This window comes from Kitasatospora sp. NPDC017646 (assembly GCF_044329365.1).
GTDB lineage: Bacteria > Actinomycetota > Actinomycetes > Streptomycetales > Streptomycetaceae > Kitasatospora.
This window is the reverse complement of record NZ_JBIRJC010000017.1, coordinates 1-54,297: the sequence shown is the minus strand read 5'-3', so window position 1 is coordinate 54,297 and position 54,297 is coordinate 1. Positions and strand designations below refer to the sequence as shown.

Annotated in this window: 56 protein-coding genes and 2 pseudogenes (1 of these 58 only partly in view); 21 read left to right on the top strand and 37 right to left on the bottom strand. The window is 73.7% G+C overall.

The window, feature by feature from the left end:
* Positions 1–716, bottom strand: the 5' portion of a protein-coding gene (locus ACH4J0_RS25190) for a gamma-glutamyl-gamma-aminobutyrate hydrolase family protein (RefSeq protein WP_396242815.1). 73 nt of this gene lie to the left of the window's left edge; only the first 716 of its 789 coding nucleotides appear in the window; its start codon is at positions 714–716; its stop codon lies beyond the left edge, outside the window.
* A 268-nt stretch (positions 717–984) separates the two neighbouring features.
* On the opposite strand from ACH4J0_RS25190, the gene ACH4J0_RS25185 reads away from it, so the two are divergent.
* Complete coding sequence (locus ACH4J0_RS25185) at positions 985–1,893, top strand: LysR family transcriptional regulator (RefSeq protein ID WP_396242814.1); 909 nt, start codon at positions 985–987, stop codon at positions 1,891–1,893.
* A gap of 72 nt (positions 1,894–1,965) precedes the next feature.
* On the opposite strand, the gene ACH4J0_RS25180 is transcribed toward ACH4J0_RS25185, so the two are convergent.
* The 4 genes and pseudogenes from ACH4J0_RS25180 to ACH4J0_RS25165 form a co-directional block, all read right to left on the bottom strand.
* Positions 1,966–3,120, bottom strand: coding sequence for a hypothetical protein (locus tag ACH4J0_RS25180; protein WP_396242812.1), 1,155 nt, complete (start codon positions 3,118–3,120; stop codon positions 1,966–1,968).
* Between the two features lie 156 nt (positions 3,121–3,276).
* Positions 3,277–3,719: pseudogene (locus ACH4J0_RS25175) on the bottom strand (methyltransferase domain-containing protein); the annotation flags it as partial.
* Positions 3,720–3,820: 101 nt separating this feature from the next.
* Positions 3,821–4,075, bottom strand: a complete 255-nt coding sequence (locus ACH4J0_RS25170) for a hypothetical protein (RefSeq protein ID WP_396242811.1) — start codon at positions 4,073–4,075, stop codon at positions 3,821–3,823.
* A complete protein-coding gene (locus ACH4J0_RS25165) occupies positions 4,072–4,266 on the bottom strand; it encodes a hypothetical protein (protein WP_396242810.1) in 195 nt (64 codons plus the stop codon). The genes ACH4J0_RS25170 and ACH4J0_RS25165 overlap by 4 nt, the downstream gene beginning before the upstream one ends.
* A gap of 168 nt (positions 4,267–4,434) precedes the next feature.
* Between ACH4J0_RS25165 and ACH4J0_RS25160 the strand changes: the two genes are divergently transcribed.
* On the top strand, positions 4,435–5,208 hold the full coding sequence (locus ACH4J0_RS25160) for a class I SAM-dependent methyltransferase (RefSeq protein WP_396242809.1): 774 nt from the start codon (positions 4,435–4,437) through the stop codon (positions 5,206–5,208).
* A 230-nt stretch (positions 5,209–5,438) separates the two neighbouring features.
* Here ACH4J0_RS25160 and ACH4J0_RS25155 read toward each other — a convergent pair whose 3' ends face one another.
* From ACH4J0_RS25155 to ACH4J0_RS25135, 5 genes and pseudogenes are all read right to left on the bottom strand, one after another.
* On the bottom strand, positions 5,439–6,659 hold the full coding sequence (locus tag ACH4J0_RS25155) for a glycosyltransferase (RefSeq protein WP_396242808.1): 1,221 nt from the start codon (positions 6,657–6,659) through the stop codon (positions 5,439–5,441).
* Entirely contained in the window at positions 6,656–7,453 is a 798-nt protein-coding gene (locus ACH4J0_RS25150) for a MerR family transcriptional regulator (protein ID WP_396242807.1), read from the bottom strand. Before ACH4J0_RS25150 ends, ACH4J0_RS25155 begins: the two co-directional genes overlap by 4 nt.
* Before the next feature lie 88 nt (positions 7,454–7,541).
* Positions 7,542–7,688: pseudogene (locus ACH4J0_RS25145) on the bottom strand (DUF6745 domain-containing protein); the annotation flags it as partial.
* A 79-nt stretch (positions 7,689–7,767) separates the two neighbouring features.
* Complete coding sequence (locus ACH4J0_RS25140) at positions 7,768–10,461, bottom strand: glycosyl hydrolase (RefSeq protein WP_396242806.1); 2,694 nt, start codon at positions 10,459–10,461, stop codon at positions 7,768–7,770.
* A gap of 183 nt (positions 10,462–10,644) precedes the next feature.
* Positions 10,645–11,367: a rhomboid-like protein gene (locus tag ACH4J0_RS25135; RefSeq protein ID WP_396242805.1), complete on the bottom strand. Its 723-nt coding sequence runs from the start codon at positions 11,365–11,367 to the stop codon at positions 10,645–10,647.
* Positions 11,368–11,623: 256 nt separating this feature from the next.
* On the opposite strand from ACH4J0_RS25135, the gene ACH4J0_RS25130 reads away from it, so the two are divergent.
* The 3 genes from ACH4J0_RS25130 to ACH4J0_RS25120 all read left to right on the top strand — a co-directional run bounded on the left by ACH4J0_RS25130 (position 11,624) and on the right by ACH4J0_RS25120 (position 15,008).
* Positions 11,624–12,379 carry a rhomboid-like protein gene (locus ACH4J0_RS25130; RefSeq protein WP_396242804.1) on the top strand — a complete coding sequence of 252 codons (756 nt, stop codon included), beginning with the start codon at positions 11,624–11,626 and terminating at the stop codon, positions 12,377–12,379.
* A gap of 331 nt (positions 12,380–12,710) precedes the next feature.
* Positions 12,711–14,123: an argininosuccinate synthase gene (gene argG / locus ACH4J0_RS25125; RefSeq protein WP_396242803.1), complete on the top strand. Its 1,413-nt coding sequence runs from the start codon at positions 12,711–12,713 to the stop codon at positions 14,121–14,123.
* Between the two features lie 216 nt (positions 14,124–14,339).
* Positions 14,340–15,008, top strand: a complete 669-nt coding sequence (locus ACH4J0_RS25120; protein WP_396242802.1) for a GAP family protein — start codon at positions 14,340–14,342, stop codon at positions 15,006–15,008.
* Positions 15,009–15,019: 11 nt separating this feature from the next.
* On the opposite strand, the gene ACH4J0_RS25115 is transcribed toward ACH4J0_RS25120, so the two are convergent.
* The 3 genes from ACH4J0_RS25115 to ACH4J0_RS25105 form a co-directional block, all read right to left on the bottom strand.
* Entirely contained in the window at positions 15,020–15,718 is a 699-nt protein-coding gene (locus ACH4J0_RS25115) for a hypothetical protein (RefSeq protein WP_396242801.1), read from the bottom strand.
* Positions 15,715–16,284, bottom strand: a complete 570-nt coding sequence (locus ACH4J0_RS25110) for an RNA polymerase sigma factor (protein ID WP_396242800.1) — start codon at positions 16,282–16,284, stop codon at positions 15,715–15,717. Before ACH4J0_RS25110 ends, ACH4J0_RS25115 begins: the two co-directional genes overlap by 4 nt.
* A gap of 284 nt (positions 16,285–16,568) precedes the next feature.
* Positions 16,569–17,042, bottom strand: coding sequence for a MarR family winged helix-turn-helix transcriptional regulator (locus tag ACH4J0_RS25105; protein WP_396242799.1), 474 nt, complete (start codon positions 17,040–17,042; stop codon positions 16,569–16,571).
* Between the two features lie 182 nt (positions 17,043–17,224).
* Here ACH4J0_RS25105 and ACH4J0_RS25100 point away from each other — a divergent pair, with 182 nt between their 5' ends.
* Positions 17,225–17,635, top strand: a complete 411-nt coding sequence (locus tag ACH4J0_RS25100; RefSeq protein WP_396242797.1) for an organic hydroperoxide resistance protein — start codon at positions 17,225–17,227, stop codon at positions 17,633–17,635.
* A 91-nt stretch (positions 17,636–17,726) separates the two neighbouring features.
* On the opposite strand, the gene ACH4J0_RS25095 is transcribed toward ACH4J0_RS25100, so the two are convergent.
* On the bottom strand, positions 17,727–18,128 hold the full coding sequence (locus ACH4J0_RS25095; RefSeq protein ID WP_396242796.1) for a hypothetical protein: 402 nt from the start codon (positions 18,126–18,128) through the stop codon (positions 17,727–17,729).
* A 308-nt stretch (positions 18,129–18,436) separates the two neighbouring features.
* Here ACH4J0_RS25095 and ACH4J0_RS25090 point away from each other — a divergent pair, with 308 nt between their 5' ends.
* The gene (locus tag ACH4J0_RS25090; protein ID WP_396242795.1) at positions 18,437–18,808 is read left to right on the top strand and encodes a hypothetical protein; all 372 of its coding nucleotides are present in this window, start codon (positions 18,437–18,439) and stop codon (positions 18,806–18,808) included.
* Between the two features lie 43 nt (positions 18,809–18,851).
* Here the strand turns inward: ACH4J0_RS25090 and ACH4J0_RS25085 are convergent, their stop codons facing one another.
* On the bottom strand, positions 18,852–19,502 hold the full coding sequence (locus ACH4J0_RS25085; protein WP_396242794.1) for a beta-glucanase: 651 nt from the start codon (positions 19,500–19,502) through the stop codon (positions 18,852–18,854).
* A 171-nt stretch (positions 19,503–19,673) separates the two neighbouring features.
* Positions 19,674–20,303: a CBS domain-containing protein gene (locus tag ACH4J0_RS25080; protein WP_396242793.1), complete on the bottom strand. Its 630-nt coding sequence runs from the start codon at positions 20,301–20,303 to the stop codon at positions 19,674–19,676.
* 294 nt (positions 20,304–20,597) lie between these two features.
* On the opposite strand from ACH4J0_RS25080, the gene ACH4J0_RS25075 reads away from it, so the two are divergent.
* Positions 20,598–21,209 carry a hypothetical protein gene (locus ACH4J0_RS25075; protein WP_396242792.1) on the top strand — a complete coding sequence of 204 codons (612 nt, stop codon included), beginning with the start codon at positions 20,598–20,600 and terminating at the stop codon, positions 21,207–21,209.
* On the opposite strand, the gene ACH4J0_RS25070 is transcribed toward ACH4J0_RS25075, so the two are convergent.
* The gene (locus ACH4J0_RS25070) at positions 21,167–22,390 is read right to left on the bottom strand and encodes an FAD-dependent monooxygenase (protein WP_396242791.1); all 1,224 of its coding nucleotides are present in this window, start codon (positions 22,388–22,390) and stop codon (positions 21,167–21,169) included. The two genes, ACH4J0_RS25075 and ACH4J0_RS25070, sit on opposite strands and share 43 nt — an antisense overlap.
* Before the next feature lie 111 nt (positions 22,391–22,501).
* On the opposite strand from ACH4J0_RS25070, the gene ACH4J0_RS25065 reads away from it, so the two are divergent.
* Together ACH4J0_RS25065 and ACH4J0_RS25060 are read left to right on the top strand one after the other, a co-directional pair.
* Positions 22,502–23,221, top strand: a complete 720-nt coding sequence (locus ACH4J0_RS25065; protein WP_396242789.1) for a TetR/AcrR family transcriptional regulator — start codon at positions 22,502–22,504, stop codon at positions 23,219–23,221.
* Between the two features lie 53 nt (positions 23,222–23,274).
* Positions 23,275–24,075: a HEAT repeat domain-containing protein gene (locus ACH4J0_RS25060; RefSeq protein WP_396242788.1), complete on the top strand. Its 801-nt coding sequence runs from the start codon at positions 23,275–23,277 to the stop codon at positions 24,073–24,075.
* Between the two features lie 45 nt (positions 24,076–24,120).
* Here ACH4J0_RS25060 and ACH4J0_RS25055 read toward each other — a convergent pair whose 3' ends face one another.
* On the bottom strand, positions 24,121–24,486 hold the full coding sequence (locus tag ACH4J0_RS25055) for a hypothetical protein (RefSeq protein ID WP_396242787.1): 366 nt from the start codon (positions 24,484–24,486) through the stop codon (positions 24,121–24,123).
* Positions 24,487–24,753: 267 nt separating this feature from the next.
* Here ACH4J0_RS25055 and ACH4J0_RS25050 point away from each other — a divergent pair, with 267 nt between their 5' ends.
* The gene (locus ACH4J0_RS25050; protein ID WP_396242786.1) at positions 24,754–25,023 is read left to right on the top strand and encodes a GlsB/YeaQ/YmgE family stress response membrane protein; all 270 of its coding nucleotides are present in this window, start codon (positions 24,754–24,756) and stop codon (positions 25,021–25,023) included.
* Between the two features lie 18 nt (positions 25,024–25,041).
* On the opposite strand, the gene ACH4J0_RS25045 is transcribed toward ACH4J0_RS25050, so the two are convergent.
* Positions 25,042–26,943 (bottom strand): amino acid transporter, encoded by a 1,902-nt coding sequence (locus ACH4J0_RS25045; RefSeq protein ID WP_396242785.1) that lies wholly within the window; start codon positions 26,941–26,943, stop codon positions 25,042–25,044.
* Positions 26,944–27,324: 381 nt separating this feature from the next.
* Between ACH4J0_RS25045 and ACH4J0_RS25040 the strand changes: the two genes are divergently transcribed.
* From ACH4J0_RS25040 to ACH4J0_RS25030, 3 genes are all read left to right on the top strand, one after another.
* On the top strand, positions 27,325–28,905 hold the full coding sequence (locus tag ACH4J0_RS25040; protein WP_396242784.1) for a N,N-dimethylformamidase beta subunit family domain-containing protein: 1,581 nt from the start codon (positions 27,325–27,327) through the stop codon (positions 28,903–28,905).
* Positions 28,906–29,048: 143 nt separating this feature from the next.
* Positions 29,049–29,783 (top strand): polyprenol monophosphomannose synthase, encoded by a 735-nt coding sequence (locus tag ACH4J0_RS25035; protein ID WP_396242783.1) that lies wholly within the window; start codon positions 29,049–29,051, stop codon positions 29,781–29,783.
* A gap of 60 nt (positions 29,784–29,843) precedes the next feature.
* Positions 29,844–31,094 carry an aromatic acid exporter family protein gene (locus tag ACH4J0_RS25030; protein ID WP_396242782.1) on the top strand — a complete coding sequence of 417 codons (1,251 nt, stop codon included), beginning with the start codon at positions 29,844–29,846 and terminating at the stop codon, positions 31,092–31,094.
* A gap of 30 nt (positions 31,095–31,124) precedes the next feature.
* On the opposite strand, the gene ACH4J0_RS25025 is transcribed toward ACH4J0_RS25030, so the two are convergent.
* The 6 genes from ACH4J0_RS25025 to ACH4J0_RS25000 all read right to left on the bottom strand — a co-directional run bounded on the left by ACH4J0_RS25025 (position 31,125) and on the right by ACH4J0_RS25000 (position 36,611).
* Positions 31,125–31,574, bottom strand: a complete 450-nt coding sequence (locus tag ACH4J0_RS25025; protein WP_396242781.1) for an SRPBCC domain-containing protein — start codon at positions 31,572–31,574, stop codon at positions 31,125–31,127.
* A 4-nt stretch (positions 31,575–31,578) separates the two neighbouring features.
* The gene (locus ACH4J0_RS25020; RefSeq protein WP_396242780.1) at positions 31,579–32,052 is read right to left on the bottom strand and encodes a VOC family protein; all 474 of its coding nucleotides are present in this window, start codon (positions 32,050–32,052) and stop codon (positions 31,579–31,581) included.
* A gap of 101 nt (positions 32,053–32,153) precedes the next feature.
* On the bottom strand, positions 32,154–34,139 hold the full coding sequence (locus ACH4J0_RS25015) for a phosphocholine-specific phospholipase C (protein WP_396242779.1): 1,986 nt from the start codon (positions 34,137–34,139) through the stop codon (positions 32,154–32,156).
* A gap of 14 nt (positions 34,140–34,153) precedes the next feature.
* The gene (locus ACH4J0_RS25010; protein ID WP_396242778.1) at positions 34,154–35,590 is read right to left on the bottom strand and encodes an endonuclease/exonuclease/phosphatase family protein; all 1,437 of its coding nucleotides are present in this window, start codon (positions 35,588–35,590) and stop codon (positions 34,154–34,156) included.
* A 313-nt stretch (positions 35,591–35,903) separates the two neighbouring features.
* Positions 35,904–36,170 carry a metal-sensitive transcriptional regulator gene (locus ACH4J0_RS25005; protein WP_188303232.1) on the bottom strand — a complete coding sequence of 89 codons (267 nt, stop codon included), beginning with the start codon at positions 36,168–36,170 and terminating at the stop codon, positions 35,904–35,906.
* A 96-nt stretch (positions 36,171–36,266) separates the two neighbouring features.
* Positions 36,267–36,611: a PRC-barrel domain-containing protein gene (locus tag ACH4J0_RS25000; RefSeq protein ID WP_396242777.1), complete on the bottom strand. Its 345-nt coding sequence runs from the start codon at positions 36,609–36,611 to the stop codon at positions 36,267–36,269.
* Between the two features lie 432 nt (positions 36,612–37,043).
* Here ACH4J0_RS25000 and ACH4J0_RS24995 point away from each other — a divergent pair, with 432 nt between their 5' ends.
* Together ACH4J0_RS24995 and ACH4J0_RS24990 are read left to right on the top strand one after the other, a co-directional pair.
* On the top strand, positions 37,044–37,184 hold the full coding sequence (locus tag ACH4J0_RS24995) for an SAM-dependent methyltransferase (protein ID WP_396242919.1): 141 nt from the start codon (positions 37,044–37,046) through the stop codon (positions 37,182–37,184).
* Positions 37,185–37,360: 176 nt separating this feature from the next.
* Positions 37,361–38,110: a DUF4097 family beta strand repeat-containing protein gene (locus ACH4J0_RS24990; protein WP_396242918.1), complete on the top strand. Its 750-nt coding sequence runs from the start codon at positions 37,361–37,363 to the stop codon at positions 38,108–38,110.
* A 129-nt stretch (positions 38,111–38,239) separates the two neighbouring features.
* Here ACH4J0_RS24990 and ACH4J0_RS24985 read toward each other — a convergent pair whose 3' ends face one another.
* The 4 genes from ACH4J0_RS24985 to ACH4J0_RS24970 form a co-directional block, all read right to left on the bottom strand.
* Complete coding sequence (locus ACH4J0_RS24985; protein ID WP_396242776.1) at positions 38,240–38,887, bottom strand: hypothetical protein; 648 nt, start codon at positions 38,885–38,887, stop codon at positions 38,240–38,242.
* Between the two features lie 175 nt (positions 38,888–39,062).
* Positions 39,063–39,737, bottom strand: a complete 675-nt coding sequence (locus tag ACH4J0_RS24980; protein ID WP_396242774.1) for a response regulator — start codon at positions 39,735–39,737, stop codon at positions 39,063–39,065.
* Positions 39,734–41,158, bottom strand: coding sequence for a sensor histidine kinase (locus ACH4J0_RS24975; protein ID WP_396242773.1), 1,425 nt, complete (start codon positions 41,156–41,158; stop codon positions 39,734–39,736). Before ACH4J0_RS24975 ends, ACH4J0_RS24980 begins: the two co-directional genes overlap by 4 nt.
* A 280-nt stretch (positions 41,159–41,438) precedes the next feature.
* Entirely contained in the window at positions 41,439–43,652 is a 2,214-nt protein-coding gene (locus ACH4J0_RS24970) for an MMPL family transporter (RefSeq protein WP_396242772.1), read from the bottom strand.
* A gap of 387 nt (positions 43,653–44,039) precedes the next feature.
* On the opposite strand from ACH4J0_RS24970, the gene ACH4J0_RS24965 reads away from it, so the two are divergent.
* From ACH4J0_RS24965 to ACH4J0_RS24955, 3 genes are read left to right on the top strand one after another with little or no spacing between them, the layout of a single operon-like run.
* Positions 44,040–45,164: a DegT/DnrJ/EryC1/StrS family aminotransferase gene (locus ACH4J0_RS24965; protein ID WP_396242771.1), complete on the top strand. Its 1,125-nt coding sequence runs from the start codon at positions 44,040–44,042 to the stop codon at positions 45,162–45,164.
* Positions 45,165–45,185: 21 nt separating this feature from the next.
* Positions 45,186–46,133 carry an NAD-dependent epimerase/dehydratase family protein gene (locus ACH4J0_RS24960; RefSeq protein WP_396242770.1) on the top strand — a complete coding sequence of 316 codons (948 nt, stop codon included), beginning with the start codon at positions 45,186–45,188 and terminating at the stop codon, positions 46,131–46,133.
* Between the two features lie 14 nt (positions 46,134–46,147).
* Positions 46,148–47,227 (top strand): hypothetical protein, encoded by a 1,080-nt coding sequence (locus ACH4J0_RS24955; RefSeq protein WP_396242769.1) that lies wholly within the window; start codon positions 46,148–46,150, stop codon positions 47,225–47,227.
* 60 nt (positions 47,228–47,287) lie between these two features.
* Here ACH4J0_RS24955 and ACH4J0_RS24950 read toward each other — a convergent pair whose 3' ends face one another.
* The 5 genes from ACH4J0_RS24950 to ACH4J0_RS24930 form a co-directional block, all read right to left on the bottom strand.
* Complete coding sequence (locus ACH4J0_RS24950; protein WP_396242768.1) at positions 47,288–47,482, bottom strand: hypothetical protein; 195 nt, start codon at positions 47,480–47,482, stop codon at positions 47,288–47,290.
* Positions 47,483–47,485: 3 nt separating this feature from the next.
* Entirely contained in the window at positions 47,486–48,289 is an 804-nt protein-coding gene (locus tag ACH4J0_RS24945; RefSeq protein WP_396242767.1) for a polysaccharide deacetylase family protein, read from the bottom strand.
* Complete coding sequence (locus ACH4J0_RS24940; RefSeq protein WP_396242766.1) at positions 48,286–49,074, bottom strand: SDR family NAD(P)-dependent oxidoreductase; 789 nt, start codon at positions 49,072–49,074, stop codon at positions 48,286–48,288. The genes ACH4J0_RS24945 and ACH4J0_RS24940 overlap by 4 nt, the downstream gene beginning before the upstream one ends.
* 69 nt (positions 49,075–49,143) lie before the next feature.
* The gene (locus tag ACH4J0_RS24935; RefSeq protein WP_396242765.1) at positions 49,144–50,070 is read right to left on the bottom strand and encodes a hypothetical protein; all 927 of its coding nucleotides are present in this window, start codon (positions 50,068–50,070) and stop codon (positions 49,144–49,146) included.
* Between the two features lie 207 nt (positions 50,071–50,277).
* On the bottom strand, positions 50,278–51,081 hold the full coding sequence (locus tag ACH4J0_RS24930; RefSeq protein WP_396242764.1) for an SAM-dependent methyltransferase: 804 nt from the start codon (positions 51,079–51,081) through the stop codon (positions 50,278–50,280).
* A gap of 222 nt (positions 51,082–51,303) precedes the next feature.
* On the opposite strand from ACH4J0_RS24930, the gene ACH4J0_RS24925 reads away from it, so the two are divergent.
* Positions 51,304–51,936, top strand: a complete 633-nt coding sequence (locus ACH4J0_RS24925) for an RNA polymerase sigma factor (RefSeq protein ID WP_396242763.1) — start codon at positions 51,304–51,306, stop codon at positions 51,934–51,936.
* Between the two features lie 59 nt (positions 51,937–51,995).
* Positions 51,996–52,688: a hypothetical protein gene (locus ACH4J0_RS24920; protein ID WP_396242762.1), complete on the top strand. Its 693-nt coding sequence runs from the start codon at positions 51,996–51,998 to the stop codon at positions 52,686–52,688.
* A 30-nt stretch (positions 52,689–52,718) separates the two neighbouring features.
* On the opposite strand, the gene ACH4J0_RS24915 is transcribed toward ACH4J0_RS24920, so the two are convergent.
* From ACH4J0_RS24915 to ACH4J0_RS24905, 3 genes are all read right to left on the bottom strand, one after another.
* Positions 52,719–52,907, bottom strand: coding sequence for a hypothetical protein (locus ACH4J0_RS24915; protein ID WP_396242761.1), 189 nt, complete (start codon positions 52,905–52,907; stop codon positions 52,719–52,721).
* Between the two features lie 8 nt (positions 52,908–52,915).
* Positions 52,916–53,572 carry a hypothetical protein gene (locus ACH4J0_RS24910; protein WP_396242760.1) on the bottom strand — a complete coding sequence of 219 codons (657 nt, stop codon included), beginning with the start codon at positions 53,570–53,572 and terminating at the stop codon, positions 52,916–52,918.
* Positions 53,573–53,685: 113 nt separating this feature from the next.
* Positions 53,686–54,108 (bottom strand): 4'-phosphopantetheinyl transferase superfamily protein, encoded by a 423-nt coding sequence (locus tag ACH4J0_RS24905; RefSeq protein WP_396242759.1) that lies wholly within the window; start codon positions 54,106–54,108, stop codon positions 53,686–53,688.
* Positions 54,109–54,297: the final 189 nt, after the last annotated feature.

Sequence of the window (54,297 nt, the reverse complement as noted above, 5' to 3'; positions counted from 1 at the left end):
CCCGGTTCGGCACTCGCGGTGGACCCCGCCGCAGCCACCAGTGCGCGCAGCACCGCCGAGTCGAAACCCATCTCGGGATGCCACTGCACGCCCACGGCGAAGCGGTGCCGGGTGCTCTCGATCGCCTCGATGGTGCCGTCCGCCGTACGGGCGGCCACGACCAGACCGGCCCCGAGGGACTCCACCGCCTGGTGATGGTGCGTGGCGACCTGGCTGGTGCCCGGAAGGAGTGCGCCCATCCGCGTCCCGGCCACCGTGGTGACGGCGTGCGGCGCGAAGTGCCCCCCGTGCGGGTTGTGGCCGTGGTGGCCCACCTCGTCCGGCAGGTGCTGGACGAGGGTGCCGCCCGCGTGCACGTTCATCAGCTGCATCCCCCGGCAGACCCCGAGGACCGGTATGTCGCGTGCGAGGGCGGCCGCCAGCACGGCCCGTTCCCAGCGGTCGCGTTCGCGTACCGGCGGCCCCGTGCAGGGGTGCGGCTGCGCTCCGTACAGCGCGGGGTCCAAGTCCTCGCCACTGGTCAGGACGACCCCGTCCAGGCGCCCGACGACGCCGGCCGCCGCGTCCGGCGCGTCCGGTGGCAGCAGGACGGCAGAGCCGCCCGCCGCCCGCAGGCAGCTGGTGTACGCCGCGGGCAGCAGCGCGGCGGGCAACTCCCACTCACCCCACCGGGCGTCGGTGAGGTACGTGGTGAGTCCGATGAGTGGCTTGCGCATACCACTTCCTTCCAGGGCTGGGGACCGATGGTCGACCGCCGTCTCCTCCACGGCCCACCGCCCGGCACACACGTGCCGGCGGCTGGACTGCGGAGGAGGGGGTGCACGGCGCTGCGGCGCACGGATGCGCCCGCGGTGGCGAAGCGCTCGGCCACGGCGCGGAGGGGCGGAGGCTTGCGCAACCGGGCCGCAAGCAAGAATCCTGCTGCCGTTCACCCTTAAGGACAAGAAAAGACGTCTTCGCGACAGATAAGTGAGCGTTAACTCGATGCAGAGACTGGACCCCCGCCTGCTCGCCACCCTCGAAGCCGTGGTTCGCCACGGTTCCTTCAACGCCGCCGCGCGCGAGCTGGGTTACAGCGCGCCCGCCGTCTCGCAGCAGATCGCCGAACTCGAACGCCGCGCGGGTCTCAGGGTGCTGGAGCGCCGGCCCGTACGGCCGACTCCGGCCGGCGAGGTGCTGCTCGACGCGGAGCAGGGGGTCAGGAGCGCACTGGCGGCGGCGTCAGTCGAACTCGACGCCATGCGCGCCGGCACCGCCGGACGGATCCGGCTCGGCGCATTCGCCTCCGCCGCCACCAGCATCGTGCCGAAGGCGCTGGCTCAGTTGCACGCGACGTACCCCGACGTGCAGGTCAGCCTCTCCCAGCTGGAACCCGAGGCCGGCTACAACCGGCTCAAGCGCGGAGACATGGACCTGGCCCTCAGCTACGACTACGACTTCATACCCCTGCCGCCGCCCCGGACGCTGCGCCGGACACTGGTCGCGCGGGATCCGGTCGTGGCGGTGGTCCCGGTCGGCCACCACCTCGCCGACCGGGACGTCATCGACCTGGCCGGCCTCGCGTCCGAGACCTGGATCGCGGCTCCGGAAGCGGCGCTGCGCCTGGAACTGCTCGCCCAGATCGCCAAGACGCCGGGCTTCCAGGCACGCCTGGAATACGAGGGGGACGATTTCAACACCGTGCTCGGCTTCGTGGCCGCGGGCCTGTGCGTCGCCGTCATGCCACAGCTGGCGCTCCCCCGCGGCACCACCCAGGTCGTGGCGCGCCCGCTGGCCGACCCGGAGCTGACGCGATTCATCTACGCCGTCCGCATCGACACCCGGCACGCCCCGCGCGCCCTGCTGGCCCTGGAGCAGATGCTCGCCGCGCAGGCGCTGGCCGCCCTCTCCTGAGGCCCGCTCGACGAACCGGCCGCCACCGGACGCTCCACCCGCCGGGCCGGGACTCCTGCGGCGGCCCTCCCGCTACTCCGGACGCCCGCTCTGGTTCGCCGTGAGCCGCTCGCGCCACTCGGCCACGGCCGTCGGGGACGTCGCGGCCAGACCGGCGATCTGCTCGTCGTCCCGTCCGTCGTTCCAACTGAGGACCCTGGTGAGGACGGTGTTGCGCACGCGCCGGACTTCCTTGACCATCTCCTCCAGCCGCTTCAGCTCCTCGCCGGTGGCGGCGAGCGTCTCGTCGACGGCCGCCCTTTCCTCGGCCCGCTGTTGCCACAGATGGGCCGGCAGCCCGGTGAGAACAACGCCGTCGTGGTCCGCGGCACCGCGGAACGTGTCGGCGAGGTGATCCAGTACACAGTCCGTGGCGTCGGCGAGACTCGCGCCCACGACCTTGGCGGCCTCCCACGCGGCACGTCCGGCGTCGCTGGTCCGGAACCAGATCCCGGCCTCGACCGGCGTGCGGCCGCCGCACGCGGTGGCGCGGTAGGCGTACAGGGCCGCGCGATGGCCGTAGAACGTATAGCCCTCCTCGATGTGAACGTGCGCCGGAGCGCACATCCGTCCCGGAACGCCGCCGTAACCGGAAACTGGCTCGTAGGCGGCGTAGGCGTCCAGCTCCGCGTCAGTGGCCGTCGACCAGGACGGATCGCACAGCTCCGGATTCCGGGCGAGGAACTCCGCCCCTTCGACCCGCGAGCCGGGGACCCGACTGGCCCGGGGGCCGGCCCAGACCACCGCGCCCGTCGCGTCGGACGTGTGGTCGCAGGCCCGTTCGAGATCGGACCAGGCCGTGGCGGCCTCGGCGGACCGCTCCAGGTCGCCGGCCGGGCCCACCCGGTGCAGGGAATCGATCACCCGCTGAACCGTGGGCAGTAGTAGCTCGGCCAGTGCGTGAAGCTCGGCGGCCGTGAAGAACCGCCAGGTACACGGGCCCTGACCGTCGGCGGCACGGTGGGTGAACGGGTGCACGAGAACAGCGGGCGTGGGCAGGGCCCCGTCTCCGACCTCGGTCCGCCGATGTCCCGGGAGCCTCGGGGAGGAATCCTCACCCGGTGTCCGCCAGTCGGTGTCCCCGAACCACACGGCGCCGGTGCCGATGTCCACGGCCAGCCACTGCTGGTAGCGGTTCCCCGGGCCGAACCGTTCCTGCCGGTGCTCGGCCCGCAGGTCGTGCCACACGTATTCCGCTGGCGGCGGGCTGAGTTGGACGGCGACAAAACCTTCTCGGGGACACCGGCCTGGGTCGCGGCCCCGGACGACGGGTCGAGGCGGAAGGCCGTCAGCGAGTCGGATCTCTTCGGTTCGCACAGAGGGCGGCTCACCGTACCGTTCCCGCTACGGCTTACGGGCCTCGATCAGGAACCGCGCCGAATGGGCCACGACCGGGCCCTCGGCCCGGATCAGGGCGTCCAGCTCGCGCAGCCGGTCCCGGTACGCGTCGACGGTGAAGCCCGGGACCATCCAGACGACCTTGCGCAGGAAGTACACCACCGCGCCGATGTCGTGAACTCCATCCGCAGCCGCTCCGAGCGCAGGTCCACCACCTCCAGCCCGGCCGCCCGCGCCTCTGCGCTCTCCGCCTCGGGGCGGCGTCCCTCGCGCGCCTCGGGCTGCGGCCCGAGGAAGTACTCGACCAGCTCGAACACGGAAGCCGGGCCCACGTGTTGGGCGAAGTACGCCCCGCCCGGCCGCAGGACCCGGGCGATCTCCGTCCACCAGGCCCGCACCGGGTGCCGACTGCTGACCAGGTCGAAGGCCTCGTCCGCGAACGGCAGCGGCTCGACCGGGTAGCAGAGGTCGTGGCCGGCGGCCAGGCGCAGCTCGCCCGGGCGCCAGGAGTGCACGTCCCAGTCCCACCAGGACCCCTCCGGCAGCTCGATCACCGCGGCCACCGCGCGGTGCCGTCCGGGACCTCCGCGATGCGCGGGTGGCGGACGGCCTCCAGGCCGGTGTCGTCGAGGAGCTCGGCGATCAGGGCGGGCGGGCCGAAGACCTCGGTGGCGCTGAGGTCCCAGTTGGTGAGGACGAACCAGGAGCGGTCGGAGGGCCACCAGTGCGCGGGGAACTGACCGCCGTCCGGCCGGGCATCGTAGTGGGCCACCGCCTCGTCCAGTCTGCCGCGGTGGGCCGTCACCGGCCGCAGACTCCGGCCAGCGCCTCGGCCCAGCGCACCGGCCGCCCGTCCACCCGCAAGGTGTTCAGCACCCAGCACCGGTCGGCGAATCCCTGCCCGGGCCCGTCCGGCTCGTAACCGAGGACGGCCTCACCGGCCTCCAGCAGCGGGCGCAGCCCCTCCAACAGCTCCTCGTCCGGTATTCGTTCCACGGCCCGCCCCTTTCCTCCGGTCCGGAACCGCGGCCGCGAAAGCCGGTACTCCGTGTCGGTACGTCCGGGCGAGGATAGCCGCATGCCGGGCGGGCGGACGTCGCATCCGGCACCGCACCGGCACGCGCACCGTTCCCCCCAGCCCCCACCCGTGGAGACTCCGACGACATGTCCCGATCCGCCCTCGGTCGCTTCTACGACGACTTCGCCGACGACTACCACCTGCTCTACGCCGACTGGGACGCCTCCCTGGCCCGTCAGGGCGCCGCGCTGGACGCATTGATCCGCGCCCGCCTGGGGCCCGGCCCCGCCGAGGTGCTGGACTGCGCCTGCGGCATCGGCACCCAGGCGATCGGCCTGGCCGCGCTCGGCCACCCGGTCACCGGCACCGACCTCAGCCCGGTCGCCGCCGCCCGGGCCACCGCCGAGGCCGCCGGGCGCAGGCTCCGGCTGCCCGCGGCTGCGGCCGACATGCGCCGGCTCCCTTTCCCGGACGGGCGCTTCGACGTCGTGGTGTGCGCCGACAACGCGCTGCCCCACCTGCTCACGGCCGAGGACGTCCGGGCCGCGTTGGGCGAGATGCGCCGGGTCCTGCGTCCGGGCGGGCTGCTGCTGGTCTCCACCCGACCCTACGACCGGCTGCGCCGCGACCGCCCGGCCTCCACCCCGCCGCAGACCGCCGAGCGGGACGGCCGGCGGTCGGTCGTCTTCCAGCTCTGGCAGTGGCGCGAGGACGGCGAGCGGTACGACCTGGAGCTGTTCCGGCTGCTACCGGACGACACCGGGCAGTGGCAGGTCGCGGTCCTCCGCTCCCGCTACTGGGCGCTCAGCCAGGCGCAGTTGAGCGGCTTCGCCGCCGAGGTGGGTCTCGCCGACATCGGCTGGGCGGAGCCCGCCGACACCGGTTTCTTCCAGCCCCTCCTGATCGCCCGGGCCCCCTGACCTGCCGTTCCTCCGCCGCACTGCCCCGCCCCGCTGGCTCCGCAGCTGCGGAACACCGTGCTGCTCGACTGGCAGGAGCACACCGTGGCCCGAGGGCCCCTGCTCCGCGGCCGGTGCGGGCGAGGGCGTGGGTGATGCGGGGGCTCATCCGGCCAGGGGGCCGAACTCGCCCCGGCACCAGGTAGGACCCCGCTTCACACACCGCAACGACCGCGAACCACCGTTCGGCGTCAGCGCAGCGGCAGCTCCGCCACCGCCTCCGCCACCCGTGCCGCACCGTCCTCCCCCGCCATCTCGCGGGCCGCCGCCTCCGCGCGGTCCCGGTACGACCGGTCCTCGACGGCCTGCCGGACGGCCTCGCCCAGCCGGGCTGCGGTCAGCTCGGTGAACGGTACCGGGCCGGTGGCCGCACCGAGCCGCGTGATCCGACCCGCCCAGAACGGCTGGTCGGCCGTCACCGGCACCGGCACGCTCGGCACACCCGCGGACAGGGCCGCAGCCGTCGTCCCGGCACCCGCGTGGTGAACGACGGCCGCCATGCGTGGGAACAGATGGGAGTGCGGCAGCTCGCCGACGGTCAGCACGTCGTCCCCACCGGCTCCGAGGTCGGCCCAGCCGGACTGCAGCACACCCCGCGCACCCGCGCGCCGCAGTGCCTCGACCGCGAGCTCACCGAGCCGCTCGCCCTGGCCGCCCCCCATGCTGCCGAACCCGATGAACACCGGCGGCGGCCCGGCCTGCAGGAAGTCCTCGACCTCCGCCGGGAGCCGGTAGTCGACGGCGACGTGCGGCCACCAGTTGCCGACCACCGTCAGCCCCTCCCGCCAGTCGGCCGGGCGCGGCACCAGCACGGGACTGAACCCGTGCAGGACCGGCCAGTTCGCGCGTTCCACCGCCCGTCGGCGCGCCGTTTGGGAGCGGGCGGGCAGCCCCAGCCGCATCCGCAGTCGCCGCGCCGCCCCGGCGTGCAGCCGGTCCACCACCCGCTGGCCGAGCGCACCCGCCGCCCGGTTGCCCCAGCGGCCGAGCGAGCGGCCCGGGCCGACCACCGGCGGGAACTCCCCGGTCGGTAGCGTGGGTTGGAGGTAGGTTCCGAAGCTCGGCAGCTCCATCGCCTCGGCCAGGTGCCAGCCGAGCGGTGCCGTCGTCGTGGCGAGCAGCAGCAGGTCGGCACCCGGGGCAGCCGCGTCGGCAAGCCCGTCACCGAGCCGCTCCACGAAGGCCGCGGCCCGCGCAAGGAGTGAGGAGCGTCCCTCCTCCCCCTCCGACGCCCCGCCCCGAGGGTCGACCGGCAGCGAACGGAACTCGAGGCCACTGCCGCTCACCAGTTCACGGAAGGTCTCCGGCGCGGCGACGGCGACGTCGTGCCCCTCGTCCCGGAGCCGGACACCGAGCCCGGTGTACGGGGCGACATCGCCGTACGAGCCTGCCGCCATGACAAGGATCCTCATCGAGCCGCCTCCGGGCCGCCCGCCCCGGCACGCCGCTCGGCGTTGGCACCGATGGCGCTGCGCAGGTAGCCGGCCAGGCCGGGGCGCTGCTCGGCCGGTGGCACCACGAGGGCGAAGGCCCGGGCGTCCGCCTCGTAGTCGTCGGCGATCCGGCAGTGCGTCTCGGGCGGGCAGGGCGTGAACCAGCGGGCGATGTGCCGGCGGTGCTCCTCGGCGAGGTCCAGCACCTCCTGGTGGTCGGCGGCCAGGCCCTGGTCGAAGGCGTCGAGCAACCGCCCGCGCCAGTCGGCGGCCTCGGCCATCAGGCGCCGCCAGTCCTCCTTCGTGTGGGCGGCGGCGCGCGCCAGGGCCTCCCGGTGGCCTTCCTGCTCACCCCACTTGAGGTGGGCGTCGGCGGCGTAGCTGAGGTCGAAGACGACGTCGCCGAAGACCTCGAACCGTTCCTCCGGGGTGAGTTCGATCCCGGTGCGCTGGACCTCGATCGCCCGTTCCGCGACGTCCACCAGCTTCTGCAGCCGCGTGATCTGCTCGGTGAGTGCGTCGCGCCGGGCAAGCAGGTGGTCCAGCGCGTCGGCGAGCGGGTCGGCCAGGATCGTGGCGATCTCGTCGAGCGGGAAGCCGAGTTCCCGGTAGAAGAGGATCTGCTGGAGCCTGGTGAGGTCCGCCGCGTTGTAGAGCCGGTAGCCGGCCGGACTGCGATCGCTGGGCGACAGCAGCCCGGACCGGTCGTAGTGGTGCAGGGTCCGCACCGTGACTCCGGCGAATCCGGCGACCTGTCCGACCGACCAGCTCATGGTGTCCTCCTGATGATCCGTGCATCCGTGCATCGAGCCGTCGCCCGGTGCGCCGTGCCCCACCGTGCGGCCTGACGTGGGGTGAGGGTCAACACGCGCAGCCCGCCGTCCGGCGCCGGGTGCCCGGCGCCGGACGCCGGAGCGGTCGGGTCTCGCGCCGCGGGTGGTGGGCGGTCTCGGGTATGCCGAAGGTCCAGGCGACCCCGGCCCGGGCGGTGCGGGTGCTCGGGGGACGGCGTTGCGCACGCGTGGGGAAACGCCGGTGCCCGGTCCGCTCCCGAGGAGCGGACCGGGCACCGGAACGGAGCGGCCGGTCAGCCCTGGCTGTCGTTGTCCTCGGACAGCTCGCAAGGGTTGATCGACCAGATGCCGCGGCCGAAGGTGGCGGCGTAGAGGCGCCCGTCCGGGCCGGTCTTCAGCTGCTGCACGGCGGTGGTGGGCAGGTTCCGGCCGAGCACCGAGAAGTCGCGCTCGCCCGGCGCGCGGTAGAAGGCGGCGAGGTCGGTGCCGAGGGCGAGGCCGCCGTTGGGCAGGAGCTTGACCGAGGTCGCCGGGACGTCGGGCAGGTTGGCCGAGACGTCGGTCCAGGTGGCGCCGCCGTCGCGGGTCTCGAAGAGGTGGCCGTTGCCGGCGCCGGGGCCCTCGGTCCAGGTCCGGGAGAAACCGTTGATCGCGACGAAGACGTGCCGGGCGTCCTTCCCGTCGACGGCGAAGGAGGAGATGTAGCGGTTGGGCACGGTGCCGTCGACGGGAAGGTTGAGCTGGTGCCAGCCGGTGCCGTCCGTGTTGCCGACCGCGATGCCGCGGCTGAAGCCCTGGTTGTTGCACGGGCCGCACCAGCCCGCGTACACCGTGCCGTTGACGGTGGCCACGGCGGTGGCGACGTGTCCGGCGCCGAGGTCGTACGCGGACGTCCACTCGCTGCCGCTGCGGATGGCGTAGCCCTTGTGCTGGACCCAGACGTGCTGGCCGCCGGCGACCCAGGTGTTGGTGTCCTTGGGGTCGCTGGTCATCGGCGCGATGAACCGGGCGGCACTGGCGTCTTTGTCGGGCGGGGCGACCTCGTAGGAGGTGGCCGTGCCCGGGTCCTTCGTCCAGCTGCCGTCGTTCACCGCACAGTTCTGGGTGACCCACATGTCGAGGTAGACGTACTCCTCGGCGATGTTGCAGCCGTTGTCCGGGTCGACCATGGTGTCGCCACCGTCGCCGCCGAAATTGGAGCCCATCACCTTGTCGTGGGCGCGCAGGATCGACTCGCCGTTGTCCTGCAAGCCGCCGCTGACGATGACGCCGCGGCCGGACTTGTCCGCCGGGTCCTTGCCGACGCCGACCGAGTAGTACTGGAGGGTGTCCATGGTGCCGTCGTTGAGCGACGTCCAGTCCTTGCCGTGGCCCCAGGCGTCCAACTGCCCGTTGCCCGGGCGCCGGTAGATCCCGCCGTCGTTGCCGACGTAGACGTTCACCTTGCCCTGGTAGCTGCCGAAGGCGACGGCGTGCTGGTCGGAGTGCACGGTCGGCGAGCAGTCACCCGTCTGCTTGCTCGGGTCGATGCTCCAACACGGGAAGCCGTTGTTCCAGTACGGCCCGACGGTCGCCCACTTGGCACCGCCGTCGGTGGTCTCGAACACCTCCTCCAGACCGGCGTAGACGTGGTCCGGGTTGGCCGGGTCGACCTGGAGGGACTGGTTGTACCAGGACTGGATGCCGGGCTGGTAACCCGGATCCTGAAGGGCGGAGCCGGATCCCTTCGGCTTGTCCTTGTCCGCGATCAGCGTCCAGGGGCCGGACGGCGAACCGGACTTGGAGACGTAGATGCCCTTCAGGCCGGTGTCCGGGTTGTGCGCCGCGACGTCCGGCGACTGGTCGATCGCGTAGTAGCGCGAGCCGTCCGCCGAGCGCGCGAAGGTCACGTTGCCGACGTTCGCGGCGTCGGTGGGCAGGTCGCCGAGCGAGGACACCCGCTGCCAACTGCCGTCCGCGGCCTTGCTGTAGAAGCCGTTGTAGGTGTCGCCGCCGCGCCAGCCGACCGCCAGGATCACCTTCGACGGGTCCCTGGGGTCGATCGCGATGTCGTTGGCGATGTTCTTGTACGGCGCACTCGGGTCCTTGGCCTTCGAACCGCCCGGCAGGTAGTCCGGATTCGGCGCGAACTCCAGCGTCCACGGCCCGCTCAGATCGGACGTCGAGTGGCTCCAGACACCCCGGCTGGTGGCCGCCCACACCTTGCCGCCACCGAAGCGCAGCGCGTGGATGATGGTCGACTCCAGCTCGGCGCCGCCCACCCGGTCGCCCGGCTGGAACTTCCCGTGCTGCGGGTCGGACAGCACGTACACACCGGTGCCGACGTAGGAGGTGGCACCGGTGTTGGACTCGCCGGTGGCGTACCAGAGCCGCCCGCCCTCGTCCAGGTTCAGCGTGCCCGTCGACAGCGTCGGCAGCTTGTCCGCGATCGGCTGCCACTGGCCGCCGCCGGTGCGGGAGCGGAACACACCGCCGTTGGCGCCGCCCGCGTAGACGTAGCCCTTGTTGTCGGCCGCGATGCCGGTGATCCGACCGGTCACCAGCCCGGCGCCGCCGCTGGAGTTGGAGTTGACGTCCCGGTAGCGCGGGTCGTCCGAGTTGTACGGCTTGTCGGTGACGTGCTTCCAGCTGCCGTCGGTGTGCGGCATCGACTGGAGCTGCGACCACGCCGCGCCGTACGCACCCGGCGCGACGACACCGGGCGCGGTGCGCGCCTCGGTGTACTGCGCGACGCCCTCGGCGGAGTTCTCCGCCTCGTCGCCGCCGTCCCCGGCCTCCGAGTCGGCCTTGGGGCTGAAGGTCGACCGGGTGGTGGTGGCCCCGGTCTTCTCCGCGTGCTGCTTTCCGATGTCCGCCTGGTGCTGCACCTGCCAGGGTTGCGGTGCGGACTGCGCCGACGGCGCGGCGAGCGCCTGGCTGGTGGTCAGTCCGAGGGCGGTGAGCGTGACGGCGCTCAGCAGCAGCCGTCGGTGTTGCCTGATGGGCACGAGTGCGGTCCTCCCCTGTGGCCGGCCGCGCGGTCGCGCGACCCCGGCGAAACAGGGGGCCAAGCCTGCTCGGTCCGCCCGGTTCGGGGAAGGTCCGTACGGTAAGAAACGGTTAAGACCCGTACCGTTTCGAACAGTTGGCATTCACCGAATGCCCGGTGCCCGCCACGGTCCGGCGACCGGTCACCGCCGGCGCAGCCGCAGGTGCAGCCGCCGCCGGAGCGCGCGCGCCGAGGCGGCCGGATCGAACTCCCCCGGCCGGTCCCTGGTCAACGGGTAGCAGGCGAGCCCGATCAGCGCCGCGCTGAGGTGACCGATGGCGGTGTGGTCCCGGCTCTGGAAGACACCGAGGACGTACACGGTCAGCACCCCCGCCAGGTACAGGTACCGCCAGGGCCGCACGATCAGGTAGGTGAGCACCCCGACCACCCCGGCGAGCGCGTAACTGACGCCGTAGTCGAGGGTGTAGACGGCTCTCGGCGCGGCCAGGCCCCGGTGGATCGCCCAGCCGAGGAGGCCCTCGCTGAGGTAGGTCGCGCCGATGTGCGCCAGGACCGCCACCGAGAGCCAGCGCAGCGTGCCCAGCCAGCGTTCGGCCGGCACGTGGAACACGTTGTACAGCGCGAAGTAGCCCAGCCAGCCGCCGCCCGCGATCCAGAGCGCGCTGGTCGCCAGCACCCGGACCGGCGAGACCTGTAGGTGGTGCAGGTTGGTCGAGCGGCGCCGCAGGATGCGGTCGGCGGTCGCCGCGTCGACGTGCCGGATCACCTCTGTGGTGACCAGCAGGATCGCCAGCCAGACGTAGGTGCCGGGGGCCCGCCGGACGTAGCGCCACACCGCCCGGGCGGCCCGCGTCCACCAGGCCCCCCGGCGCGCCTGCGGCACGCCGGTGGTGCTGCCGGTCATCGGCGCCTCCTCGACGGTCCCCCTCACCCTCGCCCGGTCCCGGCTCCGCCCGCCGCCGCGACGACCCGTACGGGTGATCCGGCCCCGCCCCGGTTCCCGCCTCCACCCCTGCGCCGCCCGCCGCCCGGGCCCCGCCGGGGGTGTCCGGCCGATTACCGCGGCCACGGCGGTCCTCCCGGACTGGCATAGGCTGGATCCCCGGCCGCCCACGGAGCCGCCGGGCACCGGATACCGCACAGCAAGGGCGCCAGGCACGATGAGGGACCGCCTCGGAACGACGAAACCGACCGACACCGACCCGGCCGCCGCCCGGCGTCCGACGCCCGGAGCTTCCGCCGGAACGCCCTCCAGAACGGCCGCGCTCGGAGCGGCCTCCGCCGCGACGGCCCTGCGCCTGCGGCTCACCACCGTCTACGTCGTCCTGCTGACCGTCACCGCCTCCTGGCTCGCCACCCAGGGCCACGCGGAGCGGGCCCGGTTCGTCCGGCACAACAGCAGCAACGTGCACCACATGGAAGTGGGCAAGTGGTGGACGCTGTTCTCCAGCGGCCTGGTGGTCGACGGGGTCCCGGCCTGGGCGGGCATCGCCGCCGTCGCCGTGGTCCTGGGCCTGGCCGAGTGGCGCTGGGGCGCGGCCCGCGCCGGCGCGGTGTTCGCCTTCGGGCACGTGGGCGCGACCCTGCTCACCGAGGGCGCCATGTGGGTGATGCTGGTCGCCCGGATCCCGGGGGCGCTCTCCCGGGCGCGGGACGTGGGGATCAGCTACGGACTGGTCGCCACCGCCGGCTGCCTGCTCGCCCTGGGGCCACCCGTGCTGCGCCGGTTCGGCCTGCCGGCCCTCGCCCTGACGCTGGCCGCGGCGTGGGCGACGGATCAGCAACTGGCCGACGCCGGACACCTGGTGGCCCTCGGGCTGGGCTTCCTGGCCTCCCGCTCGGCATGGCTGCTCGCCCGCGCCTCCCGCGCACCCCACCGGGAACCGCGCCGACGGGAACCGGGCCCCACACCCTGACACCCCGCCGCAGCGCAGACGGGCCGGACTTCCCACTCCCGGGAGTCCGGCCCGTCCCGTCCACCGCCCCCACCGCACCGCATCCCGAAGCCGGCCGTCACCCCCACCCGCTTCGCAACCCCAACCCACCTGCCGCTCAGCGGACTTACCCCGACCGACGAGCGCCCGCAGCACCCTGCGCGAGCGGCGGCCCCGACCGACGCGTCCGTATGCTCTTGCGGTACTCTGCAAATCTATGCCAGAGTGCGGGCATCGGATCAAACAGGCCGAATCCCCTCACACGTCGCCAAATCAGGAGCCCGCGCCGCGCGGGTGGGTCAAGGGTGCATGCATGTCGAAGGTCTTGAGCAAGCTGCCGGTCGGTGAACGGATCGGCATCGCATTCTCCGGTGGGTTGGACACCTCCGTCGCGGTCGCGTGGATGCGCGAACACGGCGCCGTCCCCTACGCCTACACGGCCGACATCGGCCAGTACGACGAGCCGAACCTCGCCGACGTCCCGGCCCGTGGCCGCGCCTACGGCGCCGAGCAGGCGCGCCTGATCGACTGCCGGGCCCCGCTGGTCGAGGAGGGCCTGGCCGCCCTCGCCTGCGGCGCGTTCCACATCCGCTCCGCCGGGCAGACCTACTTCAACACCACCCCGCTCGGCCGTGCTGTGACCGGCACCCTGCTGGTGCGGGCCATGCAGGAGGACGGCGTCTCCATCTGGGGCGACGGTTCCACCTACAAGGGCAACGACATCGAGCGGTTCTACCGCTACGGCCTGCTCGCCAACCCCAGCCTCCGGATCTACAAGCCCTGGCTGGACCAGGCCTTCGTCGACCAGCTCGGCGGCCGCAAGGAGATGTCGGAGTGGCTCGCCGAGCGCGACCTGCCGTACCGGGACTCCGCCGAGAAGGCCTACTCCACCGACGCGAACATCTGGGGCGCCACCCACGAGGCCAAGCGGCTGGAGTTCCTGGACGCCTCGCTGGAGATCGTCGCCCCGATCATGGGCGTCGCCTTCTGGGACCCGGCCGTCGAGATCCGGACCGAGGACGTCACCGTCGAGTTCGAGTTCGGCCGGCCGGTCAGGATCAACGGCCGTGAGTTCGACACCGCTGTCGATCTGGTGCACGAGGCCAACCACATCGGTGGGCGGCACGGCCTGGGCATGTCGGACCAGATCGAGAACCGGATCATCGAGGCCAAGAGCCGCGGCATCTACGAGGCCCCCGGCATGGCGCTGCTGCACATCGCCTACGAGCGCCTGCTGAACGCGATCCACAACGAGGACACCCTCGCCACCTACCACACCCAGGGGCGGCGCCTCGGCCGCCTGATGTACGAGGGCCGCTGGTTCGACCCGCAGGCGCTGATGCTGCGCGACAGCCTGCAGAAGTGGGTCGGCCAGGCCGTCACCGGCAGCGTCACGCTGCGCCTGCGGCGCGGCCAGGACTACTCGGTGATCGACACCCAGGGCCCGCACTTCAGCTACCACCCCGAGAAGCTGTCGATGGAGCGCAGCGTCGACGCCGCCTTCGTCCCGGACGACCGGATCGGCCAGCTGACCATGCGCAACCTGGACATCGCCGACTCGCGCAACAAGCTGGAGCTGTACGCGGGCCACGGCCAGCTGGCGCAGTGGAGCGGCCTGATCGGCGAGCTCGCCCCGGGCGGTGCGGCGCCGATCGCCGCAGGCACCGGCGACGAGGCGGAGTCCACCGCGCTCGACCACGCGGCGATGGAGTCCGGCACCGACTGACCGGCCCGCTGCCCGTCGCAGCCGGTCCCGGGGCCGTCGCACCACACCGGTGCGGCGGCCCCGGGCCGTTCCGGCCCACTCGCCGGCCCACCGGCCCGCCGATCGGCCCGCCCACCGGAGCAGCCCTCAGCCGAACGGCCGAACCGGCCGTGCGCCCGGCCCCCGGAGGTAGCTGAATGGCGGACGGCGCCCACCGACGGGAAGGCAGGTCCGGGGATGGGTGAGGCGATCGGTCCGATGCTGGCCTCGGCGGTGGCGGTCGCGCTCAGTCCGCTGCCGCTGATCGCCGTGCTCCTGGTGCTCGCCTCGCCGCGTGGCCGGACCAACGGGCTCGCGTTCACGGCGGGCTGGGTGCTCGGTCTGGCAGCGGTCGTGGCGCTGGTGGTGGTCGCGGGCAGCGCGCTGAACCCGGTGGGCGGCGCACCGACGTGGTCGTCCTGGCTGAAGCTCGCCCTCGGCGCCGCGCTGCTCCTGCTGGCAGCCGGACAGTGGCGCAGCCGTCCACGCCCCGGGCACGTCACCGCGCCCCCGGCCTGGCTGCTGGAGATCGACCGCCTCACCCCCGCCAGGTCCGTCGGGCTCGCCGTGGCCCTGGTCGGGACCCGTCCCAACACCCTCCTCCCGGCCGTGGGCGGCGCCGCCTCGATCGCCGCCGCCCCGCCCGGCACCGGGGCGATGGCCCTGGCCGCCGCCGTGATGGTGCTGATCGGCTCCCTGGGTGCGCTCGTGCCGCTCGCCGTCCAGCTCCGGGGTGCCGACCGCTCGGCCCGCGCCCTCGGCGAGTTGCGCGCCTGGACGGCCGCGCACAATGCGGCGATCATGATCGCCGTCCCGCTCGTGCTCGGCGCCGACTACCTCGGCAGTGCCCTCTCCGGACTCGCCTGACCCGCGCCCCGTCACCGGATCCGCGCCGCCCCCCGCCCCCGCACCGCCCGTACGCCCAGCAGCCCGGCGTGGGCGGGCCCCGGCCGTGGGGCCACCGCGTCCCGCAGGGTCAGCAGGATCTCCCCGTCGTACCGTTCCGCCAGCAGCCGGGCCAGCTCGGCGGCGCAGCCCGGACGGGCCTCCGGGGCCAGCTCCGGCAGCCGGCCCGGGCCGCTGAGGTCCTCGGCCTCGGCGGCCCAACGGGCCGCGTCGCGCCGCTCGCCCTCGGCGGCGTAGTGCACGGCCAGGCAGTGGACGGCCAGCTGGTCCCCGTACTGCGCGGCGATCCGCCACCAGAAGACCCCGTCCGCCGTGCGGCCCATGCCGTAGAGCAGGCAGCCGAGGGTCCGGAAGGCGGCCTTCTCGGCGAGTTCGAGGTCCAGCGCCAGTTCTCCCGGCTCCGCCGCTCCGGCCACCCCCGCACACAGGTGCCGCAGGTCGCGCCGCAGTTCGGAGCGCCCGGCGGTCCGAGGATGGTCCCCGGCCGCGAGGGCGTGCGGCGGCCGGGCGACGGCGGGCGGCCGGGCGGGGCGCTCACGCCCGGTCGGGACGGGCCGCCGGGCGGCGGCCAGTCGCTCGGCCAGCCGGCGGGTGAAGGCCGCCGGGTCATGGTCACGGAAGTCCTGGTCCAGCTCGGCGGCGTGCGCGCGCAGCAGCGCGGTGACCTTCATGTCGCCTGCCCGTCGTCCGGGTGCTCCAGCAGGTACTCCAGGTGGCGCCGCCCGAGGCTGTAGTAGGTGCGGGCGGTGGTGTGGGCGATGCCGAGCGACCGGCCGATGTCCGGGTAGGACAGGCCCGACTGGCGCAGCCGGACCACGTCCGCCTGGACCGGTGCGGCCCGCGCCAGCTCGTCCATCGCCCAGTCCAGGGCGTCCAGTTCGGCGAGTTCCTCCAGCTCGTCCTGGCTGGTGTCGGGGCGGCGCTGGGCGATCACCCGCAGCCGTTTGCGCTCGGCTCGGCGGCGTTCGCGCAGGACGTCGACCACCGCGTCCTTGACGATCTTGAAGGCGAAGGCCTGCGGGTCCTCGCTGGCCAGGGCCCGGCGCCAGTTCTTGTAGAGCGTGGTGCCTGCGTTCTGCACGGCGTCCTGGGCGTCCTCGCGGTGGCGCAGGCGCTGCTGGGCGTAGCGGAGGTAGCCGGTGTTCTCGCGGGTGAAGAACGCCTCGAAGTCGTTCGGCAGGTCGTCGAGCGGGTCGGCCCGCAGGCTTCGCTCCTCGCCCGGCCCGGGAGTGTTCACACGCGCCCCCTTTCCTGGGTCAGCTGGCCGGCCCACCGGGTGGCACGCCGACGGCCCTTTGCGGGCTCGTGGTGTAACCGTCCGGGAGGCACGGGTTGTTGACCGGTTCGGGCGGACAATTGGCGAACGTTTCCGTTCACTTTCAAACAGCGGCGCTGACCTGCCCGTTCGCACTCACGGACCATCACCCGACAGGGTCAACGTGACCCAGATCACACCCTGTCGGCGATCGGCTTGACAAGCCCTCCGGCGCCCCTGCCGCGGCCGGCGACAGCCACGGACGGCTACGGCGCCGGCTCCACGTCCGCCGAGTCCAGCGCGACGGTCACCCGCTCCAGCAGCGCGTGCAGCGCCGCCAGGTCCTCCACCGGCAGCCCGGTCGCGGCGAGCAGCCGGCGCGGCACCTGCCCGGCCCGCTCGCGCAGCGCCGACCCTTCGGCGGTGAGGCTGACGGTCACCGACCGCTCGTCCTCCCGGCTGCGCGCGCGGCGCACCAGTCCGGCCGCCTCCAGCCGCTTGAGAAGCGGGGAGAGGGTGCCGGAGTCGAGCCGCAGGCGTTCGCCGATCCGTTTGACGGGCAGTTCGCCGTCCTCCCAGAGCACCAGCATGACCAGGTACTGCGGATAGGTGAGCCCGAGATCCCGGAGCAGGACCCGGTAGACGCCGCCGAAGGCGCGCGAGGCGGCGTTGAGCGAGAAGCAGATCTGCTGGTCGAGGCGGAGCAGTTCCTCGTCCGCCATGCCGGGGAGCGTGGTCATGACCCCATGGTACCGATCACATTCGCGCCATTTAGTTGTGCGCAATTGAATGGCGTGCTCTACTTATGGAGAAGTCGGCGGCCCGACCTCGACCGAGGGACCGGCCGCCGCCGAAGCACGACGACTTCGCCCGCCCCGCGCACCTCCACGCACCACGGACGCGCATCACGAAGGGATCCACCATGGACGCGCTCTACACCGCCGCCGCCACCGCCAACGGCCGTGAGGGCCGCGCCGTCAGCTCGGACGGCCAGCTCGACCTCGCCCTCGCGATGCCGCCCGCGCTCGGTGGCAGCGGCCAGGGAACCAACCCCGAGCAGCTGTTCGCCGCGGGTTACGCCGCCTGCTTCGCCAGCGCCCTCGGCCTGGTCGGCCGGCAGGCCCGGGTGGACACCGGCGAGATCTCGGTGACCGCCGAGGTGTCGATCGGCAAGGACGACGCCGGCTTCGGCCTGTCCGTCGTGCTGCGCGTGGAGCTGCCCGACGCGCTCGCGGGCGAGAGCGGCCTGCAGCTGGTCAAGCAGGCCCACGAGGTCTGCCCGTACTCCCGAGCCACCCGGGGCAACATCCCGGTCGAGCTGGTCGTCGAGTAAGTCGGCAGGCGGAACAGCCGAACAGACCGGACAGTGAGTCCCGCCGCACCCCGTGCGCCGGGACTCACCCGCTCCCCCGGAACCCCACGCCTCAGCCGCCGCCCGGCCCGCCCGCGCCGCCAGGGCCACCCGGCCCACTCGGCTCACCTGGCCCACCCTGCCCAACAGTCCCGCCCGGCCTCCCGGGCCCGTCCGGGGAACGCAGCGTCTCCAGCCGGTGCCGGTACTCCGCGGCATCGATCTCGCCCCGCGCGAACCGCTCCGCGACCAGCTGCTCCGGAGTCGCCCCCTGCACCCAGCCGCCCGGCCCGACGCCCGCAGCGCCGGGGCCGTGCGCGATCGGCTGCCGGGACCGGGAGACGTACCGGAACAGCGCGACGGCCAGGAGCACCAGCACCGCCAGGATGACCAGCGCGAAGATCGCCATCAGGGCGAGGCCCCAGCCGCCCGGCCCTCCACCGGGCCCGAAGCCGTGCCCGTGCCAATGCCTCATCAGGACCTCCTCCTCCGACCCACCGGGCCCGCCGAGGTGTTCGGCACCGTGACCACCCGGGGCGCCCCGACCACTCGCCCGGGGCGCCCCGACCACTCGCCCGGGGCGCCCCGACCACTCGCCCGGGGCGCCCTGACCGCCCGGGGCGCCATGACGGCCGACTGCCGTGCGGCCGAGCGGCCGCGCCGCCCGGGGTGATCAGCGCCTTATCACCATCGTGCGCCCGCGACCCGTCAAAGCGCCGTGAGGAAAGCCTGAGAAAACGTTCCTGCGATCCCGCGCCATCCGCCGGGGTAGCGTTGCCGTCCATGAGCCACCACCCGCCCGACGACCACCGCTCCCCCGAGCAGCTCGTCGCGGCCGGGGAACTCCGCCACCACACCGACGGCCGGCCCCACCCGGCGCTCAACCACTCCCCGATCACCTACGTGTCCAGCGCGCTCCGGGCCGAACTCGCCGCCCTCGCCATCGCCCCCAGCGCCGCCGAGGCCACCGCCGCCGCCCTGCTGCGCGCACTCGCCGACCGTGCCGTGGACGCCGCCCTCGCCCCCGGCAACGAACGCGCCCCGCGGGACGACCTGTACGTCACCGACCCCGCGCACATCGGCCCGCACCGCCGGGCGGTCTGGTTCCGACGCTCCGGCCCGGGCGGCCCGATCACCGCCGCCTTCGCACCGTGAGGCGTGTCCGACGATTCCCGCCGGGCGCGCCCGCCACCGAGGTTCAGCGATCGACCGTCAGGCTCTCGCAGACCCAGCTCAACCGCTCCGGACCGCCGAACGGCGGCCGCTCGTGGTAGGCACCGTCGGACACCGACATGTTGACGATCAGGTAGGCGTGCCAGCCGACCCCGACCCCGTGCAGATCCGCGTAGATCAGCTCGTTCTCGACGTACCAGTCCACCGAGTGCGCGCCGAGCACCACCTTCATGCCGAAGCTCGCCCCGGGGCCGATCCCGACGCCGCCGCCGTGCCAGTAACGGAAGCCGCCCCGGACGTGGTTGGAGATCTCCAACAGGTCAGGGTTGTCCGGGTGGTACTCGAAGACGTCCACCTCGTTGCCGCCGTCCCGCCAGGTCCAGATCGCCGGCCAGGCGCCCAGCTCGACGGGCAGCGTGACCCTCGCCGAGAGCACGTCCCCGGTTCGGACCTGGAAGCCCTCCGGACTGCCCTCGGTGGTCAGCAGGTTGCACGTCCAGAGTCCGCCACTGCGCCGCCGCACGGCGGTGAACACCCCGCCGGGGCAGTACTCGTCGCTCAGGTAGTCGAGCTTGTGGTCGCTCCGGTTGGTCGGGCCCATCTGCGGGTACGCACTGGTGCGCCCGGCGATCCACTGCCTGGTCGAAGTGAAATCAGCGTCGAACACGACTGCCACGGCCGCCTCCCCGGTGCTCCGGCACCCCGGCAGTCCGAACCGCCGGGCACACGGAGTGATTTACCCGGTACATTCCGCAGTATGCGAACCGGACCTCCGCGGTCCGGGGCGGGCGGGACGGGCAGGGCGAACGGAACAACCGGGGCGAGCGGGCGACCGGGCAGTGGGAGGTCAGCCGACCGACGCGGTGGCGCCCCCGGACTGGAGCCGGTCGGTCACCGAGACCACCCCGTCCACCGCGCGGCACAGGTTCAGCACGATCGGCACCAGGTGCGCCTCGGGCACGGTGCCGCTGAGCACCACCCGGCCCTGGTCGACCTCCACTCCGATCTCCGCCGGGCTGACCCCCTCGATCCGGCCGAGCACCTCCTCGACGATCTCCCGCCGGATCACCTGGTCCTCGCGCAGGAACACCCTCAGCAGGTCCCCGCGGCTCACCATCCCGATGACTCGCCCCTCCTCGTCCAGCACCGGCAGCCGCTTCAACCCGTGCCGGCTCATCAACCGGGCCGCGGCGACCACGCTGGTGTCGGGTGTGGTGCAGACCGGCTGCGCCGTCATCAGGTCCGCCGCGGTGACCTCACCACCGTGACCGACCTGCACCGACTCGGGGGCGGGCAGCAGGCTGCCCGGGTCCTCCTGCGCGGCCAGCGTGCGCAGCAGGTCCGCCTCCGACACCAGCCCGAGCGGCCGCCCGTCCGGGTCCACCACCGGCATCCCTGTGATGTCGTACTCGGTCAGCAGCGTGACGATCTCCCGGAAGCCGGTCTCGGGGGCGACCCGGACCACGGGGCTGGTCATCACAGATTCGACGGTGGCATGCGGCACGCCGGTTCACCTCGTCCAATGACGCTGGTCCGACCGGGCACGGATCGTCCCGGCCGGTACCCGCAGCATGGACTCCGGCCGCGCGGATCGCCAGAGGCCAAGGGGCCGAACGGGTGGGACCAAGGGCCCCGGCGTTCGAACGTCGCTCCGACGAACGACCCGCCTCCCCCTCGTGGCCCCGTCCCCCGACGGCCGTGGAGCAGCGCCTTCCGGCCACCGCCGACCCCGAGGCGACACGCCGCCCACCCCGAACGGCGCAACCATCACGTGATCGACTCGCTGGTCCGTCCAGCGCGCCCTGCCGTTCCGCTGGACCCGTCACGCCGGGCCGACCACCCCGTTCCCGACCGCGGCGACCGGCGCGGGGACGGCCCGCTGCTCGGCCGCGCGCTGGCCGCCTGGTCCCGGCCGGGCCGGCAGACGCGCGCCGAGCCGGGCACCGACACCGCCCCGCCCACGGCCCCGCCGCAGCTGCTGTACGCCGGCACGGTGGACGGCACCGGGGTGGCGGTGCTGTACGACGGCCGGCGCATCGCCCGGTACACCGACGGGCCCGGCGGCGACCTGGACCTCGGCCGGGCCGACGGCGCCGACCCGACAACGGCGGGCGCGGTGGTGCTGCACCGCCGGGGCACCGCCCTGCGGTACCTGCTGGCGCCCTGGGTCGACGCCGCCGAGACCCGCCGGATCGACCAGCCCGACGCCGCCGCCCGCCCACTGGAGCACCCCGACGGGGTGACCGCGGCCACGCCCGGCGGCGGGCCGCACCCTCGCGGTCGAGCGGCCCACCCGGACCGCCGTCCAGGTCGAAGCGCTGCTCGACAACGGCAACCGGATCAGTCCACCGCACTGACCCTGGCGGCCAACAGGGCCGGGTAGTCCGGAAGTTCCACGCTGGACACCTGCTTGCCCAGCTCCAGCATCCGGTTCAGCACCCACCGCCGGTTGAGCAGCCCGTTGCGCAGCCGCAGCCCGGTCGCGGTGCGCGGCGCCAGGAACGGGCCGGTCCGGTCCCCGCCCTTCTGGCAGCCCTGGGCGTAGCCGCGCAGCAGCTTCTCGTACCGGGCGAAGGCGGCCCGGTGGTCGCCGCGGGCCAGCGCCAGCTCACCCGCCAGCACGTACGCGGCGACCACCGCCGTCCCGGTGCCCATCCCGCCGATGGTGGCGCCGCAGGCGGCGTCGCCGAGCAGCGCGACCCGGCCGGTGGACCAGGCGGGGACGTCGGCGCGGCTGATCGAGTCGAAGTACAACTCGGGCGCGGCGTCCAGGCTCCGGAGCAGTTCCGGTACCCGCCAGCCGAGGTCGTCGAAGGCGGCGCGGATCAGCGCCTTCTGCTGCCCGGTGTCGTGGCGGTCGTAGCGCAGTTCCGGCGAGGCGAAGAGGCAGAAGGCGCCCGCCCGGGCCGGGTCGCGGTGGTCGGCGCCTACGGACATCAGCCGGCCGGGGACGTTCAGCGCCACGGCGCCGACCGGCAGGCCGCCGCCGGGCAGCTGCCAGGTGGCCGCGTAGTAGCCGAGGTGGCGGACGAACCGGTGCTCGGGGCCGAAGGCGAGGCGCCGCACGGTGGAGTGCAGCCCGTCGGCGCCGATCACCAGGTCGAACTCGCGCGGCACGCCGTGCCGGAAGGCCACCCGCACGCCGCTCGCCGTCTCCTCCAGGGCCTCGACGGAGTCGCCGAAGACGTACTCGGCGCGGGAGTTGCCGTGCCGGTACAGCACCTGGGCCAGCTCCCCGCGCGGGACCTCCAGCTCACCGCCCGCGAACTCGGCCGGCAGGTGCAGCAGTCGGCGCCCCTCCTGGTCCACGAAGGTGATCGGACTGCCACCGGTGTCGAGGCTCCGCAGTTCCTCCAGCACGCCCATCCGCTCCAGCACGGTGAGGTGGGTGCGCCCCCGGAAGTCGACGTTCTGCCCGCCGCCGCGCAGCGCCGGCGCGAGTTCGACCACCGTGACCTCGAAGCCGTACCGGCCCAGCCAGTGGGCCAGGGCGGGGCCCGCGATACTCGCGCCCGAGATCAGCACCCTGGTGGGCAGCACGCCGGTGGGCGGGGAAGCGCTCATGGAAACCACTCCGTCCGAGGATCGGGAAACTGTGTCCGTCGGACACTGTTCATTGCTGTGTACGGTAGACGCAATTTGCACGGGCGGACAACCCCCGGACGGGAGCGGACGATGGGCGAGGCGGCGAACGACACGGTGCGGCTGCTCTGGGAGCGGCCCGTCCGGCCGACCCGCGGGCCGAAGCCGGCCCTCAGCCTGGAGCGGATCGCCGCCGCGGGCGTCGAAGTGGCGGACGCCGAGGGGCTGGGCGCGGTCTCCATGCAGAAGGTGGCCGGACTGCTCGACTTCACCAAGATGTCGCTCTACCGCTACGTTCCCGGCAAGGCCGAACTGGTCGCGCTGATGGTCGAGTCGGCCGTCGGCGAGCCGCCCGCGGCCCCGGACGCCCCCGACTGGCGGGAGCAACTCACCACCTGGGCCCGCCACTTGGCCGCGGCCTTCGCCCGGCATCCGTGGCTGCTGGACGCCACCCTGGGCCCCCGGGTGCCCGGCCCGAACGAACTCGCCTGGCTGGAGCGGGTGGTGGCCGCCCTCGACGGCCACGGGCTGACCGGCGCCGAGCGGATGGACGCCGCCGTGCTGCTCTCCGGGCACGTGCGCAGCATCGCGGAGCAGACCCGCGCGACCGGCCCGGACGGCTCCCCCGAGGCCGAACTCCTCGCCGCCCTCGGCACGGTGGTGCACCGGCACGCCGACCGCTACCCCGCCGTGGCCGCCGCGATGGCCGATCCGGACGGACGCGACCAGGCCCTGGACTTCGGCCTGGCCCGCATCCTGGACGGTCTGGCCGCCCTGATCAGCCGCCGCACCACCTGCGAACAGCAGGCGTAGCAGCCCGAAAACCCCTCGATCCGGAGCGGCCCGGACGACTACCGTCCGCTCCCATGGCGATGTTCGTGCACCTGACGGCGGCGGCGAACACGCCGCGCATCCGCCGCGCCGGAATCCGCGCCGACAGTCCGGGCCAGGGCGGCGTGCGCGGGGTGTACTGCTTCCCGGTGCTGCCCTCCCACACCCTCACCCACCAGTGGCTGCGCGAACTGGCCCGGTTCGGCCCGAAGGGGTCGCTGGCCGCGGTGCACGTCCGCCTGGACGACGCCCAGCAGGTGCTGGTCGGGCACTACCGGGACCGCGCCGAGGGCGCCCAGAGGTGGCTGACCGCCGCCGAGGCGGTCGCGCGGATCGCCGCCCTGCCGGATCCGCGCGGCTGGGAGGTGGTCGTCCCGCGCGCGGTGGGTGCCCGCGAGGTGCACCGGGTCCGCGCGGTGCCGCAGGTCGCGGGCTGGCGCCACCTCCCGGGCGCGCACGGCACCCGCCCCTGCACCTGCTTCGGCTGCCGGGTCCGCGGCGAGTACGGCAGCCGGCGGCTGCGCGAGCGCAACCCGCACCCGCTGGACGGCCCGCCGCCGCCCGTGCCCGTCCTGCTCGCCCGGCTCGACGCGGCGGGGGAGCCCGGCGATCCGGCCGCACTGCGGGCCGTGCTGCACTGGTTCGGTCTGCGCCGCCGCGGTCCGGTGGACCGCCTCGCCCGGCTGGCCGCCCACCCCGACCCGACCGTCCGCGAGGAACTGGTCTGGGCGCTCCGGGGCTGGTCCACCCCGGGCGTCGCCGAGCTGCTGGACGGCCTCGCCGCCGATCCTCACCCGGACGTCCGCGAGGCCGTCGAGGCGGTCCGGGAGCCCTGAGGCCCCGGGACCGCCCGTCGGAAAACCCGTCTCGGACGACGGACGTCAGGAGACGCGCTTCAGCTGCCAGGAGTTCTTCTCCAGGCTCGGCACGGCCGAGTACCGGCAGCCGGAGCCGTAGAAGCCGCTGACGATCGTCCAGCCGGCCGGCGGCCAGGTCGAGGCGCAGGCGTTGACCACGGTGCCGACCGGGTAGCCGTTGAGATCCATGATCTTCTTGGTGTTCGGGGTGAACCCGGAACCGCACCCGGCACTGTTCCACCACTGGACGTCCACGAAGCCGGCCGGGGTCAGCGAGGACGAGCACACCGTGCTGGTGCTGCCGGGAGCCGCCTGAGCGGTGCCCATGGTGAGGGTGAGGGCTGCGGCGGTGCAGCCGAGAGTGAGGACGGCGACGCGAAGTCGGGACACGGGGGCGGCTCCTCTCGGGCGGCACGGCGGGTCCGCGCGCCAGGAGCCATTCCTATCGGCACGAAGCACCCGCCCGACAGTGTGTTTCCGGCCCCACCGGCGGCGCGTTCTCACCCCTCCGCGCCCCGGCCGGTCTCCGCCGGGCCCGCCACCTGCGACGAATCCCGTCGGAGTGCCCGTTCGGCCGAACCGGGTGATCATGGGACGACCGCGTCTTCGGCGATTCGGCGCGCCGGTACGGTCCGGCGGCGCCGGGAAGGGACCGCGATGTTCCAGCTCCTGTGGATTCTGCTCATCGGCTTCGTGCTCGGCGTGCTCGCCAAGCTGATCCTGCGCGGGCCGCAGTCGATCCCCTGGTGGCTGACCATGCTGCTCGGCGCCGCCGGGGCCTGGCTCGGCAACGCCGTCTCCGGCTGGCTCGGCGTCCGCCACACCTCGGGCATCGACTGGATCCGCCACATCCTCCAACTCGCCTTCGCCGTCGCCCTGGTGGCCCTCGTGGCACCGGCCTGGAGCAGGCGCCGCCCGCCCCGCTGAGCGCGGGCCCGAACCCCCTCAGCCCACGTGCACCGCGGGCCGCCGGCTGCGGTCGGGTTCCGCCTCGCGGAGCACCTCCCGGGTCACCGGGGCGATCTCGCCCTGCCCGAACAGGAAGAACCGCAGGAACTGGGCGAACGGGTTGCCCTCGGTCCACTCGAAGTAGATGTGCGGCTGCTGCCCGGTGAGGTCGCGCACCCGGAGCAGCAGTGCGGCCAGCGCGTTGGGCACGCTGGAGCTCTGCAACGACAGGACCCGGTAGCGCTCGTGCAGCACCTCGCCGTGCACGGTCAGTTCGGCCTCGAAGTCGGACGGGTCGAGCACGGTGACCTCGACGAAGACCAGGTCGTCCTCGGCCGGGATGTCGTTGTCCTTGCGGATCTGGCGGACCTTGTCGCGGTACTCCGCGAGGTCACGGCTGTTCGGCTCGTTGGCGATCAGCCGCAGCGGACGGTGCATGTAGTCGCGGACGAACCGCTCCGCGACCTCGTCCAGCACCACGTCGGTGACGCGCAGCTCGAAGGCGCGCTTGAGCCGGGAGAGGAAGGAGACCAGCATGATGCCGCCGATGAAGCAGGCGCCGATCTTGACGCCGTCGGGCCGCTCGGCGATGTTCACGGCCGTCGTGTAGAGGAACACCGCGGCGATCACCGCGAAGGTGATGCTCCAGCGCCGTTCCCTGGCCTTGCGCGCGGCGATGGTGACGGCGACCGCGGCCGAGCTGATCAGCACCAGCACGCCGGTCGCGTAGGCGCCGCCCTGGGCGTCGACGCTGGCGTCGAACAGCCAGGTGACCAGGAAGGCGATCAGCGTCAGCACGATCACCGTCGGCCGCACGGCCCGCGCCCAGTGCGGCGCCATGCCGTAGCGGGGCAGGTAGCGCGGCATCAGGTTGAGCAGTCCCGCCATGGCGGACGCACCGGCGAACCAGAGGATGGCGATGGTCGACAGGTCGTAGACGCTGCCGAAGGTGCTGCCCAGGTTCTGGTGGGCGAGGTAGGCGAGGGCTCGGCCGTTGGCCTGGCCGCCGCTCTCGAACGCGGCCTTCGGGATGAGCAGGGTCGTGATGAGGCTGGTGGCGATCAGGAAGACGCTCATGATCACGGCGGCGGTGGTGAGCAGGTGCCGGGCGCCGCGGATCCGGCCGGTGGGCTTCTCCTCGGTGTCGTCCGGGTCGCCCTCGATGTGCGGCATCACGGCGACACCGGTCTCGAAGCCGGACAGGCCGAGCGCGAGCTTCGGGAAGACGATCAGCGCCACCCCGATCATCGCGAGGGCGTTGCCGTGCTCGGCGGTGAGCCCGTCGGCCCAGTCGGCGAAGACGTGCGGTTCCTGGAGGACGTGCCAGATGCCGTTGACCACCACGACGACGTTGAGCGCGAGGTAGACGGCGACGAGGACGACGGCCAGACCGATGGCCTCGCTGAACCCCTTGAGGAACACCGCACCGAGCAGGGCCACCAGGATGAGGGTGAGCATCACCTGCTTGCCGGACAGGGCGCTGTGCAGGTGCGGGTTCTCGATCAGGTGTGCGGTCGCGTCGGCGGCCGACAGAGTGATGGTGATCATGAAGTCGGTGGCGGCGAAGCCGAGCAGGGTCAGCACGAACAGCTTCCCCTGCCAGAACGACAGCAGGCGCTCCAGCATCGCGATCGAGCCCTCGCCGTGCGGGCTCTCGACGGCCACCCGCCGGTAGACCGGCAGCGCTCCGAACAGGGTGACGAGCACCAGGACGATCGTCGCGATGGGGGACAGCAGACCGGCCGCGAGCGCCGCGATGCCGGGCTGGTAGCCGAGGGTGGAGAAGTAGTCGAGGCCGGTCAGGCACATGACCCGCCACCAGGGCGCCCCCTTCTCCCTGGGCGCCTCCGCGTGCGGGCCCGGGTGCTGCTTGGCCATGTCCGACAGGCCTTCGAGCATCCAGGCCCGGAACCTCCCGCCCCGCGTCGAGGGAGCCGTTCCCGGTTGGGCCGAACCCGACGACACCACGTACACCCCTGTCCACGACTTCGGCCGGCCGCCACGCGGTTCCGGCCCCCCGGGCCGCCGGACGGCGGGCCTGGTCAGGCTAGGTGACCGGGCCGCGGCCACCCGGCAACCGCGCGGGTGGACACGCCGGGTGCGCCCGTACGGCCCTCCCGGATGGCGGCCGCCGACCGGCCCGTGAGCAGGGCTTCCGGCGCGGCGGTCCCCGGCGACTCCTCGAAAGGGGTAAACATGTCCGCGCATGTTGACTCGTGAGGTTGACTCACGCGATTGACGGGCCCAGGGGGGCGGCGACGGAGCGACAGGGAGACAGCGGTGGCGGAACCGACTCGGCGGAAGATCCTGGGCCTGGGCCTGGTGGCGGCCGCCGTCACCTCCTGCGGCACCACCCGGCACCCGGACTCCGCGCCGCTCCCCACGCCCGGCGCCCAGGGCACCCCCGGCACCGCCGGAGCCACCCCCGCCCGGCACGGCGGCCCGAAGGGCGACACCCCGAACGAGCAGTCCCTGCCCGGCAACGCCGACTGGGAGATCACCGACCCCGGCCGGGCCGGCGCCGTCGAGGGCTTCGCCGACCGGGTCAGCGTGCTGCCCGGCGAGTCCTTCGGCCTGCACGTCTCCACCTCCGCCGCCGCCTACACCGTCTCCGCCTACCGGATGGGCTGGTACGGCGGCGCCCGGGCCCGGCTGGTCTGGCGCCGCGAGCACGTCCCCGGCACCAAGCAGGCCGCCCCGCACGTGGACCAGACCACCCGCACCGTGCTGACCGGCTGGCAGCGCACCCTCGCCGTGGAGACCACGGGCTGGCCCGAGGGCGCCTACCTGCTGCGCCTGGACGCCGAGGACGGCTCCGGCCGCAGCTACGTCCCGCTCACCGTCCGCTCGGCGAGCACCGCCGGACGGACCGTGGTGATGAGCGCCCCGGCCACCTGGCAGGCCTACAACGAGTGGGGTGGCCACAGCCTCTACAACGGCCCGACCGGCACCCTGGCCACCCGGTCGCTGCGGGTCGTCTTCGACCGGCCGTACGACTACGACCACGGCGCCGGCCTGTTCCTGGTCTACGAGGCGCCGCTGGTCGCCCTGGCCGAGAAGCTCGGGCTGCCGCTCGCCTACACCACCGGGATCGACGTGGCCCGCGACCCGGGGCTGCTGCACGGGGCGAGCACCGTGCTGTCGCTCGGCCACGACGAGTACTGGTCCCCCGAGCAGCGCGCCAACGTGGTCGCGGCCCGTGACGCCGGGACGAACCTGGCGATCCTGGGCGCCAACTGCTGCTTCCGCCGGATCCGCTTCGAGCCCACCGAGCTCGGGCCGGACCGTACGGTGGTCTGCTACAAGGACGCCTGGGCGCAGGACCCGGGCCACCAGGCGGGCGCCCCGGCGACCACCGACTTCCGGGTCGGACCGGGTGCCGACCCGGAGAGCTCGATGCTCGGCGTGATCTACGACGGCTACCCGGTGGACGCCCCGTACGTGGTCACCTCGCCGGACCACTGGGCCTTCGAGGGCACCGGTGTGGCGGCCGGGGCGTCCTTCCCGCACCTGGTCGGCGTCGAGTACGACCGGGTCGACACCGCCTTCCCCACCCCGCGCCCGATCGAGGTGATCGCCCACTCCCCCGTGGTCTGCGAGGGCCGGCGCTCCCACTCCGACACCGCCTACTACACCGTGCCCAGCGGCGCCGGGGTCTTCGCCAGCGGCACGATGCGCTGGGTCGAGACCCTGAACGCGAACGGCCCCGGCGGCGGCAAGGCCGACCACGGCATCGACACCCGCGCCGGCGACGTGGTCCGCAAGGTCACCGAGAACGTCCTGCGCGCCTTCGCCGCCGGCCCGGCCGGCCACACCCACCCCGCCCGGGACAACCTGGCCGCCGTCTACGGCACGGCGTAACGGACCCGGGCACCCGGCCCCGGGCGGGAGGAGGCCCGCGGCCCGGCTACACTCGCACGGTCTGACAGCAGCGCAGGCCGTCCAGGACGACGGACCGGTGCGGCACGGGGTGCCGGCCGGCGAGGGCAGGAGGAAAACAGAACATGGTCGAGGCCTCCCCCAAGGTCGTTGTCGTCGTCCCCACGTACAACGAGCGGGAGAACCTCCCGGTCCTCGCCGGGCTCCTCGCGGACCTCGCCGTGCCGAACCTGCACCTGCTGGTGGTCGACGACAACTCCCCCGACGGCACGGGCGAGCTCGCCGACAAGCTGGCCGCCGACTCCGGCGGCACCGTCGGCGTCCTTCACCGCACCGAGAAGGACGGCCTCGGCCGCGCCTACCTGGCCGGCATGGCCAGGGCCCTGGACGAGGGCGCCGACGTCGTGATCCAGATGGACGCCGACCTCTCGCACCCGGCCTCGGTGATACCCGAGATGGTCAGCGCCCTGCTCGCCGACGACACCGCCGTGGTGCTCGGCTCCCGCTACGTGCCCGGCGGCTCCACCGCCGAGGAGTGGCCCTGGCACCGCAAGGCGCTCTCGGCCTGGGCGAACTTCTACGTCAACGCGATCCTCGGTCTGGGCGTCCGGGACGCCACCGCGGGCTTCAAGGCCTGGCGGGCGAGCACCCTGCGGGCCATCGACCTGCCGACCGTGCAGAGCAACGGCTACTCCTTCCAGGTCGAGATGAACTACCGGGTGATCCAGCGCGGGCTGACCATCCGCGAGGTGCCGATCCGGTTCGAGGAGCGGATCGAGGGCGCCTCGAAGATGAGCATCGGGGTGCAGGTGGAGTCGGCGCTCGCGCCCTGGAGGCTGCGCTTCAACCGCGAGGGCTAGACGAGTAGTCCCTGCGGCGACCGGCAGTGTGAGTGGCGGTCGCGGGGAAAGAAGGCCCTCATGGATCTTCTCCCGGAGTCCCTCACGGCCAAGCTCCGCCGCGGCGCCCGAGACCCGTTCGCCGTCCAGACCCTGCGGGCCACCGTGGCCGCCACCCTGTCCTACGGGGTGGCCACCCGGCTCAGCAGCGAGCCCGCCCCGCTGACGGCGCCGCTCACCGCGCTGCTGGTGGTCCAGGTCACGGTCTACTCCACGCTCAAGACCAGCGTCCGCCGGGTCGTCTCGGTGGTCGTCGGCGTGCTGATCGCGATCGGCTTCAGCGCCGTGGTCGGGCTCTCCTGGTGGAGCCTCGGGCTGATCATCCTGGCCTCGCTGGTGATCGGGCGGTTCGTCCGGGTCGAGGAGTTCGTCCAGGAGGTCGCGATCAGCGCGATGCTGATCCTGGGCGTCACCAAGCTGGCCTCCCAGGCCTGGGACCGGGTGCTGGAGACGATGATCGGCGCGGCCGTCGGCCTGCTGTTCAACCTGCTCTTCGCCCCGCCGGTCTGGGTGGACACCGCCGGGGAGTCGATCGAGGACCTCGCCCGGCGGGCCCGCCAGCTGCTGCTCGACATCTCCGAGCAGCTGGGCCGCCCCACCCCCGTGGCCCGGGCCGCCGAGCGGCTGCACGAGGCCCGCCGGCTCGACCAGGCGATCACGGACGTGGACGCGGCGCTGCGCCAGGCCGAGGACAGCCTGCGGTTCAACCCCCGGATCAGCGAGGGGCTGCTCTCCCGGCTGGTGCTGCGCACCGGGCTGGACACCCTGGAGATCTGCGTGGTGGTGATCCGGGTGCTGGCCCGCTCGCTGACCGACCTGGCCAAACGGCGCGGGCCCCAGGAGCGGCTGTTCCCGCCCGAGGTCGCGGTCGGGCTGGAGGAGTTGCTGGCGCACGTCGGAGGGGCGATGGTCAGCTTCGCGGTGCTGGTCACCACCCAGGTCAGCCGCAACGCCGAGGAGGCCGAGGAACGGCTGACCGCCGAGCTGGCGGCAGCCTGGACCACCCGGGAGAACGTCGCCCAGCTGCTGCTGCGCAAGGTCCAGGAGCATCCGGAGGCCTGGCAGCTGCACGGCTCGATGCTGGCCGAGGTCGACCGGATCCTGGACGAGCTGGACCTGGAGCACCGCAGCCGGCGGCTGATGGAGGAGCTGGACCGGGCCTCGCTGGTGAGCCGGGAGCGGTTCTCCCGCCTCGCCCGGCTGCGCGGCGCCGTGGGGGGCGGGTGGCGGCAGGGCGAACGGGAGCGCCCGACGGCGGGGGCCGGGCGCTGATCCGGGCCCGTCGCGACGGGCCCGCGGAGGTCAGGGCATCAGCCAGGGCTGCTGGGGCAGCGGGTGGCCGGTCTCCAGGTAGGTCTTGAGGTTGGACAGCACCGCCGACCAGCCGCGTTCGGCGTCCGCCCGCTCGTCCTCGTCGGCGAGGTTCTCGTGGGTGACGGTCAGCCGGGTCAGGTCCTGCCAGTGCCGGAGGTCGAAGCCGACCCGGGAGGGCCCCTCGGGGCGCCGGCCCTCCGGTCCGGCCCAGGTGGTGACCAGGCGGTGCGGGCGGTCGGACACCTCGACGGTGCCGATCACGTCGGCGATCCCGGAGTCGTCGGTGCGCTGGTGCTCCCAGGGCGCGCCGGGCAGCCAGGTGGAGACGTTGCGGTGGCCCCAGTAGAGGCCGGACTCGTCGGCGTTGGTGAGCGCGTGCCAGACCCGCTCCGGGTCGGCGCGCAGGTAGACGATGCTCCGGTGGCTGAAGGCGGTCACGGCCTCAGCCCCTGGCCGCGTCGAGCAGCTGCTGGACCTCGATCTTCTGCATCCGCAGCATGGCCGCCATCACCCGGTCGGCCTTGGCCCGGTCCTGGTCGCCGATCAGGTCGAGCAGGACGCGCGGGGTGATCTGCCAGGAGAGGCCGAAGCGGTCCTTGAGCCAGCCGCACGGGCCCGCCTGGCCGCCGTCGGCGGTGAGCTTGGCCCAGAGTTCGTCGACCTCCCGCTGGTCGTCGCACTCCACCTGGAGCGAGACCGCCTCGGTGAAGGTGAACTCGGGGCCGCCGTTGAGCGCCGTGTAGGGCCGTCCGTCGAGTTCGAACTCGACGGTCATCACCGAGCCGGGCTCCCCGGGGCCGGCCTCGCCGTAGCGGGTGACCCTGGTGACGCGGGAGTTGGGGAACAGCGAGGTGTAGAGGGCGGCGGCCGCTTCGGCCTGGTCGTCGTACCAGAGGAAGGTGGTGATTTTCTGCATGGGCCCGACGGTAGCGGCGGGGTCCGTCACCGCGGCCGAGCCACGGCCGGGGGTCACCGGATCGGCGCCCCCGGCCCGACGGGCCCAAGGCCCCGCTCGACTCAGTGCACCCAGCCCGCGTAGCGCTGCACGAAGCGCTGGCCGGTGTGGGCGGTCACCACGACGTCGTAGCGGCCCTGCTGGTCCAGCGGCCAGGCGAGGTTGACCTGCTTGCCGGGCTTGACCCACACGGTCCGGGCGCTGCCCGCGAAGTCGTTGGGCGCGGCGGTGAAGGCCACGTCCGTCAGGCCGTCGTTGGCCACCTGGAGGGTGAGTTTCAGGCTGCCGCGCAGGTCGGCGGTGACGATCGGCACGCCGATGTCGTTCTGGCCGTCCCGTCCGTCCCGGACCACCGTGCCGGCGAAGCGGCGCACGAAGCCGTCCGGGCCGTGCACGGTGAAGTCGTAGCGGCCGTCGGTGGCGGCGGCGTCCCAGACGTATGTCGCGCTCGCGCCGGGCGCGACGGTGTACGGGGTGCCTGCGAACGGGAGCAGGATGTTCGGGTAGACGGTGTACGGGAAGGCCACCGAGCCGTCGTTGCTCATGGTGCAGGTGACCTTGCCGGTCCGGCGGTCCACCGCGACGTCGGCCCACGGCTGGTAGGGCAGCGGGCGGTGCGGGCGCTCGCCGCGCTCCTGGACCGGCATCGACTGGGCGCCGGCCTCCGGGAGGGCGACGCCGGGCAGCTTGGTGCCCGCGTCTGCCCTGGCCATCAGGGCGGTGGTGTCGGGCAGCTTCGGGAGCGAGTGGTCGGGGGCGGCGAAGTCGAAGCAGCTGGTGAGGTCGCCGCAGACGGCCCGGCGCCAGGCGGAGATGTTGGGCTCGGCCACGCCGGTCACCAGCTCCATGAAGCGCAGCACCGAAGTGTGGTCGAAAACCTGGGAGTTGACCCAGCCGCCGCGCGACCAGGGGGACGCCACCCAGAGCGGGACGCGGTTGCCGAGGCCGATGGCGCGCCCGTGGGTGAACTCCTCGGGGGTGCCGGCTTCGGGGGTGGGCGGGACCATGTGGTCGAAGTAGCCGTCGTTCTCGTCGTACATGACCAGGAAGACGGTGTGCCGCCAGACCTCCGGGTTGGACATCAGCGACTGCAGCGCCTGGTTGACCCAGTGCGCGCCGTAGGCCGGACCGGCCTCCGGATGCTCGGAGAACAGGTAGGGGGCGACCAGCCAGGAGACGGTCGGCAGCGAGCCGTCCTTGCAGTGGCGGTCGAAGTCGGTCGGGTCGAACCTGGTCATCGCGTTGACGTAACGCGGGTCGTCGTGCGGGAAGGCGTGGAACTGCTTGAAGTAGGAGAGGGCGTTGTCGTCGTAGTCGCCGGTGCGGTCGTCCTTGCTGGGGTTGTGGTAGACCCGCCAGCTGACGCCGGCCGCCTCCAGGCGTTCGGCGTAGGTGGTCCAGTCGGCGACGGGGTTGTCGGTGACCGGGGTGTTGTCGATCCAGGGGCCGGTGGTGCCGTCGCGGCCGGGGCCGGCGGTGCCGGTCCACAGGTAGAGCCGGTTGGGGTCGGTGGGGCCGGCCAGCGAGGTGAAGTAGGCGTCGCAGAGGGTGAAGGCGTCGGCCAGGGCGTACTGGTAGGGGATGTCGTCCCGGGTGAAGTAGCCCATGGTGCGCTCGCCCTTGGCGGCGATCCACTTGTTCATCGCGCCGTTGTTGATGGCCTGGTGGCCGGTCGCCCAGTCGTGGGCCAGGCCGCCGGCGTTCTGCGCGTTGTACTTCGAGGTGTCCATCCGGTACGGCAGCATCACCCCGCCGTCGCTGCGGCGCGCGTCGGGCTGGCGGAACACGTCGGTGCCGTCCGGGAACTGCAGCGCCTGCTTGTCGCCGAAGCCGCGCACGCCGTTCAGGGTGCCGAAGTAGTGGTCGAAGCTGCGGTTCTCCTGCATCAGGACGACCACGTGCCTGACGTCCTTGATGGTGCCGGTGAGGGCGGTGTCGGTCGTCGCCGCGGGGGCGGCCTCGGCCGAGGTGGTGGACAGGCCGGTCAGGGCGGTGGCGCCGACGGCCGCGGAGGCGCCGACGAAGGTGCGGCGGGAGAGCTCGGGCATCGTGGACTGGCCTCTCAGAGCTGGAAGGTGGCGACGGCGGCGGCGGTGTCGGAGGGCCACTCGTTGGCGGCGGCGTTCGGCTCCGGCTGAGGCCAGTCCGCGACCAGGGTGTGCGCCTCGACCAGCTTCAGCGCTCCGGCGTACTGGACGAAGTCGATCCGGTCCTGCGGCTCGGGGCGGTCGCCGCGCCGCTTGCGGGTGGGCGACCAGGTGGCGCCGGGGGCCTTGGCCGGGTCGGGATTCTCCTCACGGAAGGCGTCGGTGAGGCCGGCGTCCTGAAGGGCCGCGGTGACCGGCCACTTGAGGCTGCCGACACCGCTGTGGGCGGCGGCGGTGGCGGCCGTCCAGTCCAGGTGGGAGGGCGAGGACAGCGCGCCGGCCAGCACCACCGGGACGCCCCGAGCCAGGTCCGCGCGCACCGCTGCGGCCAGCGCCCTGGCCTGCTCGAACCGGACCGAGGAGTTCTCGGTGGCCAGCACCTGGGCGGCGCTGCTGCCGTCCTGCACCGCGTACGGACCGTAGCCCGCCTCGTCGAGGTGGACGGCCCAGAACCGGACGCCGCGACCTCCCGGAAGCTGGAGGGTGGCCGCGACGGCGGGCAGTCCGGTGGTGGCGGGAGTCAGCTCGGTGAGCGGGTACCGGCTGAGGATGCCGACGCTGCCCGGGCTCTGGTGGGCGTACCAGCCGAGCGCGTCCGCCAGGGTCCTGGCCCGCTCGCCGGCCGTCTCCTGGAGGGCGAGCACGTCCAGGCCCTGGGCGAGGACGATGCGCAGCTGCTTCTCCAGCGCGTCGGTGTAGCCGGAGCCGGCCTCGTGCAGGTTCCAGCCGGCGGCCTTGAGCCGGGGCGGGGTGGCGGGGTCCACGACTGGGACGAGCACGGTGACGGTGTCGGTGGCACCGGTGCTGTCCCTGACGCCGACCACGACCGGTTCGGGGTTGCGGCCGGGGGTGGCGGGCGCCGTGCCGGTGATGGTGCCGTCGGCGCCGACCGAGGCCCAGGCCGCGCCGCCGAGCTTGCGGTAGCCCGCCGTGCCGGGGGCGTTGCCAGCGGGACGGGACCAGAGGCCGCCGAGTTCGATCCGGACGGCGGCACCGGGGGCGACCGGGGTGGCGGTGAAGGAGTCGACGGCGGCGTGCGGGCGGACCACCGGGGGCTTGGAGCGGAAGTCGAACGGCTCGGTCCGGGCGAGGATGCCGTAGCCGTCCTTGGCGAGCAGGTAGGCGGTGTAGGGGCCGCCGGTCAGCGCGGAGGTGTCGAGCTGGACGTCGCCGGAGGTGCCAGGGGTGTACTTCCAGAGCAGCGAGGCGCCGGTGCCGGGTTGGCGGCTGCCGTCGTAGATGCCGACCCAGTTCTTCGCGTCGGGGGCGTCGGTGGTCCAGTGGAAGGTGAGCCGATCGCCTTCGGCGGGGCTGCTGGAGGAGATCAGGGTCAGGGCGCTGCCTGCGGCCACGATTGTCCTGTCCGCCGTCGCGGGCCCGGTCCGCCGGGGGACGGGGCCGGGGCCGCGCGCGGCTGGTCACGGAGGCTGGGAGGGAGGGATGCGGCACAGTTGGCTGTACAACTGCGGGCAGGCTCATTCATCCGGAGGCCGGCGACCGGGGCGTGAACGGCACGTGACGGAGCGTCGGGCGGTTCGGGAACTCCGGGCCGGAAGCGCAGTCGTGGGCGCCGGCAGGGGGCGGGCATGCACGAGGGCCGCGACGGGTGATCCGTCGCGGCCCTCCGAGGGAGTGCTGGGGACGCCGGGGCCGGTGGGCCTGTGCTCAGGCCAGGGCGAGGAACAGCTTCTCCAGCTCGGCCTCGCTCATCGGCGCGGCGTCCTCGTCGGCGGCGGCCATGCACTGGCGCATCCCGCTCGCGACGATCTTGAACCCGGCCCGGTCCAGGGCGCGCGAGACGGCGGCGAGCTGGGTGACCACGTCCTTGCAGTCCCGCCCCGCCTCGATCATCGCGATCACCCCGGCCAACTGGCCCTGGGCCCGACGCAGTCGGTTCAGGACCGCGCCGACCGCCTCCTCGTCCACCTGCATGTCCGGGCCGCCTTTCCCATCGACTGTCGACTGACAAGTGTACCCGGCGGGGTATTCATTCCCGGCTGGACGGAACCCTCCCGGAAGCGCCCCTGATCAGCGGCGGGCCAGTCGGCGCTCGCCCCCGGCGCCCGTCACGTACGGCAGCTCGTAGTAGGCGAAGACCTCCGGCTCGTCGCCGGCCGGCAGGACGTCGTCGGTGCCGATCGCCGGTGCCTGCTTGACCTTGGCCTTCGGGTACGGCACCCGCAGGTAGTCCGGGCCCGCCACCGAGCCGTCCAGCGGGACGAAGACCAGGCGGCGCTTGGTCATTCCGGTCATGACGGTGGCGAAGAACGGCTCGTCGGTGGACGTCTCGACGTACACCGATTCCAGCGTGCCGATGCGGCGGCTCTTCTCGTCGACCACCGGCTGGCCGCGCCACTCGCGAATGTCTGCCATGGCGATTCCCACGACCTCGGCCTCCCGTGTCGCGCCCTACCGACGGCTCCGTGCGACCCGTCGGCTCCACCGGGCCCACCGCCCGGGGCTTCCATCCTGCGCCGCGACGGGCGCCGGGGCGCGACGAAAGGGACATACGGGGGTGAGCCGACCAACCACCGCCAGGGCGCTGACCTGGGCTTCAGGCTGTCCGCCAACGTTCACGAACACCTCGGCGTCGCCGGTCCGGCCCTCGACCAGTTCCTCGACGTCGGCACCGGCATCCCCACCGCGGCAACACCCACGAGATCGCCCGGGCCGTCGACCCGGCCGCCCGGATCGTGTAGGTCGACAACGACCCGATCGTGCTCGGCCACGCCCGTGCCCTGATGGCCGGCGCGGGCCCGGGGCGCACCACCGTCCTGTGGGCCGACCTGAGGGAGCCGGGAGCAGGTGCGGGCGTTCGTCGACGGTCTGGAGCTGCTCGCCCCCGGGGTGGTGACCGTTCCGCTCTGGCGGCCCGAGGCGGAGCCGGAGCCGGGCGCCGAGCGCCGAGCGCCGAGCATGTACGGCGCGGTCGCGCGCAAGCGCTGACGGCGGCGGGCTGGGCTGGGCTGGGCTGGGGGTGCGGTCGGGGTGGGGACTGCCGGACCTCGGATAGGGGGGCTGGCACCAGGGACCGGGGGCCCCGTCCCCGCTACGGTCGTCGCGACGGCTCCGGACGGGGGCGGTCACGCGGAGTCGGTCCGCACGCGACGATCGTCCATGACGTGGGGGGAACCACCATGGTCCAGTACCGCAGCTATCAGCGTTTCGCCGGGGCCGTCGTGGTCGCCGGTCTCGCCGTCGGGGTGCTCACCGCCTGCGACCCGGTGGGCACCGAGTTCAGCGACGACGCGACCGTCTCGGACAGGATCACCGCCGTCAAGCTCGACGACTCCTCCGGGGAGGTCACCATCCACGGCAAGTCCGGCGGCGGAAGTGCCTCCGTCCACCGGAAGATCACCTACCAGAACAGCAAGCCCGGGACGACCACCCGGGTCGAGGGCGGAGTCCTGGTGCTCGGCGGCTGCGGGCACAACTGCTCGGTGAGCTACACCGTGGAGCTGCCCGCCGGGCTGCCGATCACCGGCGGCACCTCCGCCGGCGGGATCCACCTCACCGAGGTCGGTGCGGTGTCGGTGCACACCGACGCGGGCAACATCTCGGTCGACCGGGCCGCCGGACCGGTCGACCTGCGCACCGACAGCGGTGACATCGACGGCACGTCGCTCAAGGGCGACCGGATCCAGGCCAAGACGGACAGCGGCGCGATCAAACTCACCGCCGCCAAGGCCCAGGACGTCAAGGCCAGCACCGACAACGGCGAGATCCGCCTCACCGTCCCGCCCGGCTCCTACCGCGTCAGCGCCGGAACGGACATCAACTCGAAGCACATCAACGTCCGGAACGACCCCAACGGCCAGTTCAAACTCGACCTGGGCACGGACATCGGCGACATCACCGTCAACACCGGCTGACCGGGCGCCACCAGAAGGGGAGTCGGCGGCCGGAGCCGGCAGGGACCGGGCGGACGGGGCGGCCTGGGCGTGACCACCGCTCCGGGTGCGCACTTCGGGCGGCGCACCCGGAGCGGGCGGGCCCGGAGGTCAGAGGCCGGTCTGGATCTCGGCGCGGTGGCGAATGTACTCGTCGGGGTGGGAGCGGGCGATCGTGACCGCCGCCTCGACCAGGGCGTGGAGTCCGGCCGGGTAGGCGCGCGACACCAGCGGCAGGCCGGGCAGGATGCAGCGGCGGACGTCGAGGTCCTCGTTGGCGACGAACTCCCGCAGCGCGGCCTCGTTCCAGCTGTCGCGCACGGTCGCGCCCTCGTCGGCGGTGGCGTTCCGGCCGCCGCCGACCGTCAGCGCCGTCCAGTACCAGGCCCGGGCGGCACCGGCGCGCTCCGGGTCGGTGCCGGTCTGCAGGTAGCCGAGCAGGGCCAGGCGGACCCGGCGCTGGCCGAAGGCGATGAGGGCGGGCTCGACGAAGCGGCGGTTGAAGCTCGGGTTGGGGTCGTGGACCGCCGCCTCCAGCAGCGGCTCGAAGTACTCCTCGGGCAGCTCGGACCGCCCGGCGAGCGCCTTGTGGACCTCCCATCGGGCCGCGCTCGGGTAGTCCGCCCCCGGTGCGACCTCGGCTCCGAGCACGCGGAGCAGACGCGCCAGCCGCAGCTCGAACGCCTGCGATCCGCCCTCCGTGCGCCCGGGCAACGGCTGGAGAATCCGCACCTCGCCGGCCGTGTCCTTGGTTTCCACGAACATCCTCCTCATTCTGAGTCATCGGCAGACTACTCGCTGATACACCAGTTCGGCGGCGGTTTTCGGCCAGGACCGGATCTTGGAGGGTTCAGGGGCAGCGGATTTGACGCCGCCTCAGTCCGCTGGAGCGGCGCACGGCACGAGCCGCCGGAAACGGAGGGGTGACGGCCCGTCAGGAAGGTCTGCCGGGCGGGACCAGCCCGGACTGGTAGGCGATCGCGACGAGTTGCGCCCGGTCCCGGGCGTCCAGCTTGGCCATGGCCCGGTGCACATGGGTGCGGACGGTGAACGGGCTGACGAACATCCGCTCGGCGATCTCCTCGTTGGTGAGCCCGGTGGCGGCCATGGACATCACCTCGCGCTCGCGGGCGGTGAGGACGGACAGCCGCTCGGCGGGCGCGGCGGCGACCGGGCCGGGCTGGGCGAGGAACTGCTCGATCACGGCCCGGGTGGCGGCGGGCGAGAGCAGGGCGTCCCCGGCCGCGACGGTGCGGACGGCGGCCAGCAGTTCCTTCGGGTCGGCGCCCTTGCCGAGGAAGCCCCCGGCGCCCGCGCGCAGCGCCTGGGCCACGTACTCGTCGATCTCGAAGGTGGTGAGGATCAGCACCCGGGTGCCGGACAGCTCCTCGTCCGCGCAGATCTCGGCGGTGGCGCCGAGGCCGTCGGCGCCGGGCATCCGGATGTCCATCAGCACGATGTCGGGCTTGGTGGCCCGGGCGAGTTCCACCGCCTCGCGGCCGTCGGCGGCCTCGCCGACCACCTCCATGTCCTCCTCGGCGTCGATCAGCATCCGGAAGGCGCCGCGCAGCAGGGCCTGGTCGTCGGCGAGCAGCACGCGGATGGTCATGCGTGGTCCTTGTCCTTCCGGATGGCGCGATCTTGTCGGGCGGAGGCGGGGCGGTCGGTATCGGAAGAACCGGCCTCGGCGGAGCGCCCGGGCCGGACGGTGCAGTCGCGCCAGAACGCGTGGGCGGGCCGGTCCTTGGCGGCGGCCTCGTCCGGGCCGCCCGGTTCCACGGATGCCTCGGGGCGGGCCGCACCGTCCGACCACGGCGGCGCGACGTCGTCCCGGGCGCCGGTCCGCAGCGGGAGTTCGGCGGTGACCAGGAAGCCGCCGTCGGGCCGGCGGTCGGCGGTGAGGTGCCCGCCGACCGCGCCGGCCCGCTCGCGCATGCCGATCAGGCCGAAGCCGCTCTCACCGGGGGCGGGCGCGGGCAGCAGGGCGGGTCGGGGGCGGCCGTTGGTGGTGGGGCGGCCGTTGGCGACGCTGACGGCGACCCGGTTGCCGCTGTAGGAGAGGGTGACCTCGGCGTCGGCGCCGTGGGCGTGCTTGGCGACGTTGGTCAGCGACTCCTGGACGATCCGGAAGGCGGTGAGGTCGACGCCGGGCGAAAGCGGCCGGGACTCGCCCTCGACGGTGAGCCGGACCGGCAGGCCGGCCCGTTCGAAGGCGTTGATCAGCTCGGGGAGCCGGTCCAGGCCGGGGGCGGGTTCGAGCGGGGCCGGCTCCTCGGCGCGGCGCAGCAGCCCGACGGTGGCCCGCAGCTCCTGGAGGGCGGAGCCGGTGGCGTCGGTGATGTGGCTGAGCACCTCGCGGGCCTGGACCGGGTGGCTGTCCATGAGGTGGACGGCGATGCCGGCCTGGGCGTTGGCGAGGGCGATGTGGTGGGCGACGACGTCGTGAAGGTCACGGGCGATCCGGATCCGCTCGTCGGCGACCCGGCGGCGGGCCTCCTCCTCGCGTGTGCGTTCGGCGCGTTCGGCGCGTTCCTCGATCGCGGCGAGGTGGGCGCGGCGGTTGCGGATGGAGTCGCCGAGGGCGCCGGGCAGCAGGGCCCAGGCCAGGACGCTGATCCGCTCGCCGATCGGGCCGGCAGGGCCGAACAGCAGGGATATCCCGGTGAGCAGGACAGCGGTGGCGATCGAGGCGCGCAGCGCGGTGGAGCGGTCGGTGCGCACGGCGAGGAAGTACAGCGCGAGCAGCAGCGGGGTGGCCAGCATCGGGGTGAGCCGGGGGCTGGTCCAGGTCAGCATCATGGTGCAGATCAGTGCGACGGCTGCCACCGCGCGCGGTTGGCGGCGGTGGAAGAACACGGCCGCGGCGGCGATCATGGCGATGACGCCGGTGGCCGGGTCGACCGGGGCGAAGTGCCCGGTGGTCTGGTCGACCGTGGCGCCGAGGGCGGTGACCGCGATCAGGGCCAGCCCTCCGGCGACGTCGAGCAACCGGGGGTGCTCGCGGCGCAGGCGCTGCCAGGTGTCGCTCATGGTCGTGCTCTCCGGGTCGGGGGCCCTGGCCGCACCCTCGCCGGGTCTGCCAGTCGGTGTCGCGCCAGCCCCCGGTGGGGTGCGGCACGGCCGGGTCGGGGGCGTCCGTACGGGCGGCGGCCCCGACAGCAACGGTACCGGTTGACGCTCGAACCGGTGTCCGAGCCGACCGGTGTCCGAGCCGACCGGCGCCGGGCCGAGGAGCCCCGGTGGGCGGTCCGGCCCGGGCGGTGCCGGCCCCGGCCGAGGGGTGCTCGGGCGGGGCCGGACGGTGCCGTACTCAGACGGTGACCGGTTCCCGGGCCGGGGCCGGCTCGGGGGCGGCGGTGTGCAGCTTGCTGCCCTCGACGTCGACGTCCGGTATCAGGCGGTCGAGCCAGCGCGGCAGCCACCAGGCGCGGCGGTCGAGCAGGGCGAGGACGGCCGGGACGATCGTCATCCGGACCACGAAGGCGTCGAAGGCGACGGCCGCTGCGAGGCCCAGACCCATCATCTTGATCATCGGCTCGCTCATGCCGATGAAGCCCGCGAAGACGGCGATCATGATGAAGGCGGCCGCGGTGACCACCCGGGCGTTGTGCCGGAAGCCGGTGACGACGGCCTCGCCGGGCTGCTCGCCGTGGACGAAGCCCTCGCGGATCCGGGTGACCAGGAACACCTCGTAGTCCATGGCGAGGCCGAAGACCACGCCGATCATGAAGATCGGCATCATGCTCATCACCGGACCGGTCTGCTGCACGCCGATCAGATCGGCCAGCCAGCCCCACTGGAAGACCGCGACGACCGCGCCGAGCGCGGCGGCCACCGAGAGCAGGAAGCCGAGCGCCGCCTTGAGCGGGACGAGGACGGAGCGGAAGACCACCAGCAGCAGCAGGACGGCCAGGCCCACGACCACCGCCAGGTAGGGCAGCAGCGCGTCGGTGAGCTTCTGCGAGACGTCGATGTTCATCGCCGTCGTACCACTGACCAGGACCGTCGCCCCGGTGGAGGCCTTGAGTCCGGCGGCCTGGCCGCGGATGGTGTGGACCAGGTCCTTGGTCGCGGCGTCGGCCGGGCCGGTGGCCGGGACGGCGTTGAGCAGAGCGGTGTCCCCCGCCTTGTTGAACATCGGCGGCGTCACGGTGACCACGCCGGACACACCGGAGACGGCCTTGGCGACCTCGCTCGCGGCGGCCTTCGGGTCAGGCGTGCCCTTGACGTCCACCAGGACGGTCAGCGGGCCGTTGAAGCCGGGGCCGAAGCCCTCGGAGAGCAGGTCGTAGGCGCGGCGCTGGGTGGTGGAGGTGGGCTTGGCCTCGTCGCCGGGCAGACCGAGCCGCAGGTCGAGCGCGGGTGCGGCCAGCACGCCGAGGCCGACCACGCCCAGCAGCAGCACGGCGAGCGGGCGGCGCAGCACGAACCGGGCCCAGCGGGCGCCGCCGTTCTCCTTCGCCCCGGCCGGCTCGATCGCTCCCCCGGCCTTCTCGGCCTTGCGGACCTTGCGGGGCAGCACCTTGCGGCCGATGAAGCCGAGCAGGGCGGGCACCAGGGTGAGCGCGACCAGCACGGCGATGACGACCGTCCCGGCCGCGGCCATGCCCATCTTGGCGAGCATCGGGATGCCGACCACGGAGAGACCGGCGAGGGCGATCACCACGGTGAGCCCGGCGAAGACCACCGCGGAGCCGGCGGTGCCGACGGCCCGGCCGGCCGCTTCCTGCGGGGTGCGGCCCTCGGAGAGCTCGGCCCGGTAGCGGGAGACGATGAACACCGCGTAGTCGATGCCGACGGCGAGGCCGAGCATCATGGCCAGCGTGCCGGTGGTCGAGGAGAGGCCGAGTGTGCTGCCGAGCGCGGTGATCAGCGACATGCCGAGGCCGACGCCGATCACGGCGGTGAGCAGCGGCAGCCCGGCGGCGACCAGCGAGCCGAAGGTGATCACCAGGACGACCGCGGACAGCGCCATGCCGATCGCCTCGCTGCTGCCGCCCGCCTCGGGCTTGGCCATCAGCGCGTTGCCGCCGATCTCGACCTTGAGCCCGGCGTCCCGCCCGTGCTGGGCGGCCTGCTGGAGCGCGTCGGTGGCGCCCTTGGACACCTCCCCCGCCTTGGCGGAGTAGCTGACGGTGGCGTAGGCCGTCGTCTCGTCCTTGGAGACGGCGCCCTTCATCTTGAACGGGTCCACCGCGCTGGTGACCTGCTCGCCGTGGACGAGCTCGCCGACCGTCTTCTCCACGATCTGCTGGTTGGGCCCCGCGGTGATCTTCTGGCCCGAGGGCGCGACGAATACCAGGCGGGCCGAGGCACCGTCGGCGTGGCCGCCGGGGAAGCGCTCGTTCATCAGGTCGAAGGCCTTCTGCGCCTCCGTCCCGGGCATCGAGAAGCCGTCGTCGGGTGCGGCGGGCGCCTTGGCCGCCAGGACTCCGCCGACTGCCAGCACGGCGACCCACAGGAGGGCCACCAGCCGGCGCCGCGCGAAGGCCCATCGGCCCAGGCGGTAGAGGAACGTTGCCACGGGAGAGCGGACTCCTTCGGATCGGGAAGCAGAAGCGGACGGGGACGGGTGCGGGTGCGGGTCCACGAAGGCGGTCCGCTCGCAGCATGGCCAATCCTTGATCGCCGGCCGCTGCTCCGTCGTCGTCTCTGCGCAGGCAGTTTGCGTACTGCGGACGCAGTACGGCCCTCCCCCGTACGGCGGAGCGCACGCCCTGCGCCGGGAGCAGCCGGGAGCGGCCCGGTGGCCTGCGGCGGGAGCAGTGGCGGGTCACCCGGGCGGAGGTGACGACGGGCCGTGACCGCCTGGGCGAAGTAGCGTGATGGGCCTCTGGCCCGACCGTTTCCACCTGGTTCGGGCTGACCCGTCCCGATCGGTGCTGATCCCAGCCCGCCGCCGGAGGTGCCCATGGGCGTTCCAGCCGCCCGCATCGTGTTCGACGAGAACGACCGAGCCGCCGTCGCCGACGCGGTGACCGAGATGCTCACCACCGGCGCCCTGACCCTCGGCCCGTGGACCGAGCGCTTCGAGCAGGCCTTCGCCGCCGAGCACGGCGCCTCGCACGCCGTCGCGGTGAGCAGCGGCACGGCGGCGCTGGAGATGGTCCTGCGCACGGTCGACGTCCGCGGCCGCGACGTGGTCGTTCCCGCCGTCACCTTCTACGCGACGGCCGGCGCGGTGGTCCACGCCGGCGGCCGTCCGGTGTTCGCGGACGTCGACCCGGCCACCCTGGCGCTCTCCCCCGAGACCCTCGCGGCGGCCCTCACCCCGGACACCGCGGCCGTCGTACTGGTCCACATCGGCGGACTGGTCACCCCGCGCGTGGACGCCCTGCGCGCGCTCTGCGACCGACACGGCGTCCCGCTGGTCGAGGACGCCGCGCACGCCCACGGCAGCAGCCACGACGGGCGCGCCGCCGGGACCTTCGGCCTGGCCGGAACCTTCTCCTTCTACCCGACCAAGGTCACCACCAGCGGCGAGGGCGGCATGATCCTCACCGAGTCGCCGGAGCTGCGCGACGAGGCCCGGGTCTACCGTGACCAGGGCAAGGGCTCCTTCAGCACCAACCACCACGTCCGGCTCGGCTACTCCTGGCGGATGAGCGAGCTGCACGCGGCCGTCGGGGCGGTGCACCTGCGTCGGCTCAAGGAGTTCATCGAGACCCGTCGGGCCGTCGCCCGCCGCTACGACTCGGCGCTGACCGCACTGGACGGGATGGAGCCGGTGCTCGAACCGCCCGGCAGCCGCGGGAACTACTACAAGTACGTGGCGCTGCTGCCGCCCGGCGTGGAGCGCGCCGCCTTCAAGCGTGCCGTCGCCGAGGAGTACGGGGTGCGGCTGTCCGGCGAGGTCTACGACCTGCCGCTGCACCTGCAGCCGGTCCTCTCCCCGTACCGGCGCGGGCCGCTGCCGGTGGCCGAGGACGTCTGCGCCCGACAGGTCTGCCTGCCGGTGCACTCCGACATGACCGAGGACGAGACCGAGCAGGTGATCGAGGCCGTCTCGGCCGTGCACCGGCGGCTGGCCGGGTAGCGGAGCGAAGGGAGCAAGACCGTGCGGATAGCCGTCACCGGGGGCTGCGGGTTCATCGGCTCACACGTCGTGGACCACCTGATCGCGGCCGGCCACGAGGTCCTCGCCGTGGACACCACCGACAAGTTCCTCAACCCCGACGCCGAACACGCCCGGATCGACATCCTCGACCTGCCGGCGCTGACCTCCGCGCTGGCCGGCAGAGAGGTCGTCTACCACCTGGCCGCGATGGCCGACGTCGAACAGGTCTCCGCCGACCCGGTCCGGGCCGTGCGGGCCAACATCGACGGCACCGAGGCCGTCCTGGAGGCCGCCCGGCGCAGCGGGCTGAGCCGCACCGTGCTGGCGAGCACCGTGTGGGTCTACGGCGCCGCCCCCACCGAGGGGCAGCCCGACGGCGGGGAACAGGAGCTGGACGAACACGTCCCGATCGAACTGGAACGCAGCGGGCACCTGTACGTGGCCACCAAACTGGCCTCCGAGATGCTGGTGCACAGTTACCGCGAGCTGTACGGGCAGCATTTCACCATCCTGCGGTTCGGCATCCCGTACGGTCCGCGGATGCGCGACGAACTGGTCGTCGCCCGGTTCGTCCAGGCGGCGCTCGCCGGGCGGCCGATCACCATCGCCGGGGACGGCCGGCAGAGCCGCAACTTCGTCTACGTCGAGGACCTCGCCGACGCCCACGTCCGGGCCCTGTCACCTGCCGCGGAGGACCAGACCTTCGCCCTGGAGGGCTCCACGGCCGTCTCGGTGCGCGACATCGCCGACACCGTCGACCAGCTGTTCGGCCCGGTCAGCATCGAGCACATCGAAGGGCGCAAGGCCGACTACACCGGGCGGCGGATCTCCTCCGCCCAGGCCAAACGGCTGCTCGGCTGGTCGCCGCGGACCAACTTCACCGACGGCGTGCGCCGCTACGCCGACTGGTACCGGGCCACCGCCGCCGCCCCGACGGCCGCCGGCTGACCGGGGCGCGCCCGATGCCGCACGCACTGCTGGTCTCCGGCTCGCTCGGCCAGGGCCACGACGTGATGGCCCTGGCCTGCGCCGACACCCTGCGCGAGCGCGGCTGGACCACCGGCACGGTGGACGCCATGTCCCTGCTCGGGCAGCGCTCGGGCGCCGCCGGCGAGGCCGTCTTCCGGCGGCTGCTCGGCCTGCCCGGCGTCTACGACGCCTTCCACTTCTCGGCGCTGCGCCCCGGCGCCCGGATCGCGCTGCTCGCCGACGCCGCCGCCCGCACCCGGCTCGTCCCGGCGCTGAGCGAGCTGGTCGCGGCGCAGCGGCCGCAGCTGGTGGTATCGGTGTTCGCCACCGCCGCCTCGGCGGTCAACCGGCTGCCGCGGCGGGACTTCCGGCACCTCGTGTTCTGCACCGACGTGACGCCGCACCGGCTCTGGGTGCAGGAGGGCACCGACCTGTTCCTGGTCACCTCCGAGGTCGCCGCCTGCGCCGTGCGCCGCTACCGGCCGGACGCCGACGTCATCGTGCTGCCCGTGCCGCTGCGCCAGCCGTTCTACCGCCCGCCGGGCCGGGCCGAGGCCCGGGCCGAGCTCGGCGTGCCGCCCGACGCCGAGTGCGTGCTGCTGATGTCCGGTGCCTGGGGGCTCGGGCCGATCGCCCGCACCGCCGCCTCGCTGGCCGCCGCCGGGCCGCACGTGCTCGCCGTGGCCGGGCGCAACCGGGAGCTGGAACGGCGGCTGCGGGCGGCCGCCCGCGGGGAGCCGCGCCTGCACGCCTTCGGCTACTCCGACCGGATCCCGGCCCTGATGGCCGCCGCCGACCTGGTCGTCACCAGCTCCGGCGACACCTGCAGCGAGGCCCGGGCACTCGGTCGGCGACTCCTGCTGCTCGACGTCGTCCAGGGCCACGGCCGGGACAACCTCCAGCACGAGCTGGAACTCGGCCACGCCGACGTCGCCACCGCGCGCCCCGCCGAGGTGGTCCGCAACGCGCTCGCCGCCCTCGGCCGCCCGGAACCCGAGCCGTCGCCCGCGGCCACCCCGGAGGCCTGGCAGAAGGGCTTCGGGGCGGCGCTGGAGCGGGTCGGGCTGGGGTGACCGGGCCCCCTACCCCGCCTGCACCGTGGTGTTCTGGCCGACGTGCAGCAGCCAGCGCCCCTACTCGTCGCGCGACATCACGTACAGCGGAGTGCCCTCGGAGTCACCCCCACGGCGAGTCGGGGCGGAAGAGGGCGAGGACGGCGTCGGGGCCGGGCCTCGGTCGGTTCGTCCACGGGTCTCGTCGGTGATCTCGTCGGTGATCTCGTCGGTGATCTCGGTGAAGGCCTCCACGGTCATGCCGATCGCCTTCACGCCTCAAGTCGACTCGAGGTCGAGCCAAGGCCGCGACGAGCGTGCGCCGCAGGGGACGGGCGGCACGGCGTGGTCGCGCAGCGGGCCGAGGGTGAGGGCGCGGGCGCGGCAGTGGGCGGCGATCAGCGGGAGGGCGGCGAGGGTGGCCCGCCAGGCGTCGGGGGCGGAGGTGCAGTCGGAGTCGTGCAGGAGGAGGGTGGCGCCGGGGGTGAGTCCGGGGCGGGCGGTCGCGTAGACGGAGGCGCCGGTGGCCTCGGCCGTCCAGTCGCGGCCCCAGGCGGTCCACAGCACGCTGCGCAGGCCCAGGCGGCGGGCGGCCAGCGCCGGGCCGGCGGTGAGCACGCCGTACGGCGGGCGGTACCAGTGCGGGTGGGCGCCGCACAGGTCGGTCACCGCCTCGGCGGCGCGGCGCAGTTCGCGCAGGTCGCGGGCCGGGGCCGGGTACCACTGCCGCCGGTGGTGCCAGCCGTGCACGGCGACCTCGTGGCCGCGCAGCACCAGTTCGCGCCCGAGCGCCGGGGCGCGCTCCAGCATCGCGCCGAGCAGGAAGAAGGTGGCGCGGGCGCCGAGTTCGTCGAGGGCGTCCAGGACGTACGGGGTGCTGCGCGGGTCGGGGCCGTCGTCGAAGGTGAGGGCGAGGTGGCCCGGGGCGGTGCCGTAGCCGGCGGTGCGGCGGGCCAGGGTGCTGCGCAGCGGCGGAAGTCGGACCGCCGACGGGGCCAGGTGCAGGAATTCGACGCCGGCCGCGAGGGCGAGCACGAGGGCGGGAGCGGGCCGGGGCCGCGCCCGGCGCGTGCGGGGGCTCATCCGAAGCGGGAGGCCATCCGGCGGAACAGGCCGGGCGCGACCCCGTGGATCCGGGCCGGGAAGCCGAGCCAGTGCGGGACGTACAGCCGGTCCCGCCCGGTGGTCATGGTGGCGACCACGGTGGCCGCGACCCGCTCGGCCGACACCGGGCGCGGGCGTTCGCGCTGGTAGGGGGTGCCGCGTCGGTCGAAGAACGGGGTGTCCACCGCGCCGGGCAGGACGAGCCGCACTCCGACCCCGGTCCCGCGCAGTTCGTACCAGAGGCTCTCGGCGAACATCGCCAGGCCGCCCTTGGTGGCCGAGTAACCGGACTCCTCGCGCACGCCGACCTGGCCGGCCATCGAACCGAGCAGCACGATCCGGCCGCGGCGGCGCTCCAGCATGCCGGGCAGCAGCAGGCGGACCAGGCGCAGCGGGGCGGCGAGGTTGACCTCGATCATCCGGTCGAGGGTGTCGGAGGGGGTCTCGGCGAACGGGCCGCGCCAGCCGAGACCGGCGCTGGCGACCAGTGCGTCCACCCGGCCGGCGGTGGCGAGCGCGGCCTCGGCGAGGCGGGCCGGGCCGTCCGGTTTGCTCAGGTCCTCGGGCAGGGCGCTTCCGCCGGTGCGTTCGGCGAGGGCGTCGAGGCGGGCGCGGTCGGTGCCGGAGAGCAGAGTCTGCCAGCCCGCGTCGGCCAGCCGGGTGGCGGTGGCGAGGCCGATGCCCGAGGAGGCGCCGGTGATCAGCACGACAGGGCGGCCGGCCGTCGCCGACCGCCGGGTCCGGGCCTGGGCTCCCTCAGACACCGTGACGTCCTCCGCCATCGCTCACCTGCCGCTCCGTGGGGCGTCCTGCCGTCCGATTCGTCCGGCAAGTCACCTTCGCACGGCAGAGCCGTCCGGGCTACCGGGGCGGGCCCGGCCCTGGCGTCCGCGCTGGGCCCCGGCATCCGGATTCGGGACCGACAGTTCGGCGGACTCACCCTCCAGTTCACCGAACCGGGAGAGCAGGAACGTTCCGCCCACCGCGACCGCGAAGCCCGTCAGGGCGCACCAGGCGAAACCGGGGCGCGCGGAATCCCCCAGTGAGACCACCCCCACCAGGGCGGGACCGAAGGTCTCGGCCACCGTCCCGGCGGCGGTCGCGGCCGTCACCGTGCCCCGCTGGAGGGCGAGGGCGTACGCCAGGTAGCCGCCCAGCCCGCCGAGCGCCAGGGCATAGGCGGCCGGGTCGGTGAGCACGGCGGTGGGGCCGGACGCGTCCAGGACCCGCACCGCCAGGCTGGTGATGCCGAAGCCCACGCCCGCCAGCAGGCCCAGACCGGCCGCGACGGCGCCGCCCGTCCGGCGGACCAGCACCAGCGTGGCCGGCAGCATCGCAACGGTGGTGGCGAGCAGCGCCCAGTGGAAGGCCGCCGGAGCGTACTCCCGGCCCTCCTTGCCGGAACCCAGCGCCAGCAGGCTGAGGCCGACGACCACCGCGAGGACGCCCACGACGTCGCCCCGGCGCAGCCGCGCGCCCAGCAGCCAGACGGCGGCCAACGCGGTGACGGCGAGGCTGGCGTTGGTGACGGCCTGCACGAGGAACAGCGGGAGGCTGCGCAGGGCGACGATGCTCAGCACGAAGCCGAGGATGTCGAGGACGGTGCCGAGGATGAACTGCCAGGACCGCAGCAGCGCGGCCAGCAGCCCCGCCCCCACCCGGTCCGCACGCGGCGTCGACCGCGCCCCGCGCGCCTGGGACACCGCCCCGAAGCCGAAGCAGACGGTGGCGACCAGCGCGGTGGTGAGTCCCAGCAGCATGCGTCTCCCTCGCGGGGCGGCGGCGATCCACCACCAGTCTGGGCCCGGGACGGCGAGGGTGCCGGGTGGGCCGGGGGTGGTCGGGGCGCACGAGTGGGACGGCCGTGCGCGGGTGGGACGGGAGGGGTGAGGCCGGCGGGGGGCCGTGCGCGGGTGGGACGGGAGGGGCGAGGGCGGCGGGGGGCCGTGCGCGGGTGGGACGGGAGGTCAGGAGCGGAGGGCCACCCCCGCGTAGCCTGCGGCATCGGCGGCGGGGACGGGCGGATCGTCGGGATCGGGCCGCCAGTGCGGGAGGGGGACGACGCCGGGGTCGAGGAGGGCCCAGCCGTCGAAGAAGCGGGTGACCTCGGCCCGGGTGCGGGCCTGGAGGGCGGTGCCGGCGGCCTCGTAGACGCCGACGATGCGGCCGACCTCCTCGGGGGCGAAGTCGGGCGTGATGTGGGTCATCACCAGGGCACTGCCCGGGACGAGCGCGGACTTGAGCCGGTCGACGAGCTCGTACACGCCGCTGGCGTCGGGGACGAAGTGGAGCAGGGCGTTGAGGGAGAGCGCGACCGGGCGGGTGAAGTCGATGGTCTCGCGCAGGCCGGGTTCGGCGAGCAGGCCTGCGGAATCGGTGACATCGGCTTCGACGTAGGCGGTGCGGCCCTCGGGGGTGCTGGTGAGCAGGGCCTGGGCGTGGGTGAGCACGATCGGGTCGTTGTCGACGTAGACGACCCGGGCGCGGGACCGGATGCCCTGCGCGACCTCGTGGAGGTTGGGCGAGGTGGGGATGCCGGTGCCGATGTCCAGGAACTGGTCGATGCCGGCCCGGGCGAGGACGCGGGTCGAGCGGCGCATGAAGGCGCGGTTGGCGCAGGCGGCGTCGCGCACCCAGGAGGCGGAGGCGAGGACGTGGCCGGCGGCCTCGCGGTCGGCGGCGAAGTTGGTGAAACCACCGAGGAAGTAGTCGTACATCCGGGCCGAGTGCGGCACGTTCAGCTGTAGGTCGACCCCGTCGTAGCGGCTCATCCGGCTTCCCCTCGGCATTGCGGACACGGTCCGATGGGTGCCCACGGTATCCGGGGGGCACTCGTCCCGCCGGGGGATCAGCCCGTCGAGCGATCACATGGGATGACGATCTGTATTCGGTGCACAGCCTGGAGTGACGGGCCCGGGGGAATGAGGATGGGCGTGGACAGCCCGACCCTCGGGTGGTCCGACGAGCAGCCGAGGCCACGGAAAGCAGGCTCGATGACGATCGACAGGAGTGTCCCCGGGCGCGGGCACCGCGGAGGGACGGCGGTGGAGGGCGCCCGCACGACCGGGGCGGAGCGGACGGCGGTGCTGGTGGAGGCCCTGCGTCCGGACCTCACCTACGCCGCGTTCTGCGAGACCCATGAACCCGCCTGGCACGCGCTCGCGTTGACCCGGACAGGGAGCCGGTCCGACGCCCTACTGGTGGTCGAGGCGGTCAAGGCCGACCTGGCCCGCTGCTGGCCGCAGGTGCTGCGCTTCGCGGAACCGGCCGCGTACGCCTGGCGGTTGGCGAACCGGCACGTCGGGGACTGGGTGACCGCGGACGAGCCGGTCGAGGTGGAGGCGGTCACCTTCGCGGCCGTGATCGGGGCGTTCAAGCAGGTCGCCGACGGGCTGCTGCACAGCGAGGCGGACGAGGTGCGGCTGTACGCGGCGATCCTGGAACTGCCGGACCGGCAGCGGGACGTGGTGATCCTGCGCTACCTGCTGGGCCTGCACGCCAGGGTGATCGCGGCCTACCTGGGACGGCCGGTGGCGACGGTGCACTCCAACCTGCGGCACGCCCGGGAGCGGCTGGCGCGCCGGCTCGGGGTGGGCGAACTGCCGGACCGCGAGGGCGCGTCGTGACGACCGGCCGGGAGGTCGAGCCGGACGGCGGGGCATGCACGAGCGGCGGGGAGCGCACGGTGTTCCGCGTGCCACGGCGCGAACGCGCCCACGCCGAGCGGATCGCGGCCCTACGGCAGGCGCGGCTCACCGCAGCCCCGACCCACCTGCCCTCGGAGCAGGAGCAGGCCGCCTTCGAACTGGGCCTGGTGACCGTCCTGGTGCTGGGCGCGCCGTGCGCCTCCCGGGGGCTGGACCTGCTGGTCAACGCGCGCCGGATCCAGCCGGAGGGGGCCGAGGTGTTCGGCGCGCTGCTGTACGCCACCGGAAAGGAGGAGGGTGCCGAGTTCTGGTGGCGCTTCGCGGCCGGCTCGGGCAGCGGCACGGCCGCGTACTGCCTCCACCTGCACCATCTGAAGCTCGGCGAGACCGACGACGCGGACTACTGGCGGGCCTGGTCGGAGCAGCTGTCGACGGCCGAACGCCCGCCCGCGCCGCGGTCGTTGCGGATGAGCCGCCCACTGCTAGCGGAGGACGTCCGGCGCGACGTCCTCTCCCGGGTGCACCGGGGGATGGCGCCGCTGCTGCCGCCCGCGCTGGTCGCGGTGATCGACCGCCTGCCGTCGCAGGGCGGGGACGGCGACGAGCAGGCTCAGGAGGTGCCGAGCCCGTGGGGGCTCACCTCCGGGGCCACGGCGGCGTGTTCGTGGGAGCTGCCGCGGGCGTTCGGCGAGACGGACAGGGGGGACGCGCCCGTGGACCCGTTGGAGTGAGCGCACCCCGGCGGCCCGGCCGTCACACGTTCAGGTGAGGGCGGCGAGCAGGACGACGGAGGCGCTCGCGACGGTGCGCCGGCAGACCGCTGCGAGGTCGGCGGCCGCGCCGTGGGAGCGGACCAGCACCGCGCCGGCCTCGTTCGGCGGACCGGTGATCCGGAAGTCGGCGAACACGGTCTGCGGACCGGTGGCCAGCATCCGGGCCCAGTGCCGCATGGCTCCGGTCACCTCGGTGCGGCCCTGCGGGCTCGCTCAGCGGCGGCGACCTGGATCGGGGTCGGAGCGGTGACGGGCGGCAGGTCCTTCCCGGCGGCGAGCGCGTACCAGTCCTGGACGAGCAGGGCGGTGGCCACGCCGTCCGCGCCCGCGTGGCACACCACGGCGACCAGCCGGAGCAGGTCCGGTCCGTCGGCGAGCAGGGTGAAGCGGATCCGCGGGACAGACGTCAGCTCCACCGGGACGGCGACGCCGGCACGGCCCACCTCATGGGCCAGGGCGTCGAGTTCGCGATCGTCCAGGCCACCGGCCTCGATCACGGTGACGGCGAACCGGCCGTCACCGTGCACCACCTGGCTGTCCGGGAAGCCGTCCGCGCCGAAGCCGGGCGGGAAGGAGGTCCGCAGCGACTCGTGCCGCTCGACCAGGCCGCGCAGCGCGTGCAGGCCGGCGGCGAGCGAGGCCCCGGGCGGGACGGGCCAGACGGACTCCTTGTTGGTCTGCTCGGGGGCATCGCGCCGGATGCACCGGATCATGTCGTCCTGGCCGCGGGTGAGCGGGCCGGAGCCTCCGGTCGTCGCGGCGAAGCGGACGGTGACCTGCCGACCGGTCCGGGTCGGGCCGTGCGGTACCGCGTCGTGCGGTGCAGCGTTGTTCGCAGTCACGTCGTACGCGCCTTTCGGCTCGCCGGGAAGGGCTCAGCGGGGGAGCGGAGGAGCTGGGGTACGGCCGGACGCTACCAGCGGTCGACGGTGATCGTCCATTTCTTGATGCTCCATCAACTTACTTGCCAGTAAAGAAGTTTGACATCACTCGGGGGTAGCTCCGAGGGTGACGACCGCGGCCCGGTACGGCCCTGGGACGGGCACGTCGCGCAGCCCCACCGGACCGGCTCCGAGCGGGCCCGGGCCGGCCAGCAGCAACGGGGGGGGCCCGCCGCGGACACCCCCGGCGCCTGGGCCAACCGTCCGCCGTACGCCTTCACGCAGGCCTCGCGGCGGCACCACAGCGCGGTGAAGCGCGCCGAACGCCCGGCGGGTTCGGCCGCCTCCGCGGCGAAGCGCGCCTCCTCGAAGGGGAACCACCGGGCGGCCATCCGCTCGGCCAGCCGGGCGTCGCCCAGCCGCCCCACGTCGACGCCGACCGACCGGCCCTCGGCGAGGGCCAGCACCACCAGGGCGTCCGAGGCCGACCAGCTCACCCGCCGGCCGCCCGCCCCGAGCGGCTCCGGCTTGCCGTGCCGCCCCCTGCCGCCAGCGCACGTCGGCCGGGCCGGTGCCCAGCCGCGCGGCGATTACTGAGGATTTCATGCTGTTGTCGGGTAGTGACAGGTAGTGATCCCTGCGGTATGCCGTTGACATGCGGTATGCGCAGGGTGGGGGCCTGACCG

Coding starts and splice junctions, on each gene's coding strand:
- ACH4J0_RS25185 (WP_396242814.1), top strand. CDS start 985: ATGCAGAGACTGGACCCCCGCCTGCTCGCCACCCTCGAAGCCGTGGTT.
- ACH4J0_RS25160 (WP_396242809.1), top strand. CDS start 4,435: ATGTCCCGATCCGCCCTCGGTCGCTTCTACGACGACTTCGCCGACGAC.
- ACH4J0_RS25155 (WP_396242808.1), bottom strand. CDS start 6,659: ATGAGGATCCTTGTCATGGCGGCAGGCTCGTACGGCGATGTCGCCCCG.
- ACH4J0_RS25150 (WP_396242807.1), bottom strand. CDS start 7,453: ATGAGCTGGTCGGTCGGACAGGTCGCCGGATTCGCCGGAGTCACGGTG.
- ACH4J0_RS25135 (WP_396242805.1), bottom strand. CDS start 11,367: ATGACCGGCAGCACCACCGGCGTGCCGCAGGCGCGCCGGGGGGCCTGG.
- ACH4J0_RS25130 (WP_396242804.1), top strand. CDS start 11,624: ATGAGGGACCGCCTCGGAACGACGAAACCGACCGACACCGACCCGGCC.
- argG (WP_396242803.1), top strand. CDS start 12,711: ATGTCGAAGGTCTTGAGCAAGCTGCCGGTCGGTGAACGGATCGGCATC.
- ACH4J0_RS25120 (WP_396242802.1), top strand. CDS start 14,340: ATGGGTGAGGCGATCGGTCCGATGCTGGCCTCGGCGGTGGCGGTCGCG.
- ACH4J0_RS25115 (WP_396242801.1), bottom strand. CDS start 15,718: ATGAAGGTCACCGCGCTGCTGCGCGCGCACGCCGCCGAGCTGGACCAG.
- ACH4J0_RS25105 (WP_396242799.1), bottom strand. CDS start 17,042: ATGACCACGCTCCCCGGCATGGCGGACGAGGAACTGCTCCGCCTCGAC.
- ACH4J0_RS25100 (WP_396242797.1), top strand. CDS start 17,225: ATGGACGCGCTCTACACCGCCGCCGCCACCGCCAACGGCCGTGAGGGC.
- ACH4J0_RS25095 (WP_396242796.1), bottom strand. CDS start 18,128: ATGAGGCATTGGCACGGGCACGGCTTCGGGCCCGGTGGAGGGCCGGGC.
- ACH4J0_RS25090 (WP_396242795.1), top strand. CDS start 18,437: ATGAGCCACCACCCGCCCGACGACCACCGCTCCCCCGAGCAGCTCGTC.
- ACH4J0_RS25080 (WP_396242793.1), bottom strand. CDS start 20,303: ATGACCAGCCCCGTGGTCCGGGTCGCCCCCGAGACCGGCTTCCGGGAG.
- ACH4J0_RS25070 (WP_396242791.1), bottom strand. CDS start 22,390: ATGAGCGCTTCCCCGCCCACCGGCGTGCTGCCCACCAGGGTGCTGATC.
- ACH4J0_RS25065 (WP_396242789.1), top strand. CDS start 22,502: ATGGGCGAGGCGGCGAACGACACGGTGCGGCTGCTCTGGGAGCGGCCC.
- ACH4J0_RS25060 (WP_396242788.1), top strand. CDS start 23,275: ATGGCGATGTTCGTGCACCTGACGGCGGCGGCGAACACGCCGCGCATC.
- ACH4J0_RS25050 (WP_396242786.1), top strand. CDS start 24,754: ATGTTCCAGCTCCTGTGGATTCTGCTCATCGGCTTCGTGCTCGGCGTG.
- ACH4J0_RS25045 (WP_396242785.1), bottom strand. CDS start 26,943: ATGCTCGAAGGCCTGTCGGACATGGCCAAGCAGCACCCGGGCCCGCAC.
- ACH4J0_RS25035 (WP_396242783.1), top strand. CDS start 29,049: ATGGTCGAGGCCTCCCCCAAGGTCGTTGTCGTCGTCCCCACGTACAAC.
- ACH4J0_RS25030 (WP_396242782.1), top strand. CDS start 29,844: ATGGATCTTCTCCCGGAGTCCCTCACGGCCAAGCTCCGCCGCGGCGCC.
- ACH4J0_RS25020 (WP_396242780.1), bottom strand. CDS start 32,052: ATGCAGAAAATCACCACCTTCCTCTGGTACGACGACCAGGCCGAAGCG.
- ACH4J0_RS25015 (WP_396242779.1), bottom strand. CDS start 34,139: ATGCCCGAGCTCTCCCGCCGCACCTTCGTCGGCGCCTCCGCGGCCGTC.
- ACH4J0_RS25005 (WP_188303232.1), bottom strand. CDS start 36,170: ATGCAGGTGGACGAGGAGGCGGTCGGCGCGGTCCTGAACCGACTGCGT.
- ACH4J0_RS25000 (WP_396242777.1), bottom strand. CDS start 36,611: ATGGCAGACATTCGCGAGTGGCGCGGCCAGCCGGTGGTCGACGAGAAG.
- ACH4J0_RS24980 (WP_396242774.1), bottom strand. CDS start 39,737: ATGACCATCCGCGTGCTGCTCGCCGACGACCAGGCCCTGCTGCGCGGC.
- ACH4J0_RS24975 (WP_396242773.1), bottom strand. CDS start 41,158: ATGAGCGACACCTGGCAGCGCCTGCGCCGCGAGCACCCCCGGTTGCTC.
- ACH4J0_RS24965 (WP_396242771.1), top strand. CDS start 44,040: ATGGGCGTTCCAGCCGCCCGCATCGTGTTCGACGAGAACGACCGAGCC.
- ACH4J0_RS24955 (WP_396242769.1), top strand. CDS start 46,148: ATGCCGCACGCACTGCTGGTCTCCGGCTCGCTCGGCCAGGGCCACGAC.
- ACH4J0_RS24945 (WP_396242767.1), bottom strand. CDS start 48,289: ATGAGCCCCCGCACGCGCCGGGCGCGGCCCCGGCCCGCTCCCGCCCTC.
- ACH4J0_RS24935 (WP_396242765.1), bottom strand. CDS start 50,070: ATGCTGCTGGGACTCACCACCGCGCTGGTCGCCACCGTCTGCTTCGGC.
- ACH4J0_RS24930 (WP_396242764.1), bottom strand. CDS start 51,081: ATGAGCCGCTACGACGGGGTCGACCTACAGCTGAACGTGCCGCACTCG.
- ACH4J0_RS24925 (WP_396242763.1), top strand. CDS start 51,304: ATGACGATCGACAGGAGTGTCCCCGGGCGCGGGCACCGCGGAGGGACG.
- ACH4J0_RS24915 (WP_396242761.1), bottom strand. CDS start 52,907: ATGCGGCACTGGGCCCGGATGCTGGCCACCGGTCCGCAGACCGTGTTC.